The 57671-nt window shown below is 33.4% G+C and carries 55 protein-coding genes and 1 tRNA gene (2 of these 56 only partly in view); 24 read left to right on the top strand and 32 right to left on the bottom strand.

Features of this window, described 5'->3' with window-relative positions; all coding sequences use genetic code 11:
* Positions 1-251 carry the 3' portion of a hypothetical protein gene (locus YWA_RS0101915; RefSeq protein ID WP_022826807.1) on the top strand. Its footprint begins 79 nt before the window's first position, so 251 of the gene's 330 nt are visible here — the last part of the coding sequence; its start codon lies beyond the left edge, outside the window; its stop codon occupies positions 249-251.
* A gap of 40 nt (positions 252-291) precedes the next feature.
* Here the strand turns inward: YWA_RS0101915 and YWA_RS0101910 are convergent, their stop codons facing one another.
* Together YWA_RS0101910 and der are read right to left on the bottom strand one after the other, a co-directional pair.
* Complete coding sequence (locus tag YWA_RS0101910; RefSeq protein ID WP_022826806.1) at positions 292-3081, bottom strand: outer membrane beta-barrel protein; 2790 nt, start codon at positions 3079-3081, stop codon at positions 292-294.
* A 178-nt stretch (positions 3082-3259) separates the two neighbouring features.
* Positions 3260-4567, bottom strand: a complete 1308-nt coding sequence (gene der, locus YWA_RS0101905; protein WP_022826805.1) for a ribosome biogenesis GTPase Der — start codon at positions 4565-4567, stop codon at positions 3260-3262.
* A 293-nt stretch (positions 4568-4860) separates the two neighbouring features.
* Between der and YWA_RS0101900 the strand changes: the two genes are divergently transcribed.
* Positions 4861-5358, top strand: coding sequence for a hypothetical protein (locus YWA_RS0101900; RefSeq protein WP_026718511.1), 498 nt, complete (start codon positions 4861-4863; stop codon positions 5356-5358).
* A gap of 39 nt (positions 5359-5397) precedes the next feature.
* Here the strand turns inward: YWA_RS0101900 and era are convergent, their stop codons facing one another.
* The 3 genes from era to YWA_RS0101885 form a co-directional block, all read right to left on the bottom strand.
* The gene (era, locus tag YWA_RS0101895; RefSeq protein WP_022826803.1) at positions 5398-6282 is read right to left on the bottom strand and encodes a GTPase Era; all 885 of its coding nucleotides are present in this window, start codon (positions 6280-6282) and stop codon (positions 5398-5400) included.
* A gap of 129 nt (positions 6283-6411) precedes the next feature.
* A tRNA-Met gene (locus YWA_RS0101890) sits at positions 6412-6484 on the bottom strand.
* Positions 6485-6691: 207 nt separating this feature from the next.
* Entirely contained in the window at positions 6692-6976 is a 285-nt protein-coding gene (locus YWA_RS0101885) for a 4a-hydroxytetrahydrobiopterin dehydratase (protein ID WP_022826802.1), read from the bottom strand.
* A gap of 66 nt (positions 6977-7042) precedes the next feature.
* Here YWA_RS0101885 and YWA_RS0101880 point away from each other — a divergent pair, with 66 nt between their 5' ends.
* On the top strand, positions 7043-8257 hold the full coding sequence (locus YWA_RS0101880) for a GNAT family N-acetyltransferase (RefSeq protein ID WP_022826801.1): 1215 nt from the start codon (positions 7043-7045) through the stop codon (positions 8255-8257).
* Here the strand turns inward: YWA_RS0101880 and YWA_RS0101875 are convergent.
* A complete protein-coding gene (locus tag YWA_RS0101875) occupies positions 8244-9128 on the bottom strand; it encodes a diacylglycerol/lipid kinase family protein (protein WP_022826800.1) in 885 nt (294 codons plus the stop codon). The genes YWA_RS0101880 and YWA_RS0101875 overlap by 14 nt on opposite strands.
* A 149-nt stretch (positions 9129-9277) precedes the next feature.
* Between YWA_RS0101875 and YWA_RS0101870 the strand changes: the two genes are divergently transcribed.
* On the top strand, positions 9278-10246 hold the full coding sequence (locus tag YWA_RS0101870; RefSeq protein WP_022826799.1) for an App1 family protein: 969 nt from the start codon (positions 9278-9280) through the stop codon (positions 10244-10246).
* Here the strand turns inward: YWA_RS0101870 and YWA_RS0101865 are convergent, their stop codons facing one another.
* Complete coding sequence (locus YWA_RS0101865) at positions 10247-12154, bottom strand: ABC-F family ATP-binding cassette domain-containing protein (protein WP_022826798.1); 1908 nt, start codon at positions 12152-12154, stop codon at positions 10247-10249.
* 108 nt (positions 12155-12262) lie between these two features.
* Here YWA_RS0101865 and YWA_RS0101860 point away from each other — a divergent pair, with 108 nt between their 5' ends.
* A complete protein-coding gene (locus YWA_RS0101860) occupies positions 12263-12640 on the top strand; it encodes a DUF983 domain-containing protein (RefSeq protein WP_022826797.1) in 378 nt (125 codons plus the stop codon).
* Here the strand turns inward: YWA_RS0101860 and YWA_RS0101855 are convergent.
* From YWA_RS0101855 to topA, 7 genes are all read right to left on the bottom strand, one after another.
* Positions 12637-13686: an NAD(P)/FAD-dependent oxidoreductase gene (locus tag YWA_RS0101855; protein WP_022826796.1), complete on the bottom strand. Its 1050-nt coding sequence runs from the start codon at positions 13684-13686 to the stop codon at positions 12637-12639. The two genes, YWA_RS0101860 and YWA_RS0101855, sit on opposite strands and share 4 nt — an antisense overlap.
* 67 nt (positions 13687-13753) lie before the next feature.
* Positions 13754-14668 (bottom strand): type IX secretion system ring subunit PorN/GldN, encoded by a 915-nt coding sequence (gene porN, locus YWA_RS0101850; RefSeq protein ID WP_022826795.1) that lies wholly within the window; start codon positions 14666-14668, stop codon positions 13754-13756.
* Positions 14669-14712: 44 nt separating this feature from the next.
* Complete coding sequence (gene porM / locus YWA_RS0101845) at positions 14713-16251, bottom strand: type IX secretion system motor protein PorM/GldM (RefSeq protein ID WP_022826794.1); 1539 nt, start codon at positions 16249-16251, stop codon at positions 14713-14715.
* A gap of 55 nt (positions 16252-16306) precedes the next feature.
* Positions 16307-16951, bottom strand: coding sequence for a type IX secretion system motor protein PorL/GldL (gene porL / locus YWA_RS0101840; protein ID WP_022826793.1), 645 nt, complete (start codon positions 16949-16951; stop codon positions 16307-16309).
* A 72-nt stretch (positions 16952-17023) separates the two neighbouring features.
* Positions 17024-18412 carry a T9SS ring complex lipoprotein PorK/GldK gene (porK, locus tag YWA_RS0101835; protein WP_022826792.1) on the bottom strand — a complete coding sequence of 463 codons (1389 nt, stop codon included), beginning with the start codon at positions 18410-18412 and terminating at the stop codon, positions 17024-17026.
* Between the two features lie 144 nt (positions 18413-18556).
* A complete protein-coding gene (locus tag YWA_RS0101830) occupies positions 18557-19708 on the bottom strand; it encodes a formimidoylglutamase (RefSeq protein WP_022826791.1) in 1152 nt (383 codons plus the stop codon).
* Positions 19709-19711: 3 nt separating this feature from the next.
* On the bottom strand, positions 19712-22267 hold the full coding sequence (gene topA, locus YWA_RS0101825) for a type I DNA topoisomerase (RefSeq protein ID WP_022826790.1): 2556 nt from the start codon (positions 22265-22267) through the stop codon (positions 19712-19714).
* A gap of 193 nt (positions 22268-22460) precedes the next feature.
* Here topA and miaB point away from each other — a divergent pair, with 193 nt between their 5' ends.
* The 9 genes from miaB to groL all read left to right on the top strand — a co-directional run bounded on the left by miaB (position 22461) and on the right by groL (position 29985).
* Positions 22461-23909, top strand: a complete 1449-nt coding sequence (gene miaB / locus YWA_RS0101815) for a tRNA (N6-isopentenyl adenosine(37)-C2)-methylthiotransferase MiaB (protein ID WP_022826788.1) — start codon at positions 22461-22463, stop codon at positions 23907-23909.
* 64 nt (positions 23910-23973) lie between these two features.
* Positions 23974-24348: a GxxExxY protein gene (locus tag YWA_RS0101810; RefSeq protein WP_022826787.1), complete on the top strand. Its 375-nt coding sequence runs from the start codon at positions 23974-23976 to the stop codon at positions 24346-24348.
* A gap of 62 nt (positions 24349-24410) precedes the next feature.
* Positions 24411-25679: a sigma-54 interaction domain-containing protein gene (locus YWA_RS0101805; protein WP_022826786.1), complete on the top strand. Its 1269-nt coding sequence runs from the start codon at positions 24411-24413 to the stop codon at positions 25677-25679.
* A gap of 22 nt (positions 25680-25701) precedes the next feature.
* Positions 25702-26208 (top strand): LptE family protein, encoded by a 507-nt coding sequence (locus tag YWA_RS0101800; RefSeq protein WP_022826785.1) that lies wholly within the window; start codon positions 25702-25704, stop codon positions 26206-26208.
* 25 nt (positions 26209-26233) lie between these two features.
* Entirely contained in the window at positions 26234-27112 is an 879-nt protein-coding gene (locus YWA_RS0101795; RefSeq protein ID WP_022826784.1) for a tetratricopeptide repeat protein, read from the top strand.
* Between the two features lie 4 nt (positions 27113-27116).
* Entirely contained in the window at positions 27117-27461 is a 345-nt protein-coding gene (secG, locus tag YWA_RS14495; protein WP_157505279.1) for a preprotein translocase subunit SecG, read from the top strand.
* 139 nt (positions 27462-27600) lie between these two features.
* Complete coding sequence (locus YWA_RS0101785) at positions 27601-27876, top strand: co-chaperone GroES (RefSeq protein WP_022826782.1); 276 nt, start codon at positions 27601-27603, stop codon at positions 27874-27876.
* Between the two features lie 75 nt (positions 27877-27951).
* A complete protein-coding gene (locus YWA_RS0101780; protein ID WP_022826781.1) occupies positions 27952-28314 on the top strand; it encodes a four helix bundle protein in 363 nt (120 codons plus the stop codon).
* Positions 28315-28353: 39 nt separating this feature from the next.
* Positions 28354-29985, top strand: coding sequence for a chaperonin GroEL (gene groL, locus YWA_RS0101775; protein ID WP_022826780.1), 1632 nt, complete (start codon positions 28354-28356; stop codon positions 29983-29985).
* 120 nt (positions 29986-30105) lie between these two features.
* Here the strand turns inward: groL and YWA_RS0101770 are convergent, their stop codons facing one another.
* The 6 genes from YWA_RS0101770 to xrtF form a co-directional block, all read right to left on the bottom strand.
* Positions 30106-30798, bottom strand: a complete 693-nt coding sequence (locus YWA_RS0101770; protein WP_022826779.1) for a DedA family protein — start codon at positions 30796-30798, stop codon at positions 30106-30108.
* 155 nt (positions 30799-30953) lie between these two features.
* Complete coding sequence (locus YWA_RS0101765; protein ID WP_022826778.1) at positions 30954-31295, bottom strand: heavy-metal-associated domain-containing protein; 342 nt, start codon at positions 31293-31295, stop codon at positions 30954-30956.
* A 32-nt stretch (positions 31296-31327) separates the two neighbouring features.
* Entirely contained in the window at positions 31328-33343 is a 2016-nt protein-coding gene (locus YWA_RS0101760) for a TonB-dependent receptor plug domain-containing protein (RefSeq protein ID WP_022826777.1), read from the bottom strand.
* A gap of 70 nt (positions 33344-33413) precedes the next feature.
* Positions 33414-33836, bottom strand: a complete 423-nt coding sequence (locus YWA_RS0101755; protein WP_022826776.1) for an HYC_CC_PP family protein — start codon at positions 33834-33836, stop codon at positions 33414-33416.
* A 36-nt stretch (positions 33837-33872) separates the two neighbouring features.
* Complete coding sequence (locus YWA_RS0101750; protein WP_022826775.1) at positions 33873-34328, bottom strand: exosortase F system-associated membrane protein; 456 nt, start codon at positions 34326-34328, stop codon at positions 33873-33875.
* Positions 34303-34860 carry an exosortase family protein XrtF gene (gene xrtF, locus YWA_RS0101745; protein ID WP_022826774.1) on the bottom strand — a complete coding sequence of 186 codons (558 nt, stop codon included), beginning with the start codon at positions 34858-34860 and terminating at the stop codon, positions 34303-34305. Before xrtF ends, YWA_RS0101750 begins: the two co-directional genes overlap by 26 nt.
* A gap of 71 nt (positions 34861-34931) precedes the next feature.
* On the opposite strand from xrtF, the gene YWA_RS0101740 reads away from it, so the two are divergent.
* The 3 genes from YWA_RS0101740 (at position 34932) to YWA_RS0101730 (ending at position 38428) form a co-directional block, all read left to right on the top strand.
* The gene (locus YWA_RS0101740) at positions 34932-35387 is read left to right on the top strand and encodes a GAF domain-containing protein (protein WP_022826773.1); all 456 of its coding nucleotides are present in this window, start codon (positions 34932-34934) and stop codon (positions 35385-35387) included.
* 373 nt (positions 35388-35760) lie between these two features.
* Positions 35761-36030: a 30S ribosomal protein S15 gene (gene rpsO, locus YWA_RS0101735; RefSeq protein ID WP_022826772.1), complete on the top strand. Its 270-nt coding sequence runs from the start codon at positions 35761-35763 to the stop codon at positions 36028-36030.
* Positions 36031-36241: 211 nt separating this feature from the next.
* Entirely contained in the window at positions 36242-38428 is a 2187-nt protein-coding gene (locus tag YWA_RS0101730) for a polyribonucleotide nucleotidyltransferase (protein ID WP_022826771.1), read from the top strand.
* A gap of 118 nt (positions 38429-38546) precedes the next feature.
* Here the strand turns inward: YWA_RS0101730 and YWA_RS0101725 are convergent, their stop codons facing one another.
* Both YWA_RS0101725 and YWA_RS0101720 read right to left on the bottom strand, forming a co-directional pair.
* The gene (locus YWA_RS0101725; protein ID WP_022826770.1) at positions 38547-39161 is read right to left on the bottom strand and encodes a hypothetical protein; all 615 of its coding nucleotides are present in this window, start codon (positions 39159-39161) and stop codon (positions 38547-38549) included.
* Entirely contained in the window at positions 39154-39723 is a 570-nt protein-coding gene (locus YWA_RS0101720) for a hypothetical protein (RefSeq protein WP_157505278.1), read from the bottom strand. The genes YWA_RS0101725 and YWA_RS0101720 overlap by 8 nt, the downstream gene beginning before the upstream one ends.
* 98 nt (positions 39724-39821) lie before the next feature.
* Here YWA_RS0101720 and YWA_RS0101715 point away from each other — a divergent pair, with 98 nt between their 5' ends.
* From YWA_RS0101715 to YWA_RS0101705, 3 genes are all read left to right on the top strand, one after another.
* Positions 39822-40784, top strand: a complete 963-nt coding sequence (locus YWA_RS0101715; RefSeq protein WP_022826768.1) for a helix-turn-helix domain-containing protein — start codon at positions 39822-39824, stop codon at positions 40782-40784.
* A gap of 152 nt (positions 40785-40936) precedes the next feature.
* Positions 40937-41896 carry a hypothetical protein gene (locus YWA_RS0101710; RefSeq protein WP_022826767.1) on the top strand — a complete coding sequence of 320 codons (960 nt, stop codon included), beginning with the start codon at positions 40937-40939 and terminating at the stop codon, positions 41894-41896.
* Positions 41897-42084: 188 nt separating this feature from the next.
* The gene (locus YWA_RS0101705) at positions 42085-42741 is read left to right on the top strand and encodes a hypothetical protein (RefSeq protein ID WP_026718509.1); all 657 of its coding nucleotides are present in this window, start codon (positions 42085-42087) and stop codon (positions 42739-42741) included.
* Between the two features lie 115 nt (positions 42742-42856).
* On the opposite strand, the gene cysK is transcribed toward YWA_RS0101705, so the two are convergent.
* A complete protein-coding gene (cysK, locus tag YWA_RS0101700) occupies positions 42857-43765 on the bottom strand; it encodes a cysteine synthase A (RefSeq protein WP_022826765.1) in 909 nt (302 codons plus the stop codon).
* A gap of 16 nt (positions 43766-43781) precedes the next feature.
* A complete protein-coding gene (gene epsC, locus YWA_RS0101695) occupies positions 43782-44606 on the bottom strand; it encodes a serine O-acetyltransferase EpsC (RefSeq protein WP_022826764.1) in 825 nt (274 codons plus the stop codon).
* Between the two features lie 287 nt (positions 44607-44893).
* On the opposite strand from epsC, the gene YWA_RS0101690 reads away from it, so the two are divergent.
* From YWA_RS0101690 to rpe, 3 genes are all read left to right on the top strand, one after another.
* Positions 44894-45145 (top strand): hypothetical protein, encoded by a 252-nt coding sequence (locus YWA_RS0101690; RefSeq protein WP_022826763.1) that lies wholly within the window; start codon positions 44894-44896, stop codon positions 45143-45145.
* A 343-nt stretch (positions 45146-45488) separates the two neighbouring features.
* Entirely contained in the window at positions 45489-46352 is an 864-nt protein-coding gene (locus YWA_RS0101685) for a sigma-70 family RNA polymerase sigma factor (protein ID WP_007137700.1), read from the top strand.
* Positions 46353-46883: 531 nt separating this feature from the next.
* Positions 46884-47543 carry a ribulose-phosphate 3-epimerase gene (rpe, locus tag YWA_RS0101680; RefSeq protein ID WP_022826762.1) on the top strand — a complete coding sequence of 220 codons (660 nt, stop codon included), beginning with the start codon at positions 46884-46886 and terminating at the stop codon, positions 47541-47543.
* Between the two features lie 34 nt (positions 47544-47577).
* Here rpe and YWA_RS0101675 read toward each other — a convergent pair whose 3' ends face one another.
* The 4 genes from YWA_RS0101675 to YWA_RS0101655 all read right to left on the bottom strand — a co-directional run bounded on the left by YWA_RS0101675 (position 47578) and on the right by YWA_RS0101655 (position 51253).
* A complete protein-coding gene (locus YWA_RS0101675) occupies positions 47578-48390 on the bottom strand; it encodes a zinc-dependent peptidase (RefSeq protein ID WP_157505277.1) in 813 nt (270 codons plus the stop codon).
* A gap of 681 nt (positions 48391-49071) precedes the next feature.
* Entirely contained in the window at positions 49072-50106 is a 1035-nt protein-coding gene (locus YWA_RS0101665) for a hypothetical protein (RefSeq protein WP_022826759.1), read from the bottom strand.
* On the bottom strand, positions 50096-50401 hold the full coding sequence (locus YWA_RS0101660; RefSeq protein ID WP_022826758.1) for a helix-turn-helix domain-containing protein: 306 nt from the start codon (positions 50399-50401) through the stop codon (positions 50096-50098). The genes YWA_RS0101665 and YWA_RS0101660 overlap by 11 nt, the downstream gene beginning before the upstream one ends.
* A 270-nt stretch (positions 50402-50671) precedes the next feature.
* The gene (locus YWA_RS0101655; RefSeq protein WP_022826757.1) at positions 50672-51253 is read right to left on the bottom strand and encodes a hypothetical protein; all 582 of its coding nucleotides are present in this window, start codon (positions 51251-51253) and stop codon (positions 50672-50674) included.
* A 102-nt stretch (positions 51254-51355) separates the two neighbouring features.
* Between YWA_RS0101655 and YWA_RS0101650 the strand changes: the two genes are divergently transcribed.
* Positions 51356-51589, top strand: a complete 234-nt coding sequence (locus YWA_RS0101650; protein WP_022826756.1) for a helix-turn-helix domain-containing protein — start codon at positions 51356-51358, stop codon at positions 51587-51589.
* Here the strand turns inward: YWA_RS0101650 and YWA_RS0101645 are convergent.
* The 4 genes from YWA_RS0101645 to YWA_RS0101630 form a co-directional block, all read right to left on the bottom strand.
* Positions 51586-52737 (bottom strand): site-specific integrase, encoded by a 1152-nt coding sequence (locus YWA_RS0101645; protein ID WP_022826755.1) that lies wholly within the window; start codon positions 52735-52737, stop codon positions 51586-51588. The two genes, YWA_RS0101650 and YWA_RS0101645, sit on opposite strands and share 4 nt — an antisense overlap.
* 255 nt (positions 52738-52992) lie before the next feature.
* A complete protein-coding gene (locus YWA_RS0101640; protein ID WP_157505276.1) occupies positions 52993-54726 on the bottom strand; it encodes an AAA family ATPase in 1734 nt (577 codons plus the stop codon).
* Positions 54727-54742: 16 nt separating this feature from the next.
* Entirely contained in the window at positions 54743-56086 is a 1344-nt protein-coding gene (locus YWA_RS15255) for a restriction endonuclease subunit S (protein ID WP_022826753.1), read from the bottom strand.
* Positions 56079-57671, bottom strand: partial view of an N-6 DNA methylase gene (locus YWA_RS0101630; protein ID WP_022826752.1) — the 3' portion only. Its footprint extends 708 nt past the window's final position; 1593 of the gene's 2301 nt are visible here — the last part of the coding sequence; the start codon falls outside the window, past its right edge — the gene reads right to left on this strand; it ends in the stop codon at positions 56079-56081. The genes YWA_RS15255 and YWA_RS0101630 overlap by 8 nt, the downstream gene beginning before the upstream one ends.

The raw sequence follows: 57671 nt of genomic DNA, 5'->3' as shown, positions 1-57671 counted from the left end.
AAAAGGTCATCGAAGTGGCAACTCATATTGGGTCGTACTTAATTCGAAGTCGACACGTTCAAAACAAAGGTATTGCGAATGAAGAAATTGATGTGGTTTTACAAAGTGTATTTGCATTTATCCACACTAATTTTAAAGATCAATTTCACACCGACGATTTTATTTTGATAAAAGAATCAACTTTAAATCTTTTGAGGAATCCTGGGTTTGATCAAGAGATACAAGACTATTTTAAACCGTTTTATGAATAAAAAAAAAGGAGCATTTAGCTCCTTTTTTTATTCTTAATGTTTAATCTTCCCAAGCTTTTTTCTTCTTTCCTGCAAATTTTTCAATTTTATACGTTAGTGAAAACATTACATAACGCTTCAAAACCGTGTTTTCAACATCCTGAATGGACGTTGGCGTAATTGTTCGAGTAGCGTTCACATTCTGATTTAACAAGTCATAGACCTTCACTTTGGCTAATAATTTTTCACCAAAAAAATTATATCCCAAACTCGAATTCCATAAATAGAAATCCTTCTGGAATCCGTCTGAAATACTTGAATTGTACGTGTATCCAAAATCATTTCCAAAAACTACATTTTTAGGCCATCTTGTCGTGGCTTCTAATTTTACTACATGACGAAAATTAGACGAATTATCAATTACATAATTAGAAAATTTCGTGTAATTGTATTGGTATTGATACGATGGATTTAGTGTCAAAAGCTCCCCATATTCCCAAGTAAGATTTAGTCTGGGACGAATTTCATATCCTTTCGAAACATACAATTTGTTATTTGTAAGACCTTTGTCGTAACTATAATCACCATCAAGTTCTACTCCTACTTTATAATTATTTTCTCCTACTTTAATATTCTTATCATAACTAATTCCTGCATATCCGGAAATCGAATTGTTTAAATTTTCAAAAGTAGTACGACTAATTAAATCAATTGGATCATAAACAGTTGAATAAACGATTTGATTTTCGTTATAATTTCCACCTAGATAAATATACATCCCACTTTTTGTAGCGTAATCATAGTTGTTGAAATTAAAATACAAATTATGCTTTTTTTCGGGCTCTAAAGCTGCATTTCCAGTCACAATTGAAAGTGGGTTTGACAAATCAATGATAGGCATCAATCGGTTTGCAGAAGGAACATCCACATTATAATTATAGTAGCCATAAATAGATTTTGACTTACTCAATGTGTAATTTATATAGCCATTCGCAGACGGAAAAATATAGTCGCGGTTTATAATTCCTTCCGAATTCAAATAATTGGAAACATTATCTAATTTGATAATTTGCGTACCCAATTCAAGACCTCCTCTTAATTTTTTCTTTCTTAAGTTAAGTGAAATAGTAGGATTCAACTTTGTTGTTTTCGAAGTTAAATCATACGAAAGCAAATCATTTCTCAACGTATAGTCGTCAGAATTTACATCAAAGTTAAACGTATTCCTGTTATCGATTTTTTGATTGCAATTATAAGAAGTTCTAAAAGTGACCGTCAACGAATCGTTTATGGGTTCTGTGTAGCCAATTCGAGCGTAATAATTATCCTCATCATTCGTATTCAACAAGTTCTGACTTCGTAAATCTGATGCTAAATTTGGATCTTGAAAGTAGTTTGTAGCCGATTGCGTTTTGTCATCTCCTTCATTTCTTTTGTGTGAATTATTAAATGAGAATCCAAAATTCCTTCCTTTTTTCTTGAAACGTCTGTTTAAGTACAGGTTGTTTGAAATGTTTAAATTTGAATTTAGATTATCGTCAAAACTACTACTTTCGTTCACCAGTCCTAAATCATTCAAAGATTTTCTATCAGAAGTACTGTTAGAATGTGCGTCGTTTTTAGTGAATTTCGGACGAATAGAAAGTGTAGTGAGTGAGTCAATTTTATATTCAAAATCTAAACTTAAATTATGACTGTCGCTAATTCTACGCGTTTTTGAATTGGATTCTGTAATAAAAGACCGATTTTCAGCTGTATCCGTTCCTGGTAAAAATCGTTCCACCCGACTTCTATTTTGGTTGTTATTGAGTGAATGCGTAAAAAAGTAGCTTCCGCCTGCTTCGATTTTTTTAATCCATTTATCCGCAAAGTTAATTCCGATCATACTTGATTCTGTAATTCCTGAACCACCACCAAAACTCATTCCATCCACACCAAAACTGCCGTCACTATTGTAATATGAATTTCGACCACCACCCATCGCATCAAAAACTTCATCCATTGAAAACCCTACCGAATTAATATTATTTCCTGAACCTAAAAAACTGATTTTCTGATCGTTTTTAAAATAATTAATCAACCCACTTGCTTCGTAGCGATCGTCAGAACCTATTCCGCCACTGAATTTCCCAAACAATCCTTTATTCTTATCTTCTTGAATCGTAAGATTTATCGTTTTTTCCTGTGAACTTGCAGCAACACCCGAAAGTTCTTCCTCTTTTGTTTTAGTATCAGAAATTTGCACTTTATCAATGATTTCTGATGGCAAATTTTTAGTCGCCACTTTTCCGTCTTTGCCAAAAAATGGTTTTCCATTGACTAGAATATTATTCACTTCCTTTCCATTCACAGTGATTTTTCCATTCACGTCAATCGCAACGCCAGGCAATTGTTTCAGTAACGCTTCTACATTACTGTCGGGCCGAACTTTAAACGACGAAGCATTAAACTCTAAAGTGTCTTGCTTGATGCGAACCGGTGGCGCTTGACCTTTCACAACTACTTCATTTAAATCGTTTGCTTGATCGAGCATGTTGATTACTCCAAAGTCTTTTGACGCAACTAAAGATTCTAGTTTTTGAGCAAATTCTTGAAAACCAATGAAAGAAACTTTTACATAAACAGGTTCCGTAATTTTTTTTGTAGAAAGTGAGAAATTTCCGTTTTTATCCGAAATTGTATAGTCAACGATCGTTGAATCCCTAACCGAAGTAATATAGATTGTGGCAGATTGAAGTGGAAGTTTAGAAGCATCTTCAATAAGTTTACCTTTTATGGTAACAGTATTTTGCGAAAATACAGCAGAAGTCAACAATAAGAAAAATAACGAAAGTGAATAAATTTTGGACATAAACTAATTGTTTTGAATGGAATACGATGCTTCTATAGAACACCGAATTAAAGCAATTAGTCTCCAATAAATTCTTTTGTTACAAAATAAAATGAAAAATAAGTTTTTTCGTACATTTCTGATAAAGCTGAAAAAAAATTGTTATAAAAAAAGCCAGAACTTTCGCTCTGGCTTTCTACTATTTTTCTCTTATGTATACATCTATAGGAACTCCTGAAAAATCCCATTTCTCACGGATTTTATTTTCTAAAAATCGTTTGTAAGGGTCTTTTACGTATTGCGGTAAATTGGCAAAAAACACAAACTGTGGCGTTGGTGTTGGCAATTGCATGCAATATTTAATTTTCACATACTTTCCTTTCAAAGCTGGTGGAGGATAACTTTCAATTACTTTCAACATATAATCGTTGAATTTTGAAGTCGGAATTCGTTGCTTTTTATTTTCATAAACTTGAACCGTCGCTTCCAATGCTTTCAACAAACGTTGTTTCGTCAATGCTGAAACGAATAAAATTGGCACATCCGTAAATGGCATCAATTCCTTGCGAATTTTCTCCTCATAATCACGAGTCGTCATCGTTTCTTTCTCCACTAAATCCCATTTGTTTACCAAGATCACTACTCCTTTTCGGTTTTTTTCAGCCAACCAAAAAATAGATTGGTCTTGACCTTCGAAACCACGAGTCGCGTCAATTATCAAAATACAAACATCTGCATATTCAATTGCACGAACCGAGCGCATTACCGAATAAAACTCTAAATCTTCCTTTACTTTTGCTTTACGACGAATTCCCGCCGTATCTACCAAGTTAAATTCAAATCCAAAACGGTCAAATTTCGTATCAATAGAATCACGCGTTGTTCCCGCAATATCCGTAACCATAAATCGGTCTTGACCAATTAATGCATTTATAAAACTAGATTTTCCTGCATTTGGTCGTCCCACTACAGCAAATCTTGGTAATTCAACTTCTTCAACAGGTTCTTGTCTTTCCGGAAATGCATTTACTAAAGCATCCATCAAATCGCCTGTTCCACTTCCTGAAATACTTGCAAACGTGTAATAATCACCTAATCCAAGGTTGTAAAATTCGACAGCGTCTTTTTCACGCATCGCATTATCGACCTTATTTACCGCTAGTAAAACCGGCTTGGTTACTTTACGAAGCAATTTTGCAACCGTATCATCCATTGGCGTAATTCCTTCCTCAACGTCAACTACAAAGATGATCACATCTGCTTCGTCAATCGCTAATTCCACTTGTTTGCGGATTTCACTTTCAAAAATATCGTCTGATCCTTTGATGTAACCACCTGTGTCAATCACAGAAAACTCTTGTCCGTTCCATTCACTTTTACCGTAATTACGGTCACGAGTAACTCCGGAAACCGAATCTACAATCGCTTCTCTTCTCTTAATCAATCTATTAAAAAGAGTTGATTTTCCAACATTTGGACGTCCAACTATGGCAACAATATTGTTCATAACATTTATTTCAGTTTGCAAAAGTACGCTTTTTTTGGGCTAAAACAGAACCGATTTTGTAAGTATTTTCACTTTAAAGGCGTTTTATCAGCTAAATACAAGCTTTCAAAATTTTTAACGTTCGATTTTTTAATCAGTAAGAGATTAAGTTTGAATAAGTCTTGATTGATATTTTGTTTTCAAAGGTCAATTAACTTTCGAATATCTGAAACACGTAAAAATCCCTTTTAAATGTTGTGTTTTAATAAATTTTAGATATTTTCGTCGATTAAATGTTAACGCAAATTACAAGTATGGAAATAGAGGATACGATAGCCTTACGGCCAAAGTTTAGCAAAGATGTGCCGGAAGCATTGAAAGAAATACTTGATAAAGCTGCTATAATTAAGCACGAAGCAAAAGAAGATTATATTATCAAGATTTCTGACCACCATCTATTTTTCTTTATAACGCGTTCCAAACGAAAATACTATTCGCCCCATTTGCACGTAGAATTAACCCAAAACGAAGATAAATCAACAAATGTCAGAGGATTATATGGACCCGACCAAACCGTTTGGACGTTTTTTATGTTCTTACATTTTATAATTGCAGGAATTTTTCTAACATTTTCAATGATGGCTTATTCGCATTGGGCTTTGAAACAATCGACGAATTTAGATTTTATAATTATGGGATTGATGGTCGTGTTTTGGTTTGCTTTGTATTTTCAAGCAAGAATAAACCGAAAGAAATGTCAACCACAAATGCGTAATTTAGAGGAATTACTTCATCGAATCGTGAAATTGTAAACAAAAAAAACGATGCCATTTGACATCGTTTCTTGTTATTTAATTTTGGTTGTAACCAAATCGTTTCAACATATTGGTATTGCTTCGCCAATTTTTATTGACTTTCACATACATTTCTATGTGAATTTGTTTTCCAAAAAACTTCTCTAAATCAGCACGAGCTTCTACTCCTACTCTTTTCAACGCTTCTCCTTTATGTCCGATGATGATTCCTTTTTGCGTATCACGTTCGACCATAATTAGTGCACGAATTCTAATAATATTTTCATCTTCGAAAAATTCTTCTGTTTCAATTTCAACAGAATAAGGAATTTCCTTCTTATAATGAAGTAAAATTTTCTCACGAATGGTTTCATTTACAAAGAAACGTTCCGGCTTATCCGTCAATTGGTCTTTTGGATAATATGGTGGCGAAGCAGGTAATAAATCTAGAATTCGGTTGAAAACTTCCTTTACATTGAAATTTTGCAACGCTGAAATAGGGAAAATTTCTGCATTAGGAACTTTTGCCGTCCAATACGCGACTTGCTCTTCTAATTGCACTTGGTCTGAAGTGTCAATTTTATTCAACAACAGTAAAATTGGAATTTTAGCGTGAATAATTTTATTGAAAAACGCTTCGTCTTTTAAATCTTGTTCGCCAATTTCGACCATGTAAATCAAGATATCAGCATCTTCAAACGCCGATTTCACGAAATTCATCATCGATTCCTGCATTTCATAAGCTGGTTTGATAATTCCTGGTGTATCCGACAAAATCACTTGAAAATCATCACCATTCACAATCCCCAAAATACGGTGACGCGTGGTTTGTGCTTTCGAAGTGATAATCGACAAGCGTTCACCCACGAATGCGTTCATTAAAGTTGATTTTCCCACGTTGGGATTTCCAATTATATTTACAAAACCTGCTTTATGTGACATCTAAAAATTTTATTTATGTTGCAAAGGTAATCATATCAACCGAATAGACGTACTAAAACCATCATTTCCTATCAAACAGCACTTCCTTAAAACAAAAAAACCACTAACTTTCGTTAATGGTTTTTCTAGTAGCGGGAATTGGACTCGAACCAATGACCTTCGGGTTATGAGCCCGACGAGCTACCTACTGCTCTATCCCGCGATATATCGTATTTCTCAAAATTTCAATTTGTGGAAACAATTGAGATATTTTTCCTGTTTGTTTCGGGTGCAAATATACAACCAATATCGTATTAAACAAGTGTTTTTAATTAAAAATATTTTAAATCAGTGTTTTAATATAAAATTATCAGTATAATACACTAGAAAATAGCGCTCTAAAAGGCTAATATAAATTTCAAAATTGTTTTTATTTCTCCAATTTTTCTATTGCTAAAGCCAAATCAATATCTTTTTGTGTAATTCCGTCCGCATCGTGAGTCGTCAAACAAATTTTTACTTTGTTATAAACATTAGACCATTCCGGATGGTGATTTGCTTGTTGCGCTAACAATGCCACTTGCGTCATAAAACCAAAAGCTTCAATGAAATCTTTAAATTTAAATTCACGAACCAACTGATTGTCTATTAATTTCCACGACGTCAAATTTGTCTTTAATTCCTTTTGAATTTTATCCGTGCTTAATTTTTCCATTTTGTATCATTTTTAAAACAATTGAATGCTAATTTACGTAAACATTAGTAATTATAATCTTAAACTTTGACGTGGAATTTTACCACTCTTGTAAAAACAATTACTTTTGCTTCACTTAAAATCGATTTGAAAAACAAATTTCACCATACTATAGTTGACAAAGTCAAAAATCTTCCTGCAAATTGGGACGATTTAGCTTGTAAAAATATTTTTCTTTCAACCAATTATTTAAAAGTACTCGAAGAATCGGCACCTAAAAATATGCAATGTTTCTTTATTTCAATCTTTGAAAAGGAGGAACTAGTTGGCATTGCTATCGCTCAATTTTTGGATGGCAATCAAATGGAATCTTTTGGTGATCGAGACCAATGTTTAAAGACTTTTACGAGAAATTTCGCTTTTAAAAATTTTTCTAGTCAAGTGCTTTTCATTGGAAATAATATGTTGACCGGACAAAATGCATTTTCATTCTCACTTTCTATTTCTCCAATTGATGCTATAAATGAATTGAAAAAAGTAAGTCAACAGTTGGAAAAGCAATTAAAAGGAGAAAGAAAAAAAATACATCTTACTACTTTTAAAGATTTCACAGAAAAAGAAATTCCACTTTTTGAAGAAGTTGGTTTCTCACGTTTTTTTCAATTTCAGATTCAGCCCAATATGGTTTTAGATATTGATAAAAATTGGCATTCTATGGATGATTATGTGAATGATTTGACTAAAAAATACCGTGACCAATACAAGCGTGCTCGCAAAAAAGCAGTTGATGTTGAAAAACGTAAATTAGAATTAGAAGAAATTTTAGCTTCGGAAGCACATATTTACGAGTTGTATTATCATGTGGCGAAAAGTGCTCCATTCAACACATTTTTACTTCAGAAAAATCATTTTAGTTCGCTTAAACGGAATTTAAACCATGATTTTCTATTTTATGGCTATTTTCTAAATGATGAATTAATCGGTTTTAATACGTTGATTAAAAACGGCGAGACGATGGATACTTATTTTCTTGGTTATGATGATAAAATTCAACGAGAGAAAATGTTGTATCTCAACATGCTTTACGATATGATTGGTTATTCGATAAAGAAAAAATTTAAAACAATTATCTTTGGCCGAACGGCTTTAGAGATAAAAAGCAGTGTTGGTGCCGAACCGCAGAAGATGTTTGGCTATATCAAACACAGTAATCCTCTTTTACAGTGGCAAATGCCACGGATTTTTAATTCTTTGCAACCCAAAATTGATTGGCAAAAAAGAAATCCTTTTAGAGAAGACTAACGGGAACCGCGACTTTCATTTGTTTGTGTAAAATATCAATTTCTACTACTTTCTCTTCACCTATGTATTCTCCATCAATTTGAAAAGGCACCGGAACTTCTGTTTTAATTGTCGCTTTATCCGTCGAAATTATAAGAACATCTTCGGAATCTAAAGGCATATTTCCTGTGATAATTTGGCCAAAAACAAATAAATCTAGATTTTTTATAATGACAAGTTCAAACTTTCCATCGTCCATTTTCCCGTTTGGATTTATAGTAACACCAGTTCCGTATTTTTGGGAATTAGCAATAATGATAATTCGTGCAGTAACTTCAACTTGTTTATCATTTGCAAAAATTTTAGCAGAAAAAGGTTCCTTCATTTCTGATAAAGTCGAAAATGTTTGCAAAGCGTAACCTAGCTTTCCGCGAGTTGTGCCACTTTCGTAGTTTTTAACTAATTCGGCATTCAATCCCAAATCACTTAAATGCATACTTTTTCGACCGTTAATCCGAATCATATCCATTTCCATGGGAGCGTTGTGAAAAGCGATTTTGATGTTTTCCATTAAATCGGAAGGCAAATCTAAATCTACGGAAAGTCCGTTTGCTGAACCTGCCGGAAGAATTCCGATGATAATATCGCATTCTTCTAACGCTTCTGCAACCATCTTAATTGTACCGTCACCACCGGCTACTAAAACGCGTTCGGGCTGATGTAAGTCGCATAAACTTCGGATTTGTTCTTCATCATTCTTTCCTGTAGTTTCATACAAAATGAAGCGAATATTTAAATCATCCGCATAAAATTTAGCTTCCTGAATGAACGTTGATTTATCGACATCACCCGAAATCGGATTGACCACCATTAAAATATTCTTTTTCGTCATTTTGTTTTGTTACTAAATCAAAAAATTATAATTTGTAGAATCTCAAATGTAGTAAATTTATAAAATCGTTCGTTGTGTTTTGATGATTAAAAATATCAATAAATAACACTACCAAAAGCGAAATAATTTACAAGTTGAACCGAACAAATATGAAGCCAATTTTAAAGTTATACCGAGGGTACGCCAATGAACAGGAATTAATTGTAATGGGGCACGTCTTTAAACCAACAACGCAAGAGGAATACGACTTTCAAAAGAAAAAATTTAAAAACGCGCGTTCGATTATTCGGATGTATCAAACCAAAACCAAACCAAATGCCGATGTTTTTTTAGAACGAAATGGACGCGTTATTCATACCAAAACTTTAGAAGACGGTTATTTTAAATTCTGCATTCCGATAAAAGAAATTCTTGGATACGGTTGGCTTGATTATAACGTTCATATTTTGCACGAAGGCGAAAAAATTGAAGCGAAAGACACTTACGTTCGGCCGTTTGATGGAAATTTGGGATTCATTTCTGATATTGATGATACATTTTTGGTTTCGCACACTCGAAATCCGTTCAAAAAACTCTACATTTTATTATTTAGAAATGTGAATATGCGAAAAGTGTTCGAAGGAGTTGTTCCGCATTATCAAGCATTAAGTACGGCCGGAAGAAATAATAAGGACGAGCAAAACGCCTTTTTTTATGTTTCAAGTAGTGAATGGAACTTATATCGCTTCATTGTTGATTTTACGGAGTTAAATAATTTACCTCGAGCCGTTCTACTGTTGAAAGATATTAAAACGAGTTTAATGGATTTTTTCATTACAGGAAGAGGCGACCACAATCATAAATTTGAAAAAATAAAGCACATATTGGAATTTTATCCCAATTTGACTTACACTCTTTTAGGCGATGATTCTCAAGAAGACCCTTATTTGTATGAAACAATTTGCAAAATTTTCCCTGAAACCGTTTTAGCCGTTTACATTCGACAAACGGGAAAACATAAGAAAGCAAAAACCCAAAGTGCTTTAGAAAACATAAGTACTTTGGGTGTTAAAACTTGCTATTTCCGGGACAGTCACGAAGCAATTTCACATTCCAAGCGAATTGGATTGATTAAATAATTACAAAGCGTCAATTTCACCTTGAACTACTTCCCAATCTGCTAACAATTGGTCTAAATCTTTCTTCTTTTTATTGTATGCTATGAAGAAATTTGCGTCTTCAATGTGTTTGTCGTAATTCGCCGCTAATGCTTTATCGTCTTTTTGAATGTCATTTTCCAACTGTTTAATTTGACTTTCTACTTTGCTCAAACGATTCTGCAACGATTTATTTTTCTTTTGGTCTTCGTACGAAGATTTGTTGCTTTCCTTTGCATTCTCTTTTTTCGCGATGTCTTTTTTCTCGACTTCACGCATATTTTCAAGATTTCTTTGTTCTAGGAAATAATTGATATCGCCTAAATATTCCTTAATTTTTTGGTCTTTAAATTCGTACACGAGATTTGACATTCCTTGTAGGAAATCTCTATCGTGAGAAACTAACAACAAAGTTCCTTCGTATTTTTGCAAAGCGGCTTTCAAAACATTTTTAGATTTTATATCCAAGTGATTCGTCGGCTCATCCATTACCAAGACGTTTATCGGTTGTAAAAGCAGTTTACAAAGCGCTAAACGGTTTCTTTCGCCTCCTGAAAGTACTTTTACCTTTTTCTCTACATCATCTCCTCTGAACAAAAACGAGCCCAACATGTCGCGTACTTTCGCACGATTCGTATCTGTTGCAGCATCTTCCATGGTTTGCAAAAGCGTGATTTCTCCGTCTAAATATTCGGCTTGATTTTGTGCGAAATATCCAATTTGAACATTGTGCCCTAATTTAATTTCACCTTGATATTCAAATTCATTTACAATTGCCTTAATGAAAGTAGATTTTCCTTGACCATTTTGACCTACAAAAGCAATTTTACTTCCTCGTTCAACCAATAATGAAATATCTTTCAGAATTGTTTTATCACCATAACTTTTCGTCACTTCTTCCGCTTCAATCACTACACGTCCGGGAACTTTTGACACAGGAAACGAAATATTCATTACCGAATTATCATCTTCATCGACTTCAATTCGTTCTACTTTATCTAACTTTTTGATTAACGATTGTGCCATTGACGCTTTAGATGCTTTTGCTCTAAATTTCTCAATTAACTTTTCCGTCTCCTCAATTTTTTTGGCTTGATTTTTTTGAGTTGCCAATTGTTTTTCACGAATTTCATGACGCAGTTCTAAATATTCAGAATACGGCTTGTTGAAATCGTATGCTTTTCCAAGTGAAATTTCAATTGTACGATTCGTCACATTGTCCAAAAACATCTTATCGTGCGATACAATTACGACAACTCCAGGGTAATTTCGAAGGAAACTTTCCAACCAAATGATACTTTCAATATCCAAGTGATTCGTAGGTTCATCCAGAAGCAAGACGTCGTTACTTTGTAAAAGTAATTTCGCTAATTCGATTCGCATTCTCCAACCTCCCGAAAACGTTTCTGTTTGGTTATTAAAAACCTCCCTTTTAAATCCTAAACCTAAAAGAATTTTTTCCGTGTCTCCTACGTAATTATAACCTCCTAAAAGTTCAAATCTGTGTGTGTAATCACCTAAATCTTCAATGATTTTGCTGTATTCATCACTTTCATAATCGGTACGAGTGACCAACTGATGATTGATTTCTTCTAATTTCTTCTCTACAATTTTGATGTCTACAAATGCTTCGTATGCTTCTTCTAAAACAGTCCGACCTTGTTCAAAATCGATATCTTGTCTTAAAAAACCCATTCGAACTTCCTTTTCTTGCGAAATTACGCCAGAATCAGGTGCAAAATCTCCTGCCAAAATTTTCAACATTGTTGACTTCCCGGCGCCATTTTTTCCTACTAGTCCAACGCGATCTCCCGCTCCTAAACGAAATGTTACTTCTTCAAAAAGAAAGGTTCCACCAAAGGAAACAGATAAATTGTGTATGTTAAGCATGATAAATTTTTAAATTCTTTGAAGCGAAACTTCAAAATTGTGTGAGTTAAGTTGTAAATTTGCATACCGAAATTTCGGCAAACAGACTAAATTAGAAATATTTTGCAAATGTTAAAAAAAGGATCCAAATTATATAGCATTTTAACAGGAACTTGTCCTCAATGTCAAAAAGAAAGCATGTATGTGGATCAAAACTTGCTTCATTTGAACAATGTCATAAAAATGCACGAACGATGCAGTCACTGTAATTTAAAATACCAGATCGAACCTTCGTTCTTTTACGGTGCAATGTATGTAAGCTATGGATTGAATGTGGCCATCGGGATTTTAACTTTTTTAATCGTATTCCAGTTTGACCGAAGTATGATGGCGTCCTTTATCAGTATCATAATTGTACTTATTTTAGCATTTCCATTAGTGATGCGAATGTCGCGAAACATTTATATCAATTTTTTTGTCTCTTACGATCCAGAAGCGAGGGATTAAATGTTTTTTTTCTTAAATCGTCTTATTGAATAATTCATAGGGATTTCTGCGTCATTTTCACTCAATTGAAATAACATTCTCGCAGAATAAGGTCCTAACATTACACCTCTAGTTCCTAATCCGTTTAGTACGAAAAGATTTTTGTGCAATTCATGGTTTCCAAGAAGTGGTTTTCGGTCTTTTACTGTTGGCCGAACACCTGCATAATGTGAAATTATTTCAAAATTACATTGCAAAATTTCCTTGATACGCGATACTAATTCTTCCCGTCCTTCACTTGTGGGTAGATCTGTTTTATCTTCCCAATTGTATGTGGCGCCAACTTTGAATAGATCATTGCCTAACGGCAAAATAAAGACACTTGTGTTGATGATGTCCGTCAATTGAAGTTCGGGCGCTTTTATGATAAAAAGTTCGCCTTTCGTTCCGTCCAATGGTAAATAGTTAAAGAAGGGATTGGCGTGAATTCCAAAACCTTCCGCAAAGATTACCTTTCGCGCCGAAATATCTTTATATCGCACTTCATTATCATTAATAACAAATTTAGAATAGTCGACGGTTTCGTTCACAATCAAATTATGTTCACCTAAATAATTTTGATAACTTTTCAGAAATAGTGCTGTATCAAGATAACCCGTTCGTAAAACTTTTCCGTAATTAAATGGAGCATCAATTCCGCGAATGTTTTTCTTAACCATTTCAGTGGACAAAAACGGTGCTAATTTTGGTTGATCAGCAGCCTGAAACCAATTATTCTGTTCTTCGATTGAAAAAAACTTACGTAAAAGTGGCAAAGGGAAATTAATTTTTATACTTGTTCGACTTTCAATTTTCGAATAAAATTCATCCAGATAATCCAACTGCAAACCTGCATCTTCCAAACCTGTAAAGCGTTTTAAAATAACAGGATTGTATAGTCCTCCAGCAATTTTAGAAGAGTTCTGCGAATCATCCGTAATCAATCTGAAGCTTTTGTTGTTTTGCAAACAAAGCTCTGCGAAACAGAGTCCTGCAATTCCTCCTCCTACAATTAAATAATCTACCATAGTGCAAAAATAAAAAAAACTCTTACCTAAATTGGTAAGAGTTTTAGTTTAAAAATAAAATTACAATTTAGTAATTCCACATATCTTGTTCAAAATCTCTGATTTTGTCTTTCACACGTTCTGCTTCAAGCAATTGCATTTGAGAATTGTCTTTCATGTACTTTTCAATCTCACGATCTCCATACACATTTTCCTCTTGATAGATAACTGCATTAAAACGTCTCGAATTCAACAATCGATCAAACGAGATTGGCATTGCTGAGTTTTTATCATTGAAAGCGTAGGCTTGATTCAATACTTCTCGAGCTGCTGGAAAGTAAATCCAGAAAAGTTCAATAGCTACTGCATCGTCATTACCAACGTCTCTCGCTTCTTTAGCAACAGGACAAATAGCAATTAGGCGGTATTTTAATTCACCTTGACGTTTGTCAAAGTACCAAAAACCTTTAATGTGATAAGCAGAGATATCCTGAGAAGTTAAGAAACGTTCATCCACATACTGAGGATCGAGCACTCTTTTACCACTCATGTAATCGTCGTAATAATTATTAATTTCATCACGACCGGCGTTTGTCGTATCTCTAAACTTAAATGTATTCTCCATTTCAGTTAAAGTACGCTTTGAATTAAAATAACTATCACCGTACACTTCCGTCAACTCGCCACTTTTTATTGCTTTAAGAAGCACATGGAAAAGAGATCTTCTATCAGAACCAATATTAGCAGTATCTACAGGAAAGTACATTGGAAAGTTAATTCGCTCATCTAAATCGATGATTTCCCAAACCGCTTTACCCATAAGGATATCACGATCATCTACAAAACCATATGGTAATGGCTTATCATTATCTGAAAGTAATTGAGCCGCTGATTTCTTTCCGATTTCATCGGGAGTTTTAGCATTCAATAAATTAGATTGTGCAGAGGAAGTAATACCTCCTGCAACTAAAATGATTAGTGATAAAAAATTTCTACAATTCATAGTGTATATTAAAGTGGTTTAATTAAAACGTTAAACCGGTATTATTATTGTATTTCGTAAAATGCAGGAGCAGTTTGACGCAAAATGATTGGCGAGCCTTCAATTTTTGTCTTGATTTCAGAAATCGTAACGATGTCACCTCTTCCAGCTCTCGCCATTGCAGCTTCACATTGCTTGTTTACACGATTTCCATTTACAACTACTGATGGCTGACCTGAAACTCTAAATGTAAATTGCGTTACTTGTAACTTAACGTCAAAATCAAAGTCAACTAATTCAGCTGTTACTTGTGAAACAGCTAAACGTCCTTTAGCACCTTTGCTATCACCTACTTGTCCTCCAATTGCACCTTGTGGAGCAGGAATGTTTTTGATACGGTATGCTTTTCTATCGCTAACAGAAGTTCCATCAGGAAGTTTTCCAGTAACGTTAATTAAAACTTCTGTACCTTGACCAGGACTCATGTTATACTTTCCGTTACCACCTGCTTTTGATAAACCTGCAGCTGAAGCTGTAACATTATTATCTGAAACTCCGGCAAAAGATATTGTCATAGGATTCACAACACCTCTGTATACTACGTTCATTTTATCTGCTGCAATTGTAGCAGAATTAGGACGAGGTACTACAACGTAGTTACCTTTAAATGGTAAAGAGATTGTTTTTCCATCTTCTACGAATTTAAATTCTCCACCAAGCTTTTGTTCACCAACAGCTCCAGCAGTTAAATTAATTTTCGCTTGACCTGTAGCAGGATCTAAAGTGGCACCACTTACACTTGCAGGTTTCGTGTTTTCATCGTAACGACCTAAAACAACTTTTCCTGTAACTTTTTCTCCTTGAAAATAAGCGTTTTTATCTAAAATAACCATCGCTTGATAATTACTATAAGATGCAGCTTGAACGGCCGCTTTTCCTAAAGCCGCACTTATAACGTCAGATTCTGCTTTTTTAGCATCACTTTGCCATGCTGAAAGCTTAGCTAAAGATGCGATTGCTGGGAAACCTTTAAAGTGGTAATCTAAAAATTTAATTTTAATTCCTTCTTTATTAGTAACATCAGTTACATCAAACTCTTTATTTACTTGATTCAGAATTGCAGAGTATTTCTTCTCTTCTCCTAAAGCTTCTTTCATTTCAGATTTATATGCTGCAATAGCAGTCATAACATCGTTTCCTCTTTTAGTATAGCCTTCACCTGAAAACCAATTATTGTCTAAGTTTTCAGACTTATCCATTGCTTCGTAAGGTAATTTTCCATCCTCAGGTTTTACACCTTCAAGAACTTCTACCTTTGCAGTTGCAATAAAATCAAAGAACTTTTTTGTTGCTGCTTCTACTTTATGAGCCGTAATCGCTGCTTTCGAGAATTCACCAGAGGCTTCAGCAGCTTTAGTGTCTAACGAAGCCATCATTTGCTCGTTTGTCAATTTTGAAGTAGTGTTTGCAGCTTCGAATTTTTCATTCATCAAACCGAACGCTGATAATACTTCTTTTGACATATTCATTGCTAACATCGCGATGAAAACCAGATACATCAGGTTAATCATCTTCTGTCTAGGGGTTAATTTTCCTCCTGCCATTATAAATTAGTTTTTTTGTATTTTGTTAATTAAAAATATAGTCTTAAACTAATTATTATTTGTTACTCATTGCAGAAAGCATTCCACCATAAACATTGTTTAAAGAAGCAATGTTTGCAGTCATAGATTGCATTTGATCTTTTAATTTAGAAGCGTTGTCAGCAATTTCTTTATTTGCTTCAGCATTTCTTGAAGCGCTTTCTAATTGTACTTTGTACAAACTGTTTAATGATTCCATTTGAGCAGCAGCCATTGACAGTTCTTCGCTGTATTTTTTAGTTGCAGCAATTCCATCAGCAGCTGGAGAGATTCCTTTCGCAGCAGATTCGAAATTTTTGATACTGTTTCCTAAACTAGCCATCATTGCACCGTCAATTTTCGCTTCTTTCAATAGATTATCTAATTTTTGAGACAATAAACCTTGTGCTTCAACTGGATTTTCTTTTTTTACAATCTTTCCTTTTGTTTCGCCACCTGCTAATTCAGGATATACCAATGTCCAGTCTAATTCGTTGTCTACTGGTTCAAAAGCAGACAGTGCAAAAATCAATGCTTCAGTAATCAATCCAATAGAAAGCATTAAAGTTCCTGTTAATGGTCCAATTTCAAAGTGTGTAATTTTAAATAATGCACCAATGATTACAATCGCTGCTCCCATACCGTAAGCGAAATTCATTGCTTTTTTGCTTAATAATGCCATAATAATAGTTTTTTTTTAGTTAATTTAGTGAGTTATAAAGTTTGGTTAAATACAATTTAATGTAGGAAATAATTACTTAGTTCCTGTAGTTTGGGTTCCCATATAATCTTGAACAGTACGGAATCCGATGTAACTTCTAGCAGTATCTGCATATTCGAAATCACGCGTACTAACTTGCAACATAAACGCTACGTCTTTCCACGAACCTCCACGTAAAACTTTACGTTGGTTTTTACTGTCTGGCACATTAGGATTCATTGTTGAAACGAATTCGTAAGCTCCTGCATCGTAAGAAGAATCAGTCCACTCTGCAACGTTACCTGCCATGTTGTACAAGTTATATCCGTTTGGATCGTATGATTTAGCTTCAACTGTGTACAAAGCACCATCAGCTGCATAATCTCCACGATTTGGTTTGAAATTCGCTAAGAAACATGCTCTATCGTTTTTAGTGTAAGGACCTCCCCAAGGATAAGCTCCTGATTGCAAACCACCTCTAGCTGCATATTCCCATTCTGCTTCAGTTGGCAAACGGAACGAGTTAATCAAGTTACGTCCTTTTTTCTTTTTAGATTTGATATGCGAATTTTTATACAAAGTTCTCCATGCACAAAATGCTTTTGATTGTTTCCAATTTACACCAACAACCGGATAATCGCTGTATGCTTGGTGCCAGAAATAATCATTATGCATTGGCTCGTTATAAGAATAAGAGAAATCTTTAATCCATGCTGTTGTATCAGGGTAAATTTCAACTGGCTCTGATTTTTTGATAAATCCTTTTCTACCTTTTTTCTTAACCGCTTCGTTTAAGTTCACTTCAGTGTAACGGAATTTCAATTTATTAACATCTATAGTTCTCAAACCGTTGTACGATTCTTCTATAGGCAAATACATAGAGTCCATTACTTCACTGTAAAATTCATCTGGATACTTAGCCGTATCTGTAATCAATTTTACCTTTTTATTGATTTTACGTCCTGCATACATATCATCTTCAGTACCAATACTGTAATAATTTTCATACATATACTTGTCGTAAGGTGTCATCTTCTCAGGATCAGCATCGCTAAAAGCGAAGTCACCAATACTTGAGGCATTTTTTCCGCCTTTACCACCAGCACCAGTCTGTCCTTGGTCATCTGCCATGATCGCTAAACGAACACGGATTGTAGAATCTTTTACCCATTCCACAAACTGACGGTACTCGCTATTTGTTATTTCTGTTTCATCCATGTAGAATGATCGAACGGTAACTGTTTTTGTTGGAGCATCCCCAATATTAGCCAAATCATCGTCTGATTTACCCATAATATAAGATCCGCCTGGTACTAATGACATACCGTAAGGTTTCTCTGGGTGCCACTTTTTTCCTTTGACTCCAACTAACTCCCCTTTGTCGCCAGAACCACAGCTGAATAATAATGATGATAATGCTGCAAATGCAATGAACTTCTTCATATAAATTTGGGTTATAAAATATTCTTAATTTTAAGGTCGTAAACCTATTTATTTTTTTTTATATAAACAATTTTTTTTAAAACAAATACTTAAAAAAATGTGAAATGTTTGTTTAAAAATTATTTACCATACGTTAACTTGCTGTTAAATAATGCTTTTTCTTTGGTTTTTCCACCAACGATTTGGTATTTCTTGATTAATCGCGCCTAAATAATCTTCATACGAACACGGTAATAACGTGTTTTTCTCTCTTTTAGTATGAGAATGAATTATTTGCGGGACCTCAATCCACCATCTTTCGCTCTTATTGCTCTTGTAAAATATCAATTCTTCCTGTTCAAGCGGAACAATGTACTTGATATAATTGTCTTTTGTACTGAACGGATACTCATTGGAACGGTAATGATAACCTTCAATGAAGTACCATAAAATTTGCGCAATCAAAATACTTTCTTGCTTTGAACTATTGTGATTAAAAATCCCAAAAATTGACACTTTATCACTTATTCCAGCATATCTCGATAATGAACATATTTCTTTACCGTTAAAACCATTTGGCGTAAAAGTAACGAAATTACCGGAATTTGATGATTGGATCGATGTTAAATCTACACTTACAATATCCGCGTCCCTAAATACAGGCTCTGCGATCGTAATATCATTCGTAATCTCTCCCAAGCGATAGCCTTCAAAGAACAGTTTTTCCATCAAATCAATCTCTTCTTGTGCATTATAGTAGGTTTGATAACCCACCACACTATAATTAAAAAGATTGTTCGGCTCCTCAATAATCATTCGAGTTAAGTAAGAAGAAGCCATATCTGTGGCGTTTTCCTTCCCTAAATCAAATTTACTATCAATGGAAACTAAATTCACCATCTGTTCCAAAACATCGTAAGCACGATACATAGCGTACGTCAAGTCCTGGCTTCCGCCAATAATAATTGGAATAATTTTCTTTTTAATAAGTGAAGCAACAACTGACTTCACAGCATAATACGTATCACTTAGTTCATTACCCGCTCGAATATCTCCTAAATCAGCAATCGTACTTTGCCAATTTCCGGGATATAAACTGTAAAATTCTTTTCTAATAGCGGTTAATTCAACGGCGTTAATTTCGTTTGAATCGCCTCGATTTTCCAAAACACCTATAATAGCAATTTGGACTTTATCTAAATCTGGAAAATCAACCTCAGAATGCAGCACCACTTTACTCCCCAAATTTTGCGAAGTTAACGATTCCACATACTGAATAATCTCATTATTTAATGGATGTAAAAATTCAAATTCCATTTCCTATTTCTTTTTTACGGGTGCTTTTTTAGTTGCCGTTGTTTTTTTAGCCGTCGTTGTTTTTTTAGCCGTCGTTGCTTTCTTTGCTAGTGCTTTTTTAGCCGCCGTCTTCTTAGCAGGCGTCTTTTTAGCAATCATTTCTTGCACTTCAGCAAAAGTCAATGCCGCAGCATCCACTTCTTTAGGAAGCTCAATTTTGATTTTTCCTTTCGTAATCACAGAGCGACCCCAACGTGCTTTCTCCACCTTGATTCCTTCGTCTGGCCAATGATGAATTACTTTATCAATTTCCTTCTGAATTTTATCTTCAATCAACTCCACAATGTCTTCTTGAGATAGATTATCGAAATTATATTTTTTATTTACATTGATGAACATTCCACTCCATTTCAAGAAGGGACCAAAACGACCCACTCCTTTTTGAACGGGTTCCTCTTTGTAGGTTGCAATTGGTGCATCAGCTTTTTCTTTCTCGTCAATCAATTCTTCCGCTCTAACTAAAGTAACATCCATTGGATCCTCCCCTTTTGGCAAAGAGATAAACATAGTCCCAAATCGAACGTAAGGACCAAAGCGTCCATTATTTACTTCCACTTCTTCTCCTTTATATGTACCTAAGTTTTTAGGCAGTAAAAAGAGTTTCAACGCTTCTTCAATCGTAATGGTTCCGATATTTTGATCGTTCATTAAACTGGCAAATATTTTCTCTTCATCTTCAGCATTACCTATTTGAGCCATCGGACCAAACTTCCCTAAACGAACGCTGACCGGTTTACCGGATTTTGGATCCGTTCCTAAAATTCGTTCACCTGATTCGCGTTCTGCATTTTCTTCAACATCTTTCACATTCGGGTGAAATTGATCGTAAAACTCTTGCATCATCTTATGCCAATCGACATTTCCTTCTGCAATTTCATCAAAATCCTGCTCTACTTTCGCGGTAAAATTATAATCTAAAATGCGTTCAAAGTTTTTAACCAAGAAATCGGTTACTATTGTTCCAATATCTGTTGGAACTAATTTTCCTTTATCCGAACCTGTATTTTCTGTCAACAACTTCTCGCCTACTTTTCCAGCAGCTAAAGTAAGTTGTGTGTAATTTCGTTCTTGACCTTCTAAAGTTCCTTTTTCAACATAATTTCTGTTGATAATTGTAGAAATCGTTGGTGCGTAAGTGGACGGACGTCCAATTCCAAGTTCCTCTAATTTCTTGACTAAAGAAGCTTCCGTATATCTTGCAGGAGCTCGTGTGTAACGTTCCGTTGCTGTAATATAATTATTTTGTAGTTTCTCACTTACTTTTAAAGCCGGCAACAAACCTTCTTGCTCTTCATCATCATCGTCATTTCCTTCCAAATAGACTTTCAAAAATCCTTCAAAAAGCAATACTTCACCCGTTGCAGCGAAAACTTCATCGTGGTTATTTGCTTGAATTTTCACGTTCGTACGTTCCAATTTAGCATCACTCATTTGAGAAGCTAATGTTCGTTTCCAAATCAAATCATATAATCGTGCTTGGTCACGGTCAATATTCACCGTATGTTGCGACATATCTGTCGGACGAATCGCTTCGTGTGCTTCTTGAGCTCCTTTGCTTTTATTGGTAAAAGTTCGCGGATGAGAAAATTCTTTTCCATACGAACGAATGATCTCCGCTTCAGCCGCATTCATGGCATCTTTCGAAAGATTCACACTATCCGTTCTCATATAAGTAATAAGTCCCGCTTCGTATAGTCTTTGTGCTAATTGCATTGTAATTCCAACAGGCAAATACAATTTACGAGCTGCTTCTTGTTGCAAAGTCGAAGTCGTAAAAGGTGCTGTTGGAGATTTCTTTGTTGGTTTCGTTTCTAAATCCGATACTTTATAGGTAGAACTACTATTTTTATTTAAAAAGTCTTCAGCTTCTTTTTTCGTCGAAAAATTCTTAGGCAATTTTGCTTTAAAAGTTTTTCCAGACTCGTTTGCAAATTCTGCTACGATTGAATAAGATGCAACCGCATTAAAGTTCTGTATTTCTCTTTCACGTTCCACAATTAGACGAACGGAAACCGATTGAACACGTCCAGCAGATAGTCCTCCTTTAATTTTTCTCCACAAAACAGGCGACAATTCATAACCAACTAAACGATCTAAAACGCGTCGAGCTTGTTGAGCATTAACTAAATTATAATCAATTTCCCTTGGATTATCAATTGCTTTTAAAATTGCTGTTTTTGTAATTTCGTGGAAAACAATTCGCTTGGTTTTGCTTTTATCCAAATTTAATTCTTCGGCTAAATGCCAAGAAATGGCTTCACCTTCGCGATCTTCATCACTTGCTAACCAAACCATATCGGCTTTCTTGGCAAGTCCTTTAAGTTTTGCAACCAGGGCTTTTTTATCAGGAGAAACCTCGTATTTGGGTTTGAATTTATTTTCAACATCTACACCAATTTCTTTGGAAGGTAAATCAGCAATATGTCCATAACTGGACTCTACCTGGTAATCACTTCCTAAAAATTTCTCTATCGTTTTTGCTTTCGCAGGTGACTCTACAATCACTAAATTCTTTGCCATAATGCTTTTCTTTCTCGGGCAAAAGTAATTGTTTTTTTTAAAATTCCGTTTTATTGTGTGCTTTTGTGGGTAAAAGTGTGAATGAGTTTTTAAAATAGTATGAATAATTTTGTTAAACTCAATCTGCCAACTTGTCACATCCTATTAAAAAAAGCTATATTTGCAGACGGAAAAATTCCTACTTTAGACGACCATGGAAAAGACAATTGAAGAAAGCAAACAAGGCGAAAGCTTGGTTTTAGAAAATAAAGCACAGAATTCAAAGAAATTATTTATTGAAAGTTATGGTTGCGCGATGAACTTTTCGGACAGTGAAGTCGTGGCTTCGATTTTATCAGAAAATAATTACAATACCACTACTATATTGGAAGAAGCGGATTTAGTATTAATAAATACGTGTTCCATCCGTGATAAGGCAGAACAAACCATTCGTAAACGTTTAGAAAAATACAATGCCGTAAAGCGTGATTTGAATCCAAAGATGAAAGTGGGCGTTCTCGGTTGTATGGCCGAACGTTTGAAAACCCAGTTTTTAGAAGAAGAAAAAATCGTAGACCTTGTTGTAGGTCCCGATGCGTATAAAGATTTACCAAATTTACTTCAGGAAGTAGAATCAGGTAATGACGCCATCAACGTAATTTTGTCGAAAGACGAAACTTACGGCGATATCTCTCCTGTTCGATTGAATACGAATGGAATTTCAGCTTTTGTTTCGATTACTCGTGGTTGTGATAATATGTGTACGTTCTGCGTAGTTCCATTTACGCGTGGACGCGAAAGAAGTCGCGAGCCAGAAAGTATTATGGCCGAAATCCAAAAACTTTGGAACACAGGTTATAAAGAAATCACACTTTTAGGTCAAAACGTAGATAGTTATTTATGGTATGGCGGCGGATTGAAAAAAGATTTTGGCAATGCTTCAGAATTTGCACAAGCAACTGCTGTCGATTTTGCACAACTTTTAGAAAATGTGGCAGTTACATTTCCTAAAATGCGTATTCGATTCTCAACGTCAAATCCGCAGGATATGCACGAACCGGTTTTGCATATTATTGCGAGATATCACAATATCTGTAAACACATTCATTTACCTGTTCAATCGGGAAGCGATCGAATTTTGAAAGCAATGAATCGTTTGCACACGCGTGAAGAATACTTCAACTTAATCAATAGAATTAGAGCAATAATTCCAAATTGCACAATCACTCAAGATATGATTGCAGGTTTCCCAACAGAAACCGAACAAGACCATCAAGACACAATGAGCTTAATGTCTCATGTAAAATATAGTTTTGGCTACATGTATTCTTATTCTGAACGACCAGGAACTATGGCGGGAAGAAAATTAGACGACGATGTTCCTGAACCAACAAAAGCAAGACGTTTACAAGAAATTGTGGATTTACAGCGCGAACACAGTGCTTTCAGAACACAAGAATTTTTAGGTCAAACGGTTGAAGTTCTAATTGAAAAAGAATCAAAACGTTCCGCTGACGAATGGGCGGGAAAAAACTCCCAAAGTATTATGGTTGTTTTCCCAAAAGAAAATTACAAAGCAGGTGAATTCGTAAATGTAACAATTACAGATTGCACCAGCGGAACTTTAAAAGGTGTTGCTGTAGGTTATTCGGAAATGAACTAAAATAAGTTAGCCACAGATTAAAAAGATTAAAAGGATTTTTTGTGAAATTTTATTTACATCATCTATGGAAAGTCATCATAAAGAAGAAGAAACTTATAAAATTATCGGACTCTGTATGGAAGTTCATAGAAATCTAGGGCCTGGATTATTAGAAATAATTTATAAAGATGCTTTGGAAATAGAATTCAAAGAAAACAATATACCTTTTGAAAGAGAGAAAGAATTTTTAGTTGAATATAAGGGCAAAATTTTACCTCATAAATTTAATGCAGACTTTGTAGTAAACGAAGACATAATATTAGAAGTTAAAGCGATAAAAGAATTTTCAAATGAGCATATTGCTCAAATTTTAAATTATATAAAGTTGTCGAATTCAGAAATTGGATTGTTAGTGAACTTTCAAACCAAATCTTTACAATACAAGAGATATGTAATGTAACTAAAAGGATTAAAAATAAATCTGTGAAAATCATTTTAATCTGTGGCAAAAAAATAAAATAAATGGAATCAGTTCAAGCTATAAAACAACGTTTTGAGATTATTGGAAACAATCCAAAGCTCAATCGTGCCATTGAAAAAGCAATTCAAGTTGCACCAACAGATATCTCGGTGTTAGTTGTTGGAGAAAGTGGTGTTGGAAAAGAAAGTATTCCAAAGATCATTCATTCGCTTTCACATAGAAAACACGGAAAATACATTGCAGTAAACTGTGGCGCAATTCCCGAAGGAACAATTGACAGTGAGCTTTTCGGACACGAAAAAGGCGCTTTTACAGGAGCAACTTCTACACGCGAAGGCTATTTTGAAGTAGCAAGTGGCGGCACAATTTTCTTGGACGAAGTCGGAGAATTACCGTTAACAACACAAGTTCGTTTGTTACGTGTTTTGGAAAATGGAGAATTTATCAAAGTGGGGTCTTCCCAAGTTCAAAAAACAGACGTGCGAATTGTGGCAGCGACCAACGTAAATATGTTTGAAGCGATTGAAAAAGGGAAATTCAGAGAAGATTTATATTATCGATTGAGTACTGTTGATATTCCACTTCCACCACTTCGTGACCGTAAGGAAGATATTCATTTGTTATTCAGAAAATTCTCATCTGATTTCGCACATAAATATAAAATGCCAGCCATTAAGTTGGACGACCAAGCGGTTCAATTGTTGTTGCAGTTTCGCTGGAGCGGAAATATTCGACAATTGCGAAACGTTGCGGAACAAATTTCGGTTCTAGAAACCACAAGAGACATTTCAATTGCGACCTTAAAATCCTATTTGCCATCAGAAGGAAGCAATTTACCGTCGGTTATTAAAGACAAAAAGAATGATTCTGATTTTGGTACCGAAAGAGAAATTCTTTACAAAGTCTTGTTTGACATGAAAAGTGACTTGAATGATTTGAAGAAACTGACCATGGAATTAATGGAAAGTGGCAATACAAATGTGCAAGAGAAAAATAAAAATCTGATTCAAAAGATCTACGGTTCAAACCAAGAGGAAAACGAAATTGATTTTGAAGATCAAAATGAATTATCGGTCATTCCGATGGCGAAAACTACTCAATCTGCTTCTAGTACTTTTACTGATTCTGAAGACAATTACCTTTTTGCCGAAACGGTTGAAGAGGAAGAAGTACTGAAATTAGAGCAGAAGGAGATTGAAATGATCAAAAAATCATTAGAGAAAAATAAAGGTAAACGGAAAGCTGCAGCAGATGAATTGGGAATTTCCGAAAGAACTTTATACAGAAAAATAAAACAATTTGATTTGTAGTATATTTGACTTTTTAAATAAAATGAAGAAATTAAAAAATAGTGCGTTCCTGTTTCTGATTGCAATCACTTTCAACAGCTGTTCCGTTTATAACTTTACGGGTACTGGAAAGATTGATGCCAAAACGTTTCAAGTAAATTATTTTCAAAATACTGCGGATTTAATTGAACCGGGAATTGATCGAACTTTTACTTTACGTTTGCAAGATTTAATTCAGAACCAGACCAACTTAAGTTTGACCAATTCAGGTGGCGATTTAGTGTACGAAGGCGAGATTACGGATTATCGAATTTCACCCATGACGGCAACTGCTGATCAACGTGCGGCTCAAAACCGATTGACGATTCGAATTAATGTTCGTTTTACCAATAAGAAAAAAGAGGAAGATAACTTTGAGAAAAGTTTTTCTTTTTTCAAAGATTTCCCCGGCACAAACTTGCCTGCTGGAGCACAGTTAAATACTGCTTTAGATGAAATTTTCGAACGAATTACGCAAGATGTTTTCAATGAATCATTAGCAAAATGGTAATCATCCACTATTAAAAAACGACCCTTTGAACACATACGAATTCACTTATTTACTAAACAAACCCAATGCGATCAAGGATAAGCATACAACTGGTTTGGAGGAAATCGTAAATGAATTTCCGTTTTTTCAAAGTGCTCGTGCATTGCTTTTAAAAGGTTTATACAATCAAGAAAGTTTTCAATACAATCCTGCATTACGAAAAACCGCCGCTTATACTACAGACCGAAGTGTACTTTTTGATTTCATCACAAGTGGCAATTTTGCACCCGTTCAAAAATTATTTATTGAGGAAAAGGAAGCTTTTATTAATGAAATAAAGGTAAATGATCTTGAAATTGTAACTGTAATTCCGGCAATAATTGACCACAAGGTGGAAACTTCCACTTTAGAACAATCAATTGTGAATTCAATTAAAGAAGCAGAGGAAGTCGAGTCAGTTTCAAATACTGAAGAAACGATAGCGATTATTTCTGAGAAATTAAATATCGGCAAACCGCTTGATTTTTCAAAAGAAGAAAAACATTCCTTCCAAGAATGGCTTCAATTAGCTAATTTTAATCCAATCGAAAGAGGAAAAACAGAAGTTGTCACAAACGCTGAACCGTTTTCTATCTCGTCTGATCCTGAGAAACAGAAAAAAACAGCATTAATTGATCGATTTATAAAAAATAATCCAAAGATATCTCCTATGAAGGAGTTGTCTAAAATAGCCCATATTCCTGAGCAAAATCAGGATCAATCGTATCTAATGACGGAAACCTTAGCGAAAGTTTATTTGGAACAGAAAAAATATCAAAAAGCAATTCAAGCATATGATATATTAATTTTGAAATATCCAGAAAAAAGTACTTTCTTTGCAGACCGAATTTCGGATATTAGAATTTTACAACAAAATAACAATTAATTAGATAATCATGTTTTCAATTTTTTTAGTACTAATAGTAATCGTTTGCTTTTTATTAATCGTAGTCATCATGGTTCAAAACCCTAAAGGTGGAGGTTTATCTTCAACATTAGGTGGTTCGCAACAAATGGGTGGTGTTCAAAAAACAACTGACTTTTTAGATAAAAGTACGTGGACACTTGGAATTCTTTTAATTGTATTGATTATGTTCTCAAGTTTGAGTTTTAATTCTGGAAATAGTGAAGTTAAAATTCTTGACAATAAACAAGTAGCTCCTGCGAAAACAGAAGTTCCTGCACCTGCAACTACAAATAATGCAACTCCAGCGGTAGAAGTTCCTGCTGAGTAATCATCACATACCTCCTATTAAAATGCCAGCTTGTCAAAGCTGGCATTTTTTTTAGGCAAAAGTGACAGTTTTAACCCATTGGCACAATTTCTGAAATACCTTCAATAACAAATTAATAATTAACACTAAATATAGTATTATGGCATTAAACATTAAACCTCTATCGGATCGCGTTGTGATTGAACCCGTTGCTGCTGAAACAAAAACTGCTTCTGGTATTTTTATTCCAGATACAGCAAAAGAAAAACCACAAAAAGGAACCGTTGTCGCTGTTGGAAATGGAACAAAGGACCACACAATGACCGTTAAAATTGGGGATACTGTTTTATACGGAAAATACGCTGGAACAGAATTAAAATTGGAAGGAACAGATTATTTGATTATGCGTGAGGATGATATTCTTGCAATAATTTAAGGCGCTTTAAGCATTACGCTATAAGCTTTAAGCAGCTAAACTGATCAGCAAAATTGGAATTCTAATTGGTGAAATATGAGAGATTTTAAAAAATATGAGATTTGGCAGATTAGTCATTCGTTTACTTTAGAAATTTATCGTATTACAAAATCTTTTCCAAAGGAAGAATTATATGGCTTAACGAGTCAAATTCGAAGATCTGCCGCTTCAACTCCAACAAATATTAGTGAAGGCTGTGGTAGAAGTAGTGATAAAGAATTTAATCAATTTCTAAATTTTGCATTAGGTTCAGCAAATGAAACAGAGTATTCCTTGATATTGTCGCGAGATTTAGGATATATCAGCATCGAAATTGCAGAGGATTATCTAAAAAAAATAAACACAATTAAGAGTAAAATCTATAAATTAAAACAGAAATTAATACCGCCAACGGCTTAAAGCGTAAAGCATAAAGCTAGTAGCATAATAAAAATTAAGATGGCAAAAGATATAAAATTTGATATTGAAGCACGTGACGGATTAAAACGTGGTGTTGACGCATTAGCAAATGCAGTAAAAGTAACTTTAGGACCTAAAGGTCGTAACGTAATTATTGGAAAATCATTTGGTGGACCAACAATCACTAAAGATGGAGTTACAGTTGCTAAAGAAATTGAATTGAGTAATCCATTAGAAAATATGGGAGCTCAAATGGTTAAAGAAGTGGCGTCAAAAACAAATGATTTAGCAGGAGACGGAACAACAACTGCTACCGTTTTAGCGCAAGCGATCGTAAAAGAAGGGTTGAAAAACGTAGCTGCAGGAGCAAATCCAATGGATTTAAAAAGAGGTATTGACAAAGCAGTTGAAGCAATTGTTAAGAACTTAGCTTCACAAGCACAAGTGGTTGGAAGTGACTCTGATAAAATCAAACAAATTGCTTCTATTTCTGCTAATAACGACGACGTTGTTGGTGAATTAATTGCAAGCGCTTTCGCAAAAGTTGGAAAAGAAGGTGTAATTACTGTTGAAGAAGCAAAAGGAACGGAAACGTATGTGGATGTTGTAGAAGGAATGCAATTTGACAGAGGATATCTTTCTCCATATTTTGTGACCAATCCTGAAAAGATGGAAACAGAATTAGAAAGTCCTTACATTTTATTGTACGACAAGAAAGTTTCTTCCTTAAAAGAATTGCTTCCTGTTTTAGAACCAGTAGCTCAATCTGGGAAACCATTATTGATTATCGCTGAAGATGTTGACGGTGAAGCATTATCTACTTTAGTAGTTAATAAATTACGTGGAGCGTTGAAAATCGCTGCTGTAAAAGCACCAGGTTTTGGAGACAGAAGAAAAGCAATGTTGGAAGACATCGCAATTTTAACGGGTGGAACTGTAATTTCTGAAGAAAGAGGTTACACATTAGAAAACACAACAATCGAAATGTTAGGTACTGCAAAAAGAGTAACTATCGATAAAGACAATACTACAATTGTAAGTGGTGCTGGTGAAGCGGACATGATCAAAAATCGTGTAAACCAAATCAAAGGTCAAATGGAAACGACGACTTCTGATTACGACAAAGAAAAATTGCAAGAACGTTTGGCTAAATTAGCTGGTGGTGTTGCGGTTCTTTACGTTGGTGCTGCTTCTGAAGTTGAAATGAAAGAGAAAAAAGACCGTGTAGACGATGCATTACATGCAACTCGTGCTGCTGTTGAAGAAGGAATTGTTGCTGGTGGAGGTGTTGCTTTATTGAGAGCAAAATCATCATTAAAAGACATTCAAACTTTAAATGCTGACGAAGCTACTGGCGTTCAAATTGTAGCTCGCGCGATCGAGTCTCCATTGAGAACGATTGTTGAAAATGCAGGTTTAGAAGGTTCTGTTGTAGTTGCGAAAGTAATGGAAGGCGAAGGAAACTACGGTTACAACGCTAAAACGGACGAATATGTTGACATGCTGTTGGCTGGAATTATCGATCCTAAGAAGGTTACACGTGTTGCGCTAGAAAATGCGGCATCTGTTTCAGGAATGATCTTAACAACTGAATGTGCATTGATTGATATTAAAGAAGAAAATGCCGGAGGCGGAATGCCAATGGGTGGCGGAATGCCAGGAATGATGTAAGATCGTTCTCATTGAAATATTAAAATCCGAAGTTCACGCTTCGGATTTTTTTGTACCCTATTTAGAAATTAAAGCGCATAAAAAAAGGCTGAATCTTCAGCCTTTTTATTTTTCTATATCTTATTGGATTTCCCCTTCTTCCGGTTTCGATTTCTTACTGAATTTTATAATCACAGGGACAATTGTAATTACAACAAGGATGATCACAATTAATTCGATGTGGTGTTTCAAGTCGATATCATATTTTTCCAAAAGAAACCCATGTAAATAATGACCTGCAAAAATCAAACTGAACGACCAAAGAATCGAACTGATTACGTTGTAGAGCATAAATTTCTTTTTTTCCATCATTACAATTCCCGCAACAATTGGAGCAAAAGTTCTAAAAATAGGCAAGAAACGAGCTAAAATAATCGCACGACCTCCGTGTTTTTCAAAGAAATCCTTAGATTGTACTAAATACTTTTTCTTAAACCAAAACGTATCTTGCTTGTTGTAAAGATAATATCCACTTTTTGATCCGAACCAATATCCTACCATATTCCCAACAATTCCTGCAACAGCAACCATAGAGGATAAAAGTATTACGTTCATCAAATCACTGTCTATGAACATAAAATTCTCAATTAACTCACGGCTGTAAATTCCTGCTAAGAAAAGCAAACTATCACCAGGAAGGAAAAAGCCAGCGAACAAACCTGTTTCTGCAAAAACGATAAAAAGTACCAGCCAAAGCCCTACTTTTATGCCACTAATACTAAATTCTATATAAAATAAAGGATCAATGAGATTCTTCCAATCAAATTCGTTCATTGTTTTTGTGTTAAATTGAGTGCGTGAAAGTAGTAATAATTTAGCTTAACGCCAATCTTATTCTGATAGTTTTAAGTTTTATTTAAGGAAGAAATCATGCATTTTCCTGTTGAAATTAATTCAAAAAAAACCGAGAAATTTCTCGGTTTAATAACTTACTCTCTATCGTACGAACAACATTCATGTAGTTTCCCATAATCAGCTTCGGTAGCTTTCACATGTTCTGTATCGTGTCCTGCTTTTGCAACTGCTTTCTCAATTTCACTAACAGCTGATTTTTGCTCATTTACGATTACAATTAATTCTTGATTTTCAGGCGTCCAAACCGCAGACTTTACGCCAGGAATGGAAAACGCCGCTTTTTCGATTCGCTTTTTACACATTTCGCAATTTCCCTTGACGGCAATTTCGCGCTTTGCATTCTTGTCTTTCTTTTCTTGTGCTTGTGTTGAGAATCCTATGAAGGAAACCAGAAGTACTAAAAGTATATTTTTCATTTCTATATTATTTTTAATCTTGAAATTTATTATTATTTAATTTTAAAACGCAAACCTGCATAAAACATTTGACCAAAAACAGGTGCATAAACTATTGAAGTATCAAAAGTAGTACCAAATGGATTTTCATTTCCTAAAATAGCGTTGTCTTGTTGGTAATTTCCTAAATTTTCTGCTCCAGCATACAATTCAAAAGTGGATGAAAAAGTGCGCGTTACTTGCGCATTCACTAGTGAAAATGAAGGCGAATATGCTGGCAAGCGATCGTCAACAGGATTTGTACTTGTGTTTGGTAATTTTTGTTCGCCTAACCAATTGTAGGTTACATCAAATTTCCACTGCCGTCCTTTATCTCCAATGTGTGTGGCGTAGGCCAAATTTGCAAAATAACGGTGTTTTGCCTGCAAAGGACGCTCTGAAGTTCCGCTGATGTACTCCGTTTGAACATCGTAAAATTTGTAAGCCGTTCTGAAGTCAAAATGTTTGGCCAGTTCAATATTAAATTCTACTTGCAAACTATTAGCAAATGATTTTCCGTTATAGAATAAGGCTTGTTGTGGACTTGCATACAAATCAACGATGGCTTGATTTTGGAAATCAGTTCTGTAAAAATCAACTGTTACGTCGGCAGTTTTATTGAACAAATTAAAACCTTGCATAAAACTCAAGCCATAATTCCATGCAATTTCTGCATCTAAACCATAGATTCTACCTTTCGTATTCAATACGTCGAAAATACGTGAACTCGCAAAAAGTTGCTGGTTTTCTGCGAAAATATTTGCAGAACGTTTTCCTCGACCTGCTGAAGCTCTCAAAACTCCTTTTTCCCATGGATTGTATCGAATGTGAATTCTAGGCGTCGCAAAAACGCCTAAACGATTATGCTGGTCTACACGAAATCCTGCTACTAAACTAAAATCATCGATATTATCATAGGTATATTCTAAAAAAGCTCCAACAGAAGTATCAATCCGATCGTAATTATCCGCAATGGAAGGAACTGCGAGATATTCGTTGTAGTCATCGTATGCGAAATTCAATCCTGTAGCAAAGCGGTGCTTGGTATTTCTAATAATGGAATTCAAAATCAAATTAGAATAATAACTTTTTTGTGTAATTTGATATTGATTCAAACCAAAGTAAGAATCTTGCTTATGACTCGTAAATGCATTTTGAAAACCGATACTTTGATACGGCATATTTGGAAATACATAACCTAATTTTGTCGAAACATCAATCCGTTCGGTGTTGATTTCAGAACCCCAAAAATTAGTAGTTCCCTTATCACGATCAGCATCAAAATCCACTTGACCCGTTTGCTTTTCATCGTTCATGTATCTAAAATTGATAAAACTCACCCACCCTTTTTCAGCGTTTGTATATTGCCATCTGTTCAGGACATTAATTTGCTTTGCCAATGGATTATCCATAAATCCGTCGTCATTTTTATCCATTTTCTCCACTCGAGCATTTCCGTGTACAAAAAGACTTGTACTCCATTTGTCCGATACTTTTTTATTGAAATGCGTATTGACTTCAAATCTAGAATCGGTCGAACCATATACATTCAGAAAAAACGGAATATCATTTACCGGCTTAATTAACTCGGTATTTATTTGACCCGAAATACTTTCATAACCGTTAACCACAGAACCTGCTCCTTTAGTAATCTGAATACTTTCCACCCAAGTTCCAGGTGTAAAAGTCAATCCATAGGCTTGAGAAGCACCACGAACAGACGGAATGTTTTCCTCCGTAATCATCAAGTATGGGCTTGTCAATCCCAACATTTTGATTTGTTTTGTTCCCGTTAAAGCATCTGAAAAATTGACATCAATTGAAGGATTTGTTTCAAAACTTTCCGCAAGATTACAACAAGCGGCTTTAAGTAATTCTTTACTCGTCATCGTTGACGTGTTCGTTACTTTACGGAATGATTTTTTTGTAGAATTTGAATTGGTTTTGATTTGAACTGTTTTCAAAGTGTCTTGGGCTGTTGCACCAAAAGAGAAAAGAAGCACTGCAAAGAGTGCAAAATATTTATGCATTTTGATTTATTTTAAAGTTTTAATAAAAGAATTCCATTACTTAAAATGGCGTATTTATCAACTTTAAAATTCAGGCGTAAAAAATGTATTGTTGGTACAATTTGAATAACGGCGGTGCATTTGGACTGCAATAGTATTCCGTTACATTTGTATTTGAAATTACTTTTTCTGCTTTCGCAAAAAGCAATTCGCTGGATTTGACGATTACAAATGGCGTGTCAATTTGAAACGAAAACGTCTTGATGATCACATCTTTGGTGTCTTTCTTCAAATCCACTACTTTGTTTTTACAACACGAATCCTTTTTAGTATCGTCCGTTTTGCAACAACAGTCTTTCTCAGTAACATCTGCTTTTTTTGTTTCGACAGTTGCAAATGGCGAGGAAATGGATGCGATTTTATCTCCACAATAATGCACATTGAATGCCAATCCAAAATTGGAAATCAAAAGCAAAATTGCTAAACACAAAGAGGTAAATTTCTTACTTCGCATGACGCAAATGTACTTAAAATAATATTTTTAAACGAGTTATGAATTTGATTTTTTTAAATCGTACTGTTGGAAGTAAAAACCGGGAATAAATAATAGTAAAAATATGGGTTGGATGATAAATCTTCTGATGTAAAACAAAAGCATCAATCGATCGCTAAAAACATGAATTGTCACAATAAATAATACGAGTAAAATTATAAAGAACACAACGTATAAAACAGCTGCTAATTTAAGAAACTCGTTGTTTTTAAAAAGAGCATGTATCATAAATAATGACAAAAGTGTATTTACAACATACCTGAAGAATAAATTTAAATACAGCTTCCACTCTACTAGTTCGGGAAGTGGTTGGTGCGAATATTTTCCTTTAAAGAAATTCAGAAAAGGATCGTAGAAGAGCATGTCTTCGTAATTTCGGACGAATGCAAGTCCAATTATTGCAACTACTACCAAAAATATTTGAAATCTATGTTTTAGCAATTTTTGCTTCATTGTTCGCAAATTTAGTTACCCAAATAATCCAGAGTAGAAATACCGTTCCATAAATAATTAGTGGAAAAATAACGCCGTGTAAAATATGTTTGTACTCCGGATATTTTAAAATTCCGATTGTCAAGAACGCAATTCGCAAAATATTCAATAGGTGAATAATAAGAATACCTGCGAGAATAAAACCGGTAGTTTTTAAAAATCCTTTGCTAAATGCTAAAATAAATGCAACGAATAATATCATGACACTTATCGCATTGCAACCTTCAACAATTCGTACCACACCAACAGATTCAACACGTACCACAACGGAAGGATCGCTAACATGAGGCGCTAAATCAACTTTGTAATTGAATCCATTTAATACTGTTTTTGTCTGTCTTGCCACAAGTTCTGTGAATCCATCTACTTCGAAATTTTGTGTGTCAAATTGATTCAAATAACTTTGATAAATCACAATCAAAACCAAATACGATGCTAGAAAAACGCCGAGAAATTGTAGAAATGGTCGGTATTTTAAAAAATATTCTTTCAAATTCTATTTTTAACAAATTTATATAATTTTTCAAAGCTACAAATAAATACTTTTGTATAAAAAACAGCATCATGACATTTGAAGAATTAAAACCGAAAGTACAAGATATTTTAAGCAAAGCGGGCGTTTTAAGAGAAGAGCGCTTGGTTCAAATTTGCCATTTATTGAAAGACAACATTGATTATTACGACTGGGTTGGCTTTTACTTTAGAAACGGCGACAAAGAGGAATTGATTTTAGGACCTTACGTTGGCGAATCTACGGATCACACCGTAATTCCTTTTGGAAAGGGAATTTGCGGTCAAGTAGCCGTTTCAAATCAAAACTTTGTAGTTCCAGACGTTCAAGCACAAGACAATTATATTGCTTGTAGTATTTCTGTAAAATCTGAAATTGTAGTTCCTCTATTTGTCAATGGCGAGAATATTGGTCAAATTGATATTGACTCAAGCGTAAGAGATCCTTTTACCGAAGCAGATGAACGCTTTTTAGAATTTGTGAATGCAGAAATCGCAAAGACTTTTTAAATAGGAAAACACCACGGAAAAAGATTAAAAAATAGAACAATTTGCCAAAACTGCATTTGAGTTTTCGTTTTATGGTTGTAATTAAATTAAATCTATTTGACATAATTAATTCCATACATTACTCATACACTATCCATACTTGTGGCATACCTCTGCCATACACTAGTGTACTATTAAATTAATTGTAAGTAAAAAGATCGTGTGGGCAAAAATTGGTAGTTAAAAAATTCAGACATAAAGAGTGATTTATCATGGATTCGAAAACATCTGTTATTAATTTTACCGAATAGCATTATTTAAATAAAAAAATGTCTTACTTTTGCACGCAAATACGATAAACGTATCTACATAATAATCATTAAATAATATTAGCATGTACTTAACTAAAGAAGTTAAAGCAGAAATCTTCGCTAAACACGGAGGAACAGCAGCAAATACTGGTAAATCTGAAGGACAAATCGCTTTGTTTACATTTAGAATTAACCACTTAACTGAACACTTGAAAAAAAATCGCCACGATTACAATACAGAGCGTTCATTAGTAATGCTGGTAGGTAAAAGAAGAAGTTTGTTGGATTACTTGAAAAAATCAGAAATCAACAGATATCGTGAAATTATCAAAGAATTGGGTATTAGAAAATAATCAATACGGAAAAGAGGTGCACACGCGCCTCTTTTTTTATTTAAGAATTTTGATTTTAGAATGCAGAATTCTTGCGCATTAGCAATTGAAAATAATTTTTGAAATTGCATTTAAAGTTTAAAAAAAGTTTGGTTTTTCATTGGGTTTTAGAGCAATAACTACGCAACAACAACACAACTAAAACCCATGTTTAATCAATAAGAGAATAATTATGATTCCACAATTATTTGTAGAAAGCATCGATTTAGGTGATGGAAGAAGCATCACAATCGAGACAGGACGTTTAGCTAAACAAGCTGACGGTTCTGTAGTAGTAAGAATTGGAAAAACTGTGATTTTAGGTACAGTTGTTTCCTCAAGAAAAGCAAGTCCTGGTATCGACTTTTTACCTTTAACGGTAGATTACAGAGAGAAATTTGCAGCAGCAGGTCGTTTTCCTGGTGGTTTCTTCAAAAGAGAAGCGCGTCCAAGTGATAACGAAGTATTAACCATGCGATTAGTTGACCGTGTTTTACGTCCACTTTTCCCATCTGATTATCATGCAGAAGTGCAAGTTATGATTCAGTTAATGTCTCATGATGATGAAGTGATGCCAGATGCATTAGCAGGTTTAGCCGCTTCAGCAGCGCTTGCTTTGTCTGACATTCCTTTTGAAACTTTGATTTCTGAAGCTAGAGTTGGAAGAATTGACGGAAAATTCATAATCAACCCATCTCGTGCACAATTAGAAGAATCGGACATCGACATGATGATTGGAGCTTCTATGGATTCTATCGCAATGGTAGAAGGTGAAATGAAAGAAATTTCAGAAGCTGAAATGTTAGAAGCAATTAAGTTTGCTCACGAACACATCAAAAATCAAATTTCTGCTCAATTGCGTTTGCAAGCTGCTTTTGGTAAAAAAGAAGTTCGTACGTATGAAGGCGAAAGAGAAGATGAAGCAATTTATGAAAAAGTAAAAGCAGCATCTTATGATAAAATTTACGCAATTGCATCTAAAGGTTCGGCGAAACACGAACGTTCGGCTTCATTTGACGAAGTAAAAGAAGAAGTAAAAGCATTATTTACTGAAGAAGAATTGGCTGCAGATGGAGATTTAGTTTCTAAATATTTCAAGAAAGTCAATAAAGAAGCGGTTCGTAATGTTACTTTAGATTTAGGAACTCGACTAGACGGAAGAAAAACTACGGAAATCAGAGATATCTGGTGTGAAGTAGATTATTTACCATCGGTTCACGGTTCGGCTTTGTTTACACGTGGAGAAACTCAAGCTTTGGCAACAGCTACTTTAGGAACTTCTAGAGAAGCAAACCAAATTGATTCACCATCTCAACAAGGAGAAGAAAAATTCTATTTGCACTATAATTTCCCACCATTTTCTACAGGAGAAGCGCGTCCATTGAGAGGAACTTCAAGAAGAGAAGTTGGTCACGGAAACTTGGCACAAAGAGCCTTGAAAAATATGATTCCTGCTGATTGTCCTTATACCATTCGTGTTGTTTCTGAAGTATTAGAATCTAACGGTTCATCTTCAATGGCAACAGTTTGTGCTGGTACATTATCATTAATGGATGCTGGAATTCAATTGATTCGTCCCGTTTCTGGAATTGCAATGGGATTGATTTCTGACGGAGATCGTTTTGCTGTATTATCTGATATTTTAGGTGATGAAGATCACTTGGGAGATATGGATTTCAAAGTAACGGGAACTTCTGAAGGAATTACAGCGTGTCAAATGGACATCAAAATTGACGGATTGAAATACGAAATCATGGAGCAAGCTTTGGCTCAAGCTCGTGATGGACGTTTACATATTCTTGAAAAATTGGTTGCAACTTTGGCTCAGCCAAGAGAAGATGTGAAAGCACATTCTCCAAAAATCATTACAAGAAGAATTCCAAATGCATTCATTGGAGCTTTGATCGGACCTGGTGGAAAAGTGATTCAAGAATTACAAAAAGCTAGTGGAACTACAATTGTAATTAATGAAGATCCAATTACTGAAGAAGGAATTATTGAAATTTTAGGAACTGATCCTGCTGGAATTGAAGCGGTATTGGCTAAAATACAATCCATCACTTTCAAGCCTCAAATGAATGAGTCTTATGATGTGAAAGTAATAAAAATGTTGGATTTTGGTGCGGTAGTTGAATACCTTGCAGCTCCAGGAAATGAAGTTTTATTACACGTATCTGAGTTGGCTTGGGAACGTACGGAAAATGTTTCTGACGTAGTGAACATGGGAGATTTATTCCAAGTGAAGTACATGGGAATGGATCCTAAAACTAGAAAAGAAAAAGTTTCTAGAAAAGCGTTAATGCCAAGACCTCCGAGAGACGAAAATGCTCCAAGAGAAGAAAGAGCGCCTCGTCCAGAACGACGTGACGACAGAAGATAAGATTACAACTTTATAAAAGGTTTAATTCAATTAAAACCCCATTTCATTTATTTGAAATGGGGTTTTTAAGTTTATATAAACTTTCTAATAATTATATAATCATTTGATAGCAGTACGTCTAAAAATTCCAACTTCCCGACACTCCAAAATTTAGTGATGATCCTCCAAAGTTTTTCTCAATCTTCGAATTAAATAGTTCATAAGGTGCATATTGATAATTGAAATGCACTCCAAATCCATGATACATGATCTTAATTCCTTGCGAAACTGCGATTGTGTGAATGGAAGGTTTCAAGTCGATATCTTTATAAGTTTCCGTTTGTGGTTTTTGGTAATATAAATATTTCCAACCAATTCCAGCATTTGATTCAATATGCAGATTTTCATTCTTAGATTGATACAAAAATCTTGTGTATCTCAAACCAAGTAGAAAAGAAGTTTTCGTCCCGTCTAAGACTATTTTTTGATTTTCGAACCTGTAATCTAAAGTGCTTCCTTTTACAATAGCTCCAATTTCAACACCAAAATCGATGAATTGTAGGCGTGCGATTTTCGTTCTCATATAGAAAGCCGAATTTATTGCGCTTTCATATTTATCTGACAATTGTCCTAAAGGCTTTCCGTAACTAACTTCTACAATGTTTCTTTTGTACAAATCGATTTTCGGAAAAGTGATTGTGTCTTGTGCATTCATCTTAAATGCAAATAAGACTAGAATTACTACTTTATTCATTTTTAATAAGTTTAAATTTAAAATCTAATTGTGAAGCACCTCCACCGCCGAAAATCAAAAACATACCTTGATTTTCACTTTTATTTTCGAAAACGATTTCATTCTCGTTTGGAAAATTAATTTCGAACTTTTCTATCTCTTTCGAAATGAAAAGTATTGGAAATGAAACCGTTTTATAATACGTATAGAAAACGAAACGCTTTTTATGGAGCTTACCGTAAAATTTCAAAACGTATTGTTTCTTATTGATGTCTTCAAAGCTTAGAAACAGTTCCGTTTTATTTATCCTAATCTGAATAGCTTTAGAGTAATCAATATTCTCGACTGCTGTAAATTCCTTCATCAAACTTCTCGTAAATATCTTGCCGTCATATTGTGCAGAAAGCGTATCTAACTTGTCGTAAAAACTTCCCGAGAAATCTTTCGAAATAGAGATGTAATCATCCTTATTAATTTGGTTATGAACACTACAAGAACTGAAGAAGAGCACAAAAATAAACGGGCAACTTTTTCTAATTAGCCAAATGAAGATTGACCTAAAATCATTAATTACTGTTTTCATAATTTTTAATTTGATCAATCAAAATTCAATTATAAATCGCAAACAACATTGTGCTAAATAATTAATTGTATATTCGTTTTTGCGAAAATCACAAACGTATGAATTATCAAGACCTACTATTGACTCAAATTAGAAAGCAAATCACAGCGGCTACTTCAATAAACGATATTATTGCTACGGTTTTGAATGTTAGTTATGACGCTGCACATCGCAGAGTTTCGGGAAAAAGTAAATTCTCAATTGATGAAACATTACAGTTAGCAAATCACTTTAATATATCATTAGATAACTTATACCTGAAAGAGGAAAAGATCATTGTTCAGAAAACAGTTGAAATCTCGACTTTAAAAGACATGCTGCAGTATTTTAAAAATTCAGCGGAACAAATAAGTAATTTAACGAAAAACAAAAAGTCTACTTTATATTATTCGGCGAAAGATATTCCCTTATTTTATTTTATGGATAGTACCATTTTGTCAAAATTTAAGGCTTACGTTTGGCTCAATCTTTTGAATTCTAGCATGACGAAAGTACGTTTTGAGCAATTTATAATTGACGAATCTTTTTTAGCATACATGCAAAAACTGAAGGTGATTTATGAAGAAGTTGAAGTTAGAGAAATTTGGAACGACACGACTATCAATAGTAGTTTGCAACAGATTCTTTATTTCTACGAAGCAGGAATGCTTGACTTGGAAAGCGCGAATGCGTTATGCGAAGATTTGAATAGAATTATTAATTTGGTACAACAAAAGTGCAACAATAAGAATGAAAATTTCTCTATCTACTACAACGAATTGATTTTGCTCAACAACAATATGCTTATTGAAACTGATGAAAAACTGACGATGTTTGTTCCTTATACTTTATTGGGGTATTTTATTACTGATAATGAAACGGCGTGTAAAAATGTACACCAATTTTTCATACAACAAATCAACAATTCGCAACCACTGAACCAATCTGGAATTAAAGAGCAAAGCTTATTTTTTAATCGCTCTCGTAGAAAAATAGCGTACTATAAAGAAAAACTAAATAATGAAGTCGATTTGCTGTTTTAGAAATAGTGCTTTAAAACAGCAAATTTATTAAAGGAAGTAAAGCCAAAAATACATTTCATTCCTTTATTGTTGACTTTTAAAGTTATTCATGCTTTTTAACGTAATTTTTATGTTTCTTTACACCCTAAGTTAACAATCTACAAATCAACGTCATGAAAAAAATATTTTATTTTTTATTCGTATTAAGTCTCACTTCAATCGCAGTTTCTTGTAGTTCTGATGATGCGCTACCAAATGAAGCCGAGAACCCTGAAAATCCTGAGGTTCCAGGTAATACGAACCTTTATAAACTTGTTGTCAAAAATTTTACCGTTAGCACAAATGCAATTTTTGATTCTACAACGTATCAATTAGAAAATTCAAAAATTAAAAGCACACAACGAATCGTTGTCGCGACTGGAGTAATAACAAGCACGCAATATTCTTACACGAATGACAAAATCTCAAGTATAGTAGCTTCTGAAAGTGGTGTTATTAGAAGTAAGCAGTTTTTCGCTTACCAAAACAACAAACTTTCTGAATTCAAAACAGAGACTTACAATTTAAATAATGCATTGACTGAAATCAGCAAACACACTTTTGTTCAAACTGGTGATACCATTTATTCAGAGTGGAAGAAAAGTACTGACGGTACTAATTATACAGTACATAGTACTTCAAAATTAAAATTAGAAAATGGAAATACCGTTTTCTATGAAGGAAACTTTGGGTCAGATGTAAGTAGAATTATCATGCAGTTTGACTCAAATGGAAATCCATTGACCGAAAAATATTTTAACAAGCAGCAAGGAGAAAATGAATTTTTACCAACGGGCGAAAGCACTATAACGTACGACGCTGCTATTAATACTTTCGGTAAAATAATGGAAGCTACTTATGGAAGAGAAGTTACCATGTATTTATCTCATCTAGAGAGTAATGCTGTTAATTTATTTAGAGTGAAAAAGTTTGCTCGAAATACTATAAAGACATTTCAATCTGATTCTGCGGTTTACGGTTTCGAAATTAACAATACAATCAACGCTGAAAATTTCGCAAAAAAAATTGAATATTTATTTTTCTTAGATACCGAATTATTAACTAAGTTTGAACAGGAATTCTATTTTAATTGATCGTAAGTCAATTATTTTTGAGTAATAAAGCTGAAGTGCTATAGTGTTCAGCATACATTGTATTCGCAGATTTAAACCTCATTCTAATTTCCTGAATGCGGTTTTATGTTTTAATTATAACTCTTTTAAACATAATGCGCTATCTTACTAATTCGTTAAAAAGCGAAATTATAACTCAAATAGAAATTATGAAATATCAAGTTAGCATCAATAATATAAGCAATGTAGACGATTTAGAAAATTACTGGACCGTGGAAGATTACGTAAATCTTTTAGCGCAATTTGATTATCCGGATGCGAAGAGCACAGATTTGACAGAATTACAAGAATTACTTTCTATGGCTGTAAGTGATTTTGAGCCTAATGAAGCTGCCTCCAAAGTGCTGACTTATAAATTAAGTGAACAATTGAACGAAGGGCAAATTGACCAATTATCAAATGAGATGTTGATTGATAAAATTTGTGAGGAATATCCTGACATTACGTTACATTCCACTTTATATCAAATCAACCAATTGTTGTATAAAGCCTATAATGGAAAATTTCTGAATGCAAAAGCAAGCATTATCAGTTGTACGATTACTCCTGAAAATTCAGATAATTTAGAGCCGCTTTCTAAAGCAACTATCTTGAAAGTTTTATATGCTGGCTTTTCGCCAAGAAATGTCGTCAAAAGACTTTTTAATGAGCAATTGACCTCTGATGCAGCGTTTGAAGAAGCAGAAGCGATACTTTGGGATTTAAAAACGGATGATCATATAAATTATGAAATCACAACATCTGAATATTGGTTGGATAGAGAAGATTTTGCCGCAACGTCGTTTTCTTCTGACGTACATTTATAGAAGCTCTTCAAAGTAGCCCTTTTTTTTCTACGGTAGAATTTGTTTTAAAGAAACTATTTCAATTAAAATCCCATTTCATTACCTTGAAATGGGGTTTTACATTTAATGTGCTTTATTAAAATAATCCTTCTACTGATAAATAACGTTCACCCGTATCGTAATTAAAAGTCAAAACGACTGCTTCTTGCGGAATTTCTTTCAACTTCTTAGCTACAGCTGCAAGTGAAGATCCCGTAGAAACGCCGGCTAGAATTCCTTCTTTTCGGGCTATTTGTCTCGTAAATTCGTAAGCTTCTTCTTTACTTACTTGAATCACTTCATCAATTGCGTTTGCGTGATAATTTTCCGGCACAAAACCTGCTCCAATTCCTTGCAAAGCATGTGGGCCAGGTTTTCCTCCGCTCAAAACAGGCGATAATTCTGGTTCCACAGCAATGACTTTTAAATTTGGAAACTTGTCTTTCAACGCTTCCGCAACACCCGTAATATGGCCTCCGGTTCCTACTCCTGTAATAATATAATCCAATCCCTCTGGAAAATCATTTGCGATTTCTACGGCTGTAGTCGTTTTGTGAATTTCAACATTTGCTGGGTTGTCAAATTGTTTTGGCGACCAACCATTCGGTGTTTCTACAACCAATTCAGCAGCGCGTTCAATGGCACCTTTCATTCCTTTTTCTTTGGGCGTCAGTTCGAATTCTGCTCCGTAGATTTCCATTAATTTCCTACGTTCCACACTCATTGATTCAGGCATTACCAAAATTACTTTATAGCCTTTTACAGCCGCTACCAATGCCAATCCAATTCCTGTATTTCCAGAAGTCGGCTCAATAATTACGCTGTTCGGATTTAAAATTCCATTTCTTTCTGCATCTTCAATCATCGCTAATGCAATTCGGTCTTTGATGCTGTTTCCCGGATTGTTTCGTTCCAATTTGATATAAACATTTCTGTTTTCAAATAATCGTTCTAATTTAACGACGGGTGTATTTCCAATTGTTGCTAAAATGTTGTTTGCTTTCATATTGCAGTTTTTAATATTATATAGTAAAATTTATTGCTTCAGGAAATTGTTCCTTGCTTTTTATAGTGACTTGACTTTTATGATACACCAAGGATTCGGGCGGAATAGAGTTAGTAAGCCAAACATTCCCGCCAATAACGGCATTCTTGCCTATTACTGTTTTCCCTCCAAGAATCGTAGCATTTGCATAGACAGTTACATTATCTTCAATAGTTGGATGCCGTTTTTCCTCTGCGGCTTCTTTGGTCACAGTTAACGCTCCTAAAGTAACCCCTTGATAAATTTTGACATGTTTGCCAATAATTGCTGTTTCACCAATTACAATTCCGGTTCCGTGGTCAATTAAGAAATGTTCGCCAATGGTTGCTGCTGGATGTATGTCAATTCCCGTTTTACTGTGTGCGTGTTCGGCAATTAATCGGGCTAGAATTCTAGCATTTTCGTTCCATAAAATATACGCAATTCTATGAACCGTTATGGCAAAGAATCCTGGATACGCAATCAAGACTTCGTTTTTAGATTTTGCTGCTGGATCAAATTCAAAAATGGCATTTAGGTCGTCCAGCAAAACGTGGTGCAACTTTTCACAATTGGCAAAAAACTCGGTTGTAATTCTAGTAGCTTCTTCTTTTGAAAATTGTTCCGCTTCCAATAATTGAATCAAAAGCAATGTCAATTCTACTTCCTTTTCGGCAAAAAATTGATAATCGATGTATTCCTTCTGGGTACAAAACAACCATTCAGTCATTTCGTTGATCCAATATTTTATTTTCTTTTTACTGAAAAACAACTTCTTTTCAAGAAAATTGGATTGGTATATTTGTTTGTTTTCCGATTTCATAACATGATGTTTCTTTTATAGTTTAAATAAAAAACTCCCCAATAATGGAGAGTTTCGTGTGTATTGATATATTTCAAAATACTTTATAGCACAAAACCCTCTGATTTAGAGCTAGTGCAACAATGTGTTTGGATCGCTTTTGTACTGGACATTTTTTTATTTATTGTACAAATTTCAGAATTAATCGATGCGTATCCAAATTAGTAGGGAGTACTTTAACTGTTGTTGGATTGCCGAAATTTTTCTAAATAGAAGAAACTTTTTGCTGAATAATCACTTCTGAAGATATGGTAAAACTAGAAACTCTTTATCAAGCGAATATTTTAAAAGTTTTATATGCTGGGTTTTCGCCAAGAAATGTCATCAAAAGACTTTTTAATGAACAGTTGACCTCTGACGCAGCGTTTGAAGAAGCGGAAGCTATACTTTGGGATTTGAAAACGGATGATAATATAAATTATGAAATCGTAACTTCTAAATATTGGTTGGATAGAGAAGATTTTGCTGCTACGTCATTTTCTTCTGAAGTAAGTTTATAATTAAAACCCTTCAAGGATTGAGTTCGGATGGATTTTAGAGGAGCTGAAACATTTGGATAAGTCTTATGAATATAAAGAAGCCGAAACTTCTGGATGTTCACTTTTGCGTTAGGGATAGCAGTGGAAATCCTTCTTATTTTTTCTTTAAAAATAAAAAGATTGCAGCGAATAGCCCGCCGATTGTACTGATCTTTCATCAGGACAAGCGGAACGCCCAAATCATAATTACCTGATTTCAAATAGTCTATGATTTTAAAAAAATTATTTTTAAATTATTGTAACTTATTTGCAACTCATCACGTATAACTAAAGGTATCCATACTAAAGGATATTTTGAAATTAAATGAGACAGCTTAAAATCACCAAGCAGGTTACGAATCGTGAAACTGCATCGTTAGATAAATACCTTCAAGAAATTGGTAAAGTAGATTTGATTACCGCGGATGAAGAGGTAGAATTGGCACAGAAAATTAAAGCCGGTGACCAAAAAGCTTTAGAGAAATTGACGAAAGCGAATTTACGTTTCGTTGTTTCGGTTGCAAAACAGTACCAAAACCAAGGTTTGACGCTTCCCGATTTGATTAACGAAGGTAATTTAGGTTTGATTAAAGCGGCTCAACGTTTTGATGAAACACGTGGATTTAAATTTATATCATACGCAGTTTGGTGGATTCGTCAGTCGATTTTGCAAGCTTTGGCTGAACAATCTCGTATCGTTCGTTTGCCTTTGAACAAAATTGGTTCGATTAATAAAATCAACAAAATGTATGCCTTGTTAGAGCAATCTAACGAACGTCCGCCTTCTGCTGAAGAGATTGCAAAGGAATTGGACATGACGGTAAATGATGTAAAAGAGTCTATGAAAAACTCTGGTCGTCACTTGTCAATGGATGCTCCTTTAGTTGAAGGAGAAGATTCTAACTTGTACGACGTTTTGCGTTCAGGTGAGTCGCCAAATCCAGATAGAGAATTAATTCACGAATCTTTGCGTACTGAAATTGAGCGTTCATTGGAAACTTTGACGCCAAGAGAAGCTGACGTTGTGCGTTTATATTTTGGTTTAGGTGACCAACATCCGATGACTTTAGAGGAAATTGGTGAAACTTTTGACTTAACTCGTGAAAGAGTACGTCAGATTAAAGAAAAAGCAATTCGCAGATTAAAACATACAAGTAGAAGTAAGATTTTGAAAACGTATTTAGGATAGGGAAAGTTGTAGGTTGTAAGTTGTAGGTTGCACTCGTAACTTTAGACTTTAAACCTTAAACTTTTTAAATAGTAAACAACAGTCTGATTAACTGTTCGTTTTTTGATTGATGATTGAAACCTCGGCTGATTACCGAGGTTTTTTTTTGCAGGGCAAAAAAACCTTCGGTCAGTTCGAGCAAAGCTCTCGGGTTTAACTAAGTTCTGTTTTACTTTCAGTGTCGAGTCCGAGGTTTTTGCGTAGTTAGCAAAACCCTTTCTGCTCGATAAAAGATTTGGTCTTCATTTGGTTTATTTTCCAATAATCTATTTCTTTAAAATTTAAGTTAATAATTATTTCTCGCAAAGACGCCAAGTCGCAAAGAGATACTTTTAAAATTTGCGTCTCTGCGACTTTGAGAGACTTTTTAAAAAATGTTGATTTAAAAAGTTGTAAAAAAATCGGTCAGATTAATTTGGTTCTAAATATATATTTACCTTTGCAACTACAACTAATTCTGAAATAAATTCAGAATAAACAACACAACACACAATGAAGAATACACTTATAGCTCCATCGGTTTTGGCAGCTGATTTTGGAAACTTGCAACGCGATTTGGAAATGATTAACAATAGTGAGGCCGACTGGTTTCATATTGACATTATGGACGGCGTTTTTGTTCCGAATATTTCTTACGGAATGCCGGTTTTAGACGTGATTAACAAGCATGCAAAAAAAACAATTGACGTTCACTTGATGATTGTCGATCCAGATCGATACATTAAAACGTTTGCTGACTTAGGAGCGAATATTTTGAGTGTTCATTATGAAGCTTGTACCCATTTACACCGAACTTTACAAGCGATAAAAGCGGAAGGCATGAAAGCTGGAGTTGCGATTAATCCGCATACGAACGTGAGTTTGCTGGAAGATGTGATTAACGACATCGACTTGGTTTGCGTAATGAGTGTGAATCCTGGTTTTGGCGGACAATCTTTTATTGAAAACACGTACAAAAAAGTCAGACAACTTAAAGAATTGATTGAACGAAACGGTGCTTCGACACTAATTGAAGTCGACGGTGGTGTTACGGATAAAAATGCGAAACAATTACAAGAAGCGGGTGCTGATGTTTTAGTTGCGGGAAGTTTTGTGTTTAAAGCGGAGAATCCTACACAGACGATTGCTAATTTGAAGCAATTATTGAAATAAAGTTTATCATTAGCCTTTCTTCGGAAAGGCTTTTTTAATTTTGAAAGTTTATCATTCGCTTCACGTGTACAAATAATTCGGGATAAATCCGGTTGAATTCTTCAGGTGTTTCAAAAAAGTGCTCCAACAAAACAGCTAGAAATTCAAACTGATTTTCAAAAGCATAATCTCTGAAATAATCGTCGTCAAGCATTTTTTGACGAAATTCGGCATTTTCTAAATATTCCAAAATTGCATTAAATTCATCTATGAAAATCACATCGCTTGAATAGTATCTCTTTCTAGATGCAATGTGCAAAGCATGCGTAAATTCATGTAAACCCAAATTAATATTATTGTTCGTAATCTGATGACCGGATAAAAAGTCTTCCCAAGAAAACACAACGGCCTTCAATTTGGGATTAAATTCACCTTTGTGGTATTGCTCATTAACTGTAGAGTAATAAACACTTGGATAGATGATTATTTTATCGAAAACAGTTGTCAAATATTGCCTCATTCCAAAAGTAAGCATCACGTACGTTCCCGCAACAATCATTTTTACTTCCTCATTTTCGATAGAAATTCCATTGCCAACAAATTGATAGCGATTCAAAAAAGCGCTGACACGATGTTCAAAATACGCTTTTCTTTTCTCGCACAATCGCGAATAGAACGCAAATTCTCTTTTTAAAACCGACTGCTGTATTGAAGTTAACTTTCGAGGAAAAGGGTAATAATGAATATAGATTGGTTTTTTGAAAAGTAGCATGTAAATAGGTTCTGCTACCAACTTAAATAGTATCAATATCGTTAATACAATAAAGACAATGCCTAAACCAATCATTACGAATTCAAATAGTTCCAAATCAATTCTTTTTAGGCATTAAAAAAGGGACAAAATGTCCCTTAAAAATTGTGACCCCGACTGGTTTAAAACATATAGCGGAATCATGAGTATTTTCAAGAGTTAAAGAGATGATAAATATCTTGGGGGTAATTGTAGGGGTAATTACCGTAAAATTCTAACATTTGATTTTAACCATTTAATTAGTATAATAATCTGTATTTATGAACTTTCACATCCGAGAATTATTTAATCTAACTTTTTTCAAAGATGCGACAATTGATTTTATTATTTCTACAATTCTAAAAATGTTTAATAACATTAAGTCTTGTATGCAGCTTAATTTGATTGCTTTGGTAAACTTATTAGGAAATAGAAAAACAGTTGCTTAAATGTCTTGTTTTATGACTACATCTTCTTTCTATCTGATTTAAGAAAGGAAGCTTAAAAATATTTAATAATTTTAATTAAAGGCTTCATTTAAAGTTAAGTTTTTTCTAGACTTATATATTCGTAAATAATAAATAACTTCCTTAATTTTTTTTTACACGTGTAGAGTTCATATAATTTTTGCATCTAACTATTGAACTTGTTCTACTTGTGTTCTACGCGTATTAAACAACTCGTACCAATGTGTTCGACGGAAAATTTTTTCTATAAGAGGTGAACCTCTTATATATTCTCTCATATTTGCTTATTTAGCTATATATTACCCTTATTACTACTACCTTTAAAATACCTAGCTTTTTTAGATACTAATTTATTGAAATTTGGAATAGTTTGACTTCCTTTTAATGAATCAAACATCATTGTATTTTGCGTAAGTCTTTTTCGAACTTTTGCCTTTTGACTATAATTCTTATTATAAAACTCATCTAATAAAAATTTAAATTGAGATGCATTCATTTCTTTCATGCCTAAATAATTGATAAAATTATCCAAAGGAATTTTTTTTGTTATTAAGGCAAGCATAACAGGTGGTGATAAAAATTCAACAAACTTTATCTTGAACATTTCTTTTTCCCAATATTCTGCGACTTCATTCCAGTTTAAAATTAAATCACCAAGTGTTCCTGTCTTAAGTTTTGAAAATTGAACTCCACTAACTTTTTCAATTTTTATTTCACATCTTCCAAAAAAATATCTATCCGACAATTTTTCTAAAATTTTTTTACTGAAATTATTTTTGTCAAACATTTCTTGTAGTTTGTCATAGATAGATATTTTTCTATTTACTCCCTCTAACCTTATTGTTTGATTGTTATTTAAAGATGAAATTCCTTTTAAATCTTCATGGTCAAATATTGAAAGTAAAATAGTTTTATCTTCTGATCTGAATTTTAAATTTGCGCCAATTTCCAAATAAAAGATTTTAGCATTCAATATTTCAATAAAATTAATCTTTAGCAATTGCGAAATTAAGTCCAAGCAATTTATAAAGTCATTTAAATTAAAATCCTTCATTGAGTTTTTGCCATAATACCATTTTCTCAAACTATTTTCTATAACGATTCTACTATTTAACTCACTTAATACTATACCAATTTCGAGTGAGGGAATGGAGCGAACTTTATAATTGTCAATATCGCTTACATCATCCTTAAATAAATATAACCGGAAAGTAGTTGCAGTAGGAAAAATGTGTTTTATAAAACCTTGTACATTCTTATGTTTTTCCAAAAAATCAAAATCATACTTTTCTTTTAGTTGAACTGAAAATCTTAAATTATCTACCATTTTTAATTTTTTTAAATTTTTCTAAATCTGATTTTCTGAAAAGTCTCTTACAGCCCTTTCCATTAGAGCTATAGGGTAAACCCTCTCTCACATAACGTTCAATGGTACTTTTGCTAAATTTATATGTTTTGCAAACTTCTTCTAGAGTGAGTAATTCATTCCTTGATTCCATAAGAAAAAGTTCGTTTTGAATTTCTAATTTTACAGTATCTGAAATAAGTTGTTTAAGTTCGTTTTGTAGCATTAGCATCGACAACTTCATTAATTTTTGAGATTGATTTTCTTTGTTAATCATTAGATATGTTTTTATGTTATATCTATCTAATAGCACAAACTCATTTTTTTTTGAAACGAAATAGTGTTAAATTTTTGCTAATTTTTATAAACACTTGTTTTATATAGTGTTATATGATGTTTTTAGATGCTTAATTTCTAAGACGTTTATAAATAATAAAGCTCCACTTGCGGAGCTTTTAAAATTTTTTACCATCATGTTTTTATTATTTTATCACGATTTAGAATTACTTAATATTGAAAAGTTATATACATTGTAGAATTTGAATTTTTAAAATTTAATATTGAAGAGGTTATAAATATTAATTATTGTACTAAAAAAAATTAAGTAAATTCCGTAGCTAAACATTGGAAATGCTTCAGGAATATTTGTAAAGATAAAGTTTGCAGCCAGTCCGATTACTGCAATTAAACTAATTGTAAAAATAGAAATTAGCATACCATTTTTAACAAGATTTGCTAACAACAATAAAACTAGATTTACTGGCAAAACATATACGTATTTCGCATAACTTACATCTTTTATCACTTCTTTATTTTGATTCATTTTTTCTACAAAATTTGCAAGTTGATTGATCTCGTTTCCAGAAATTGTAATATTAAAAATTGGAATTGACAGCCACGGAGTAAAAAATCCAATTAAACCAAGAGAACAAGCAATAACTCCAACGATAAGTGCAAAATAATCATTGTTGTAATTTACTTTATCTTCTTTTCTAATATAAATTTCTTGTGGTCGAGTAATTTGTGAAACTAGTCCATTTTTTCCTATCCACGAATAGTATTCGTTTAATGTACTATTTGGAAATTTAATTCTCCATTCCTCGTAAGTAGGTTTATTGTTTTCTTCCATTTCTATTAATATTAGTTGAACAAATATAAATAAATTACATTAATGCGGTTAATATAAATGCGGTAACCTTAAATGTATATTTTTTGGAATTTCACGCGCATTATGAAAGATTCAGAGAAAAATTATTTGTTTGAGCTAGACAAGGTTTCTAAAAGATTTAGAGAACTTAGAATTGAAGCTGGTTATACTAGCCAAGAAACTTTCGCTTATGACAAAGATTTAAACAGAGTACAGTATTGGAGAGTAGAAAAAGGTAGCAACATTACATTAACTACCTTTTTTAAATTATTAGACGTACATAAAATATCACCCGAAGAATTTTTTAAAGATTTCTAATTAAAAGCATTTATTCCCTTCACCGAATTCCCTAAAGCATTTACAGAAGAATTTACATAAGTCATTGTTTGTTTCATATTGCTATGCGTCATTAATTGTGCAATATGGAAAGGATTTACGTTTGCGTTTGCAAGAATTGTTGCAAAGGTATGCCTAGCCATATGAAAAGTAACAACTTTATCTATTTCACACATTTGAGCAATAATTTTTAGATTACGATTTAAACATTCGTTCGTTCTAAATGGAAAAACTTTTTCTGTTTTATTAGCTTTATATTTCATAAGGATAAGTTTTGCTAATTTTGACAAAGGTAAATTTACATTCTTTTTTGTTTTTTGAGTTTCCAACGAAAGATGCTGCATATTAATTATATTAGACCATTTTAAACCTTGCACATCAGAACAACGTAAACCCGTATAACAAGAAAATAAAAACATATCTATTGTGATACTATAACCTCGTTTGTTTTTGAATTCTGACAAGTCCAATTCTTTAATTATTTTTAGCTCTTCCAATGTAATGTGACCAAATTTTTGTTTACATCTCGGCATTTTAAAATCGTCGTATGGATTTACTTCTAAAACTTTTTTCTTTATTGCAAAGCGAATAAACGTCTTAAAATTTTTATGTCGGTTAAATAATCCTGCATCTGATATGACACTCTTATTCCGAAGAAAAACGTCTAAATTTTCCACAAACTTTAGATCTATGTCTTGTACTTTTAAATTTGGTTTAAATTGACAAATTCTTTTCTTAAGTAATAAATAGTGTTTTTGTGTACCTAAACTCACTTCTTTAAACTTGCTTTTACAAAATTCATCGTAAAAGATAGAAAAATCATTTTTGTCAGTTTTAGAGTAAAAGGACTTCACTAAATCTAATGTTAAGATTGTACCGATTGATTTTTGTTGGCGTAGGTAGTTTTTTAATAAAGATACCTGACTATCCAACAAGCAATTTATCTGGCTTGTTCTCGATCCTTTAACTAGACTATCTTTTTTATTCCAATTAATTTCCTTTTCATACTCGCTGGACGGTAATTTTACAGTTTTACTATCTACAGTAATTCGATAGTGGATTGGACACAAACCATCTTTTCTCTTTTTGTCAGTGCGAAGAATTGCTTTTACTGAATAACTTTGTTTCATAACATTAAAATTTAATAACTAATACCTACTTAATAGCAGGCATTCAAATTTAATGTAACAAAAATAGTATGAAAATAACTATATTAAAAGACATGTTATTGAATTTCAATAATTTAAAATTTAAAAATAACATTTATTTAACAATATTAAATTTAAGAAACGCACATAATTTTATTGCCTACTATTAATAAACGGACTAAAACAATGGAGATTTAAAACTTTATGTAGAGAGAAATTTCCTTCAGTGCAAACCTATTAAACTTGATTGATTATTTCAATTAACTTATCAAACAAAACTTTAAAATCTTCAAATTCTTGCGAATCTAAATTTTCCAAATTTTCATTAAATTTTTTCTTTATGGTATCTTTCTTTATAGTGAAATTCTTTAACACTCTAAAAGTGTCTATCAGTTCTTTGCTGATTTTCTGTAAAATTTCAGGATTAAAATAGTCTTCAATTTCAAATTGAGAGTCATTAATCCTTGCTAATCTTGGTAACATTAAAAAATGAAAATTATCCTTTTCTAATGTATCATTTCTTCTTAATTCTTCAATTTCGTCTACTGAAAGGATTTCCTTTATTTCCGCATTTCCCGCACCATCATTATCTAGTAAAGCAATGATTTTTTCATGCGAATTAGAATTTTTAATTAAATTATAAAATACTCGCAATCCACTTGCACCACCTATCGGAAAAATATTTAACCTTTCTAAAGGTCTGTATTTTTGTAAATTAAGTTTTAATAATGCTGTTTTTAATATTTGTAAATCAAATTTCCCTTCAACCAATAGTGTTGGGTTTCGACTTGACATTATTATATTATAATCCATTAAACTAAACTCACCATCACTAATATGGTTCAAATGATCTACCTGCGTAGCAGAAATTATCCTATCATCTCTATCTGAATTACCATTAATTATAAAGACATTCTTTTCGTATAATTCTTTAATAAGTTTTGGCGAGTGCGTAGTAAGAAGAGTAAAATGATTATTGTCCTCAATTAAATTTTTAATTTCTATTTTTCGACTTATGTGTAATGAAACATCAGGTTCATCATATAGCACTATAGAATTATTATCTGCTAGAATTGAAGAAATAGTTTTAATAAGTATTATTTTTTTTTCTCCTTCACTTAATTTGCGTACATCTTTATTATTAAATTCAATTTTAATATTAGTTATTAACTTTTTTCTGGTTCGCATGGTTGCAAGGAATAAGAAATCAAATAATTTTCTACACCACTGATTATTATGATTTTCATTTTGCAGATTCCCCAAATCAATAGTTGCTATTTGTGAGATTTTCAGTATTCCTTCTGCTTCTTGTTCCTGCTCATTCTTAATTCTATCAGTGAATTGTGGTATAGTTAATTCACTTGTGTCAGCAATAGAAAATTTCGCCTTTCTACTTTCGTAACTTTTTGCGAAACCAAATGTTATATTTACATCTTGCAAGTCATCAATACCTATCAAATTTTTAATAAATTCTTGACTTCCTGAATGACACAAAAGAGTTAACAACGCAATTTCCCATGAATCTTTATTGATATATAAAAAGCGTAATTTTTGATTTAAATAATTGAGTTTAACTTTATTAAAGTAGTGTGTATATGGTTGAGCAAAGACATCTTCCCATAGACGCGTCTCTTCTCCGCTGTAGCATGCAATAATTTGTGAAGGTAAGTGCTGTTTTACATTTCTCTTTCTTAACTTATTATTTACAAAAATCTGGTTGTTTTGTAATTTAATTTTCCTCTCGTCAATTTCATATTCTAAAAGAAATTCAAAACCACCTTCATCAATACTAAGAATATTTTGTTTATAATGATAACTATGTACAATTTTGCTAACTGCTTCGAGTATATTACTTTTACCTGAACCGTTTAAACCAATTAATGCTACATAATTACTACAATTCTCAAAATTAAAAATTGTATGCAGACCTAAATTTTTATAACCGTTAATTTCTAATTTCGTTAATTTCATAAGGTATAAAAGTTCTTTATTTAAATACTGATTTTTCAAAATTTACAATTGCCTCTTTTTTTAGCTGTTCAGACTTCGCTAAAAGAACATTCTTATTGTATTTTAACTCATTAAAAAAATTAATTATAGAATTTTGAACTTTGAGTGGTGGAATGACAACTGGATAGTTTTTGACAATTTCTGCATTTAAATTTGGTTGATTATTACCGCTAGCTAACTCTCTTATTCTGTCATACTCATTAATGAGATAAATCCATAAGTAATCAGTAAGTATAAGTTCATTATTGATTGAATACAATACAGCACAAGCTTGATTAGTAGTTGCATCAACTCCTAATTTTGCAGTCCTTCCTCTTGTTTTTCCTTGTCCATACATTGCGATAATTAAACTTCCTTTTGGATATAATTTTGCGCTGCTATTTTTAACCGCATCTAAAGTGATTAATTCTTCACTTTTCATTATAGTATCGCCAATAACTTCACCCGTCTTAATCCACGGTATTGTTCCATTGTAAAAAGATTTGTTACTTCTCAAAGGTGTACCTCCACTTCCGACATTACAAAGATCTTTTATTTTTAGTACTTTGAACTTCTCATCATATCTAGTGTTGGATCTAAAAACCTGATCTAAACCCCATTTTTCAATATTTTTAAATTCAATGAAGTTTAGTTTCCCTAAGTTACTTTCTAGTTTAGTATTTGAGATTCCTAATTCAATATCTAAATGTTCATTTAAAGAAATAATTGTAGATTCCAAACGTTTTGCTTCATCAATTTTACTTTGATAAGCATCAACTAATTCTTTTTGCTTTTCAATAGAAGGAAGTGGAATCTTTTCGTTTAAAAATAAATTTTCTTGCAAATAATGTCTGTTAGTAGTTCCTGAACTGCTTCGCTGGCAGAATGAAATAAATTGGTCTGTAGTAGTAATTAAAGCTAAATAATGTGGATTTACTTTAGAATAATCCACATCGTAAGTCCAGAAATTTCCTGTAATTACTGCTCCATCAACTGTACTTGGAACTACACCAAAAGCACCATTTCTTGCGTCAATTTTAGAAAGTAAAAATTGACCTTCTCGAACTAAAAACTGTTTTTTTGTTCCAATTTTTTTTCCTACTTCTATATCTCTTAAGAAGACACCACCATTGTTGATTTTTATGGTAACTCTTTTGTATTCCTCATTATCCTGAATATCTACTTGAGCTTTACTCCTTTTTAAAATCTTTTTTATTGCTACTAATGAATAATTTTCATTGTAGCCAAAATCTTCTTGAAGTAGGTGTTTTACACTCCAATTGATTAAACTTTTCGAATTAACAAAATGTAAAAATTTGTATGATGAGTTGATGTTAAACATAAAAAACTTCCTCTATCTTGTTACCGCTGTCATCATTTCTAATTCTGAAAATATTTGCTTCAATTACTTGATAATCATAATTGTTAGCTAAAGAAGTTTCCCACAGATTATTTTCCTTACGATATTGTGAGTATTCGTCTCTTAATTCAGGTAATTCGTTATCTATTCTTCCACCTTTACTATCAATACCAGCTTTTGAAATTTCAACCAAAGGAATTATATAATTAAAGCGCTCCTTTACTAAACTTTTAATATCTAATTCAATTTTATTATGGAGCTCTTTTAACTGAACTTTTAGCTTTTTTTTACGTTCTTGTGTAGGAGCATCTTTTCCTTTTTGTAATAACTTATCTTGTAAAATGAGCATTTCATCTTCGTAGATATTCTCTATTTCCATTTTTGTACTCAAATTTGTAGCCTTCCACTTTTCTTCTTCTTCCTCTGTGAAACGCTTTAAGAATACTAAACTTGGCTTTACCGTAGCTCCAGAAGCTATAAAGACATCTTGCGGTATAGATGTTATTAAAATAATTTTTGCACGTCCCTCAAAATATTCTCTAGCCTTTTGAAGGTTTGACGTATTAAGCACTCCTTCAGGCAAGACAACCGCTAATCTTCCGCCTTTCCTAAGTAAACGTATGCAACGCTCCATAAACATAATCTCTGTGAGAGTACTGATTTTTCCTACATCGAATTTATCTACAATTTTCCGTTTATCAGCGATATCTTTCTCTCTGAGATTAATGATTCTTTCATAATTGGGATACATCGCCAACCAATCTAAATAGTGAGGTTTGTTTTTTAAACTATCTTCATTCGTGATTTTCAACTCTTTGTCAACTCTCGATCCAAAAGGAGGATTCGTTAATATAACATCAAATCGCTCTTCAAAAATTCCATTGACATCTAATAATCCATCATTGTGATGTACTCCACCGTGTCCATCTCCATGCATTATCATGTTCATTTTTGATACTCTTGCCATCCTTGGATTTGCATCTGTTCCAAAAATACACTTATGTGATAGATGATACAATCTGCTTTTAGTATTGTCTAAATTTAGCTCCTCATTAAGTTGCTTAAACAACTTATCTACTATTCCCTCTGTTTTTTCCTTTTCTTTATCTGATTTTTTTAAGTATGCATCGTTAAAAAACTCTAATTTTATTTTTTCTTTTTGATTTTCGATATCATTTTTGATATTCTCTCTGACATATTCGAATGCATTAATTAGAAAACCACCAGAGCCACTGCATGGGTCACAAATTCTTTCTCCCTCTTGTGGGTCGAGCACTTCTGTCATAAACTCTACAATAGTGCGTGGCGTGAAGAATTGTCCTAATTCTCCTCTAAAAGTTGTGCCTAAAAATTTTTCAAATGCTATTCCCTTTACGTCATCAGATGTTTTAGAAAGATTGTAAACTTGTAGTTTTTCTACAATTGACAAAAAACTTTCTTTCCTAATTCTTATATTATCATTATCACTAAAAAGTGCATCTTTTGCATATTTTTCTTTTGTTCTCCTAAAAATAATTTGGACGAAGTCAGTTTTTTTATCATCTCCTTGTAAATATGGGCGAACATT

This window comes from Flavobacterium antarcticum DSM 19726 (assembly GCF_000419685.1).
GTDB classification, from domain to species: Bacteria; Bacteroidota; Bacteroidia; order Flavobacteriales; family Flavobacteriaceae; genus Flavobacterium; species Flavobacterium antarcticum.
This window is presented reverse-complemented; position numbering and strand designations above follow the sequence as displayed.

What these genes read in the sequence shown, in the direction of transcription:
- YWA_RS0101910 (WP_022826806.1), bottom strand. Translation starts at nt 3,081, where the DNA reads ATGTCCAAAATTTATTCACTTTCGTTATTTTTCTTATTGTTGACTTCT.
- der (WP_022826805.1), bottom strand. Translation starts at nt 4,567, where the DNA reads ATGAACAATATTGTTGCCATAGTTGGACGTCCAAATGTTGGAAAATCA.
- YWA_RS0101900 (WP_026718511.1), top strand. Translation starts at nt 4,861, where the DNA reads ATGGAAATAGAGGATACGATAGCCTTACGGCCAAAGTTTAGCAAAGAT.
- era (WP_022826803.1), bottom strand. Translation starts at nt 6,282, where the DNA reads ATGTCACATAAAGCAGGTTTTGTAAATATAATTGGAAATCCCAACGTG.
- YWA_RS0101885 (WP_022826802.1), bottom strand. Translation starts at nt 6,976, where the DNA reads ATGGAAAAATTAAGCACGGATAAAATTCAAAAGGAATTAAAGACAAAT.
- YWA_RS0101875 (WP_022826800.1), bottom strand. Translation starts at nt 9,128, where the DNA reads ATGACGAAAAAGAATATTTTAATGGTGGTCAATCCGATTTCGGGTGAT.
- YWA_RS0101870 (WP_022826799.1), top strand. Translation starts at nt 9,278, where the DNA reads ATGAAGCCAATTTTAAAGTTATACCGAGGGTACGCCAATGAACAGGAA.
- YWA_RS0101865 (WP_022826798.1), bottom strand. Translation starts at nt 12,154, where the DNA reads ATGCTTAACATACACAATTTATCTGTTTCCTTTGGTGGAACCTTTCTT.
- YWA_RS0101860 (WP_022826797.1), top strand. Translation starts at nt 12,263, where the DNA reads ATGTTAAAAAAAGGATCCAAATTATATAGCATTTTAACAGGAACTTGT.
- YWA_RS0101855 (WP_022826796.1), bottom strand. Translation starts at nt 13,686, where the DNA reads ATGGTAGATTATTTAATTGTAGGAGGAGGAATTGCAGGACTCTGTTTC.
- porN (WP_022826795.1), bottom strand. Translation starts at nt 14,668, where the DNA reads ATGAATTGTAGAAATTTTTTATCACTAATCATTTTAGTTGCAGGAGGT.
- porM (WP_022826794.1), bottom strand. Translation starts at nt 16,251, where the DNA reads ATGGCAGGAGGAAAATTAACCCCTAGACAGAAGATGATTAACCTGATG.
- porL (WP_022826793.1), bottom strand. Translation starts at nt 16,951, where the DNA reads ATGGCATTATTAAGCAAAAAAGCAATGAATTTCGCTTACGGTATGGGA.
- porK (WP_022826792.1), bottom strand. Translation starts at nt 18,412, where the DNA reads ATGAAGAAGTTCATTGCATTTGCAGCATTATCATCATTATTATTCAGC.
- YWA_RS0101830 (WP_022826791.1), bottom strand. Translation starts at nt 19,708, where the DNA reads ATGGAATTTGAATTTTTACATCCATTAAATAATGAGATTATTCAGTAT.
- topA (WP_022826790.1), bottom strand. Translation starts at nt 22,267, where the DNA reads ATGGCAAAGAATTTAGTGATTGTAGAGTCACCTGCGAAAGCAAAAACG.
- miaB (WP_022826788.1), top strand. Translation starts at nt 22,461, where the DNA reads ATGGAAAAGACAATTGAAGAAAGCAAACAAGGCGAAAGCTTGGTTTTA.
- YWA_RS0101810 (WP_022826787.1), top strand. Translation starts at nt 23,974, where the DNA reads ATGGAAAGTCATCATAAAGAAGAAGAAACTTATAAAATTATCGGACTC.
- YWA_RS0101805 (WP_022826786.1), top strand. Translation starts at nt 24,411, where the DNA reads ATGGAATCAGTTCAAGCTATAAAACAACGTTTTGAGATTATTGGAAAC.
- YWA_RS0101800 (WP_022826785.1), top strand. Translation starts at nt 25,702, where the DNA reads ATGAAGAAATTAAAAAATAGTGCGTTCCTGTTTCTGATTGCAATCACT.
- YWA_RS0101785 (WP_022826782.1), top strand. Translation starts at nt 27,601, where the DNA reads ATGGCATTAAACATTAAACCTCTATCGGATCGCGTTGTGATTGAACCC.
- YWA_RS0101780 (WP_022826781.1), top strand. Translation starts at nt 27,952, where the DNA reads ATGAGAGATTTTAAAAAATATGAGATTTGGCAGATTAGTCATTCGTTT.
- groL (WP_022826780.1), top strand. Translation starts at nt 28,354, where the DNA reads ATGGCAAAAGATATAAAATTTGATATTGAAGCACGTGACGGATTAAAA.
- YWA_RS0101770 (WP_022826779.1), bottom strand. Translation starts at nt 30,798, where the DNA reads ATGAACGAATTTGATTGGAAGAATCTCATTGATCCTTTATTTTATATA.
- YWA_RS0101765 (WP_022826778.1), bottom strand. Translation starts at nt 31,295, where the DNA reads ATGAAAAATATACTTTTAGTACTTCTGGTTTCCTTCATAGGATTCTCA.
- YWA_RS0101760 (WP_022826777.1), bottom strand. Translation starts at nt 33,343, where the DNA reads ATGCATAAATATTTTGCACTCTTTGCAGTGCTTCTTTTCTCTTTTGGT.
- YWA_RS0101755 (WP_022826776.1), bottom strand. Translation starts at nt 33,836, where the DNA reads ATGCGAAGTAAGAAATTTACCTCTTTGTGTTTAGCAATTTTGCTTTTG.
- YWA_RS0101750 (WP_022826775.1), bottom strand. Translation starts at nt 34,328, where the DNA reads ATGAAGCAAAAATTGCTAAAACATAGATTTCAAATATTTTTGGTAGTA.
- YWA_RS0101740 (WP_022826773.1), top strand. Translation starts at nt 34,932, where the DNA reads ATGACATTTGAAGAATTAAAACCGAAAGTACAAGATATTTTAAGCAAA.
- rpsO (WP_022826772.1), top strand. Translation starts at nt 35,761, where the DNA reads ATGTACTTAACTAAAGAAGTTAAAGCAGAAATCTTCGCTAAACACGGA.
- YWA_RS0101730 (WP_022826771.1), top strand. Translation starts at nt 36,242, where the DNA reads ATGATTCCACAATTATTTGTAGAAAGCATCGATTTAGGTGATGGAAGA.
- YWA_RS0101725 (WP_022826770.1), bottom strand. Translation starts at nt 39,161, where the DNA reads ATGAATAAAGTAGTAATTCTAGTCTTATTTGCATTTAAGATGAATGCA.
- YWA_RS0101720 (WP_157505278.1), bottom strand. Translation starts at nt 39,723, where the DNA reads ATGAAAACAGTAATTAATGATTTTAGGTCAATCTTCATTTGGCTAATT.
- YWA_RS0101715 (WP_022826768.1), top strand. Translation starts at nt 39,822, where the DNA reads ATGAATTATCAAGACCTACTATTGACTCAAATTAGAAAGCAAATCACA.
- YWA_RS0101710 (WP_022826767.1), top strand. Translation starts at nt 40,937, where the DNA reads ATGAAAAAAATATTTTATTTTTTATTCGTATTAAGTCTCACTTCAATC.
- YWA_RS0101705 (WP_026718509.1), top strand. Translation starts at nt 42,085, where the DNA reads ATGAAATATCAAGTTAGCATCAATAATATAAGCAATGTAGACGATTTA.
- cysK (WP_022826765.1), bottom strand. Translation starts at nt 43,765, where the DNA reads ATGAAAGCAAACAACATTTTAGCAACAATTGGAAATACACCCGTCGTT.
- epsC (WP_022826764.1), bottom strand. Translation starts at nt 44,606, where the DNA reads ATGAAATCGGAAAACAAACAAATATACCAATCCAATTTTCTTGAAAAG.
- YWA_RS0101690 (WP_022826763.1), top strand. Translation starts at nt 44,894, where the DNA reads ATGGTAAAACTAGAAACTCTTTATCAAGCGAATATTTTAAAAGTTTTA.
- YWA_RS0101685 (WP_007137700.1), top strand. Translation starts at nt 45,489, where the DNA reads ATGAGACAGCTTAAAATCACCAAGCAGGTTACGAATCGTGAAACTGCA.
- rpe (WP_022826762.1), top strand. Translation starts at nt 46,884, where the DNA reads ATGAAGAATACACTTATAGCTCCATCGGTTTTGGCAGCTGATTTTGGA.
- YWA_RS0101665 (WP_022826759.1), bottom strand. Translation starts at nt 50,106, where the DNA reads ATGGTAGATAATTTAAGATTTTCAGTTCAACTAAAAGAAAAGTATGAT.
- YWA_RS0101660 (WP_022826758.1), bottom strand. Translation starts at nt 50,401, where the DNA reads ATGATTAACAAAGAAAATCAATCTCAAAAATTAATGAAGTTGTCGATG.
- YWA_RS0101655 (WP_022826757.1), bottom strand. Translation starts at nt 51,253, where the DNA reads ATGGAAGAAAACAATAAACCTACTTACGAGGAATGGAGAATTAAATTT.
- YWA_RS0101650 (WP_022826756.1), top strand. Translation starts at nt 51,356, where the DNA reads ATGAAAGATTCAGAGAAAAATTATTTGTTTGAGCTAGACAAGGTTTCT.
- YWA_RS0101645 (WP_022826755.1), bottom strand. Translation starts at nt 52,737, where the DNA reads ATGAAACAAAGTTATTCAGTAAAAGCAATTCTTCGCACTGACAAAAAG.
- YWA_RS0101640 (WP_157505276.1), bottom strand. Translation starts at nt 54,726, where the DNA reads ATGAAATTAACGAAATTAGAAATTAACGGTTATAAAAATTTAGGTCTG.
- YWA_RS15255 (WP_022826753.1), bottom strand. Translation starts at nt 56,086, where the DNA reads ATGTTTAACATCAACTCATCATACAAATTTTTACATTTTGTTAATTCG.